The sequence below is a fragment of the Paenibacillus aurantiacus genome, assembly GCF_042431225.1.
Taxonomy (GTDB): domain Bacteria; phylum Bacillota; class Bacilli; order Paenibacillales; family Paenibacillaceae; genus Paenibacillus_Z; species Paenibacillus_Z aurantiacus.
Map to the genome: position 1 here is coordinate 205377 of NZ_JBHMDO010000017.1, position 57671 is coordinate 263047.

The following is a 57671-nucleotide window of genomic DNA, read 5'->3' on the forward strand; positions in this document are numbered from 1 at the left end:
CCCCCGTCTTAAGCCATGATGTCAGGTTAAGGGGGAACGTCCTGGTGTAGATTGCGCGCGCTCCTTGATAACGACATAGGCGTCGCTTTCGCGGGGGCGGACGGCCTGCGGTCAAGCAATAACGACGTAGGCGTCGCTATCGCGGGCGCGGACGGCTTGCAGATGAGCAAACTCTTCCTAAATCCCGCGCGCTTAACCTGACGGCATTGCCGTCTTAAGAGGAACGAACATAACCAAAGCGCCAAAAGCGGGATTGTCCCTCGGCTCTCTTATTAGCCGCAGAACAATCCCGCTTATCGTAACGCTTATTCCGTTCCGGAAGGCATCGCCAGCTCCCGGCCCCAGCCCGCAGGCGTGCCGAAGTCCGGCGTACCGTCCTCCCGCCAGCCGAACGGCTGGATGAATGTGCTGCGCAGCTTCGTATCCGCCCCCGCCTCCGGAAGCGCGTGGTAGACGATCCAGTCCTCCGTTCCGTCCGGGGAGACGGTGAAGCTATTATGCCCCGTCGCATATACGCCGGCGGCGGCGGATTTGCGGAACACCGGATCCTGCGTCTTCGTCCAGGCCCCCTCCGCCATCGGATCGGACGCCTCCTCCATCGTCAGCAGGCCGAGCGCGTAATCCTCCGACCACGTCGTGCTGGCGGAATAGACGAGGAACACGCGGCCGTTCCGCTTCAGGAAGACCGGTCCCTCGTTAATCGCCATCCCGCCCTGCTTCTCCCATTCCAGCGTCGGCGCCGTCAGCAGGACCTCCGGGCCGCTCAGCGTGCACGGGTCCGTCATGCGCACGAGATACAGCGCCGAGCCGTAGTCCGGGAAGTGTCCGTAGCCCGCATAGCAGAAATACAACGTTCCGTCATGCTCCAGCACCGAACCGTCCAGGCCCGGCCGCTCCGTCGCAAGAACGCCCCGCCACGTCCATTCGCCTTCCAGCGGGTTGTCCGCTTCGTTCTCGAGCACGCATATACGGCGCGTATCGTCTCCGCCGCCGTCGTTGGCCGTGTAATAGATATACCAGCGCCCGTTCAACCGGTGAATCTCCGGCGCCCATAGATGATAGCTATACGGTCCTGGCCGCTCAGGCTGCCAGATCGTGCGCCGCTCACCGTCCGCGATACCCGCGAGCGAACGAGAACGCCACAGCGTGATGGTATCCCGCTGCGTCACCATGAAATAATAGTAACCATCGTCATGCCGGAGCACCCATGGGTCCGCGCCTGGCGACATGATCGGGTTGGTGAATGTAGCTGTCACGATCGCTATCCCTCATCTCTCTCATTCTCATATTCGTAGCGCGTGCTGTACGCCTTACCATCATACCGGGGCAGAGGACAGCCGAGTAGCCTTAATTAGATATAAAAAAGGGACGGTCGGGCAAGCCCGCCGTCCTTACTTTATTTGCCAATCTTAGCGACTTCACGGAACCCTACGAACCGCTTGGCGCGCTCATCCCACAGCCGATAACGCAGCGATTGCAGACTGAGCCGGATGCCGATCGCCGGCACGTCCCGCAGCGCTTCGTGACTCTCATGGATATGCTGCAGGCGGTAGTTGGTCGCTTGCGGCACGAGATGGTGGATATGATGGAATCCGATATTCCCCGTCAGCCATTGCAAGATCTTCGGCAGTTTATAGTAGGAGCTTCCTTGCATCGCCGCACTGACGTAATCCCACTCTGCCGCGCGCTCGAAGTACGTATCCTCGAATTGATGCTGCACATAGAAGAGCCAAATCCCCGCCATGCCCGAGACGTAGAGAATCGGCGCGTAGACGAGCAGCACTTCCTTCCAGCCAAGCAGCAAACAAAGCGTGGCGATCAGCAGCGCGATCGAGCCGTTGGTCAGATGGGTATTGAACCGCTCTTTGCGTTTGGCCCCACGCCGGTTCAGCCGATAGGCAACGAGGAAAATATAAATCGGCCCGAGGCCGAACATCACCACAGGGTTACGGTACAGACGATACGCCAACCGCTTCCAGAACGAAAGCGCCGCATACTCGTCCGTCGTCAGCGTCCAGATATCGCCCGTTCCTCTCCGGGATAAATTCCCGCTCGTCGCATGATGAACGGCGTGCTCGTTCTTCCATTGGTCGTATGGAAAAAACGTAAGAATGCCCGTAATCGTACCGATGATCGCATTGATCCGCTTGCCGGAGAAGAACGACAGATGACAGCAATCGTGGAAAATAATAAAGATCCGAACGAGGAAACCGGCGGCCACGACGCCCAGCGCCCATGTGATCCAAACCGATACCGACAAGCTCCAGTAAGCAGCGGCCCAAAGCAGAACGAACGGGATGAAGCTGTTGGCCAGCTGCCAGACGCTTCGCCGCCAATCCGATTTGCCGCGCGCCGCGATGTCCATTTTCAAACGGCTGTACTCCAGTGGTAATTTCATGTTAGGCTCCTTTAACTACGGAAAAATAGGGAATCCTTCACTACTTTACCACGACTAAGCCCGTCATAACCAATCGGATGCTAGCGGAAGTTGTCTTTTTTCGTAACAACTCGCGCAAGAAGCACGTTCAACTGCTCCGAACAGAGCAGCATGGCCGCTGCAGACGCGGCGATAAACCACGGAAAGACGCCGATGGAGATGGCGGAGGCCAGGAAGCCGAAGAGCGGAGGCAGGAAGGTGCTGCCCGTGTAGGCCATGGCCATTTGATACCCCATGATCGTCTGCGAATGACGCTTCCCGAACCGGACCGGCGTCTCGTGCAGCATGCAAGGGAAGATCGGCGCTAGACCCAAGCCGATGACGATGAGACCGACCAGCGCGAACGTCGAAGGCAGCGGCAGCAAGAGCAGCGCCGCGCCGGCCAGCGCCGTCAGTTGGCCGCCGCGGATAAGCTGGCGGTTGCCGACCTTGAACGTAATGAAGCCGGTGATGAAACGGCCCGCCGTGATGCCCAAGTAGTACAAGGACACCCACTGCGCGGCTTGCGCGGCGGACAGCTCCTTCACGCCGACCAGGAAGCTGCTCCCCCATAAGCCGACCGTCGCCTCGACGCTGCAATAGAACAGGAACGACAGCATGGCCAGTTTGACGCCTCTTACCCGAATCGGCTTCACAGGCTTGCTCTCAACCGGCGGCGCTTCCCCTTCCTCGACATGCGGCCCGCTTCCGTTCACGCCGCCGGCGCGCGCGACGCGGTCCCATAGCGGCAGCGAGAACAGCAGGATGACCACGAGCGCGAACTGGATGCCGGCGACCGTGAGGTAGCCATTGCGCCATTCGCTTTGCCCTGTAATGAATTGCGACATGATGATCGGCCCCAGCGTGGCGCCGACGCCCCAGAAACTATGCAGCCAGCTCATATGATGCGCTTTGTAATGAGCGGCGACGTAATTGTTCAAGCCCGAATCCACGGCGCCCGCGCCAAGACCGAGCGGGATGGCGAATACGAACAGCCATGCCAGCGAAGGCGCGAAGGCGTAGCCGAGCAAGGCGCCCGCCGTCATGAGGCAGCTGATCAGCGTCACTTTACCCGTGCCGAACCGATTCAGCGCGCGGCCGCTCAGCAGACTCGACGCGATCGTGCCCGCCGCGATCGTCATGAAGACAAGCCCAGCCGCCTCAAGCGGCGCGCCGAGTTCCTGCCGCATGACCGGCCAAGCGGTCCCGAGCAGCGAATCCGGAAGCCCTAAGCTGATGAATGCCAAATAAATAATGATCAAGAAAAATGTTGCCATGCCGCTCCCCCATCCATCCGTATGCGCCTAGGCTTACGCATCGGTTCCCGCTATCATGAGATCGAGCGCCAAATGCCGCAGCCCGCTCAAGTAATCCTGCTTCCAATCGCTCATCGTGAGCAGCGGCACATGCTCCCGCGGAATATACGCCGCGCTTCGCTCCGTAATCCGGGCGAGCAGCGTCTCATCCACCTCGTCGTCGCAAAACACGACCGACCGCGGATTCGTAATCGCGGCGAACGTGGCGATAAGCCGGGCGACCGCGTCGATCTGGCTTTGTCCGGTCAGCGCGACCCGGTGGCTGCGCTCCCCCTCCTGAAGCGCATCAAGGAAGGTCTGATTCTCGTACTGCGGCACGAGCGATATTTCGCCGGCGAAGTATGTGCTTCCCCGCACGACATCGCCATTGATCATAATGCCGGAACCCGGTCCGTTCTGGCCGAAATACAAGTAGACGAGCGATTCATCCTCGATCTCCATGGCCGATGCGAACCCGAGCACCGCCGCGTTCATGTCGTTCTCGACGACAACCGGGATTTGGAAGCGCGACTCGAAGGCTTCCTTCAGGTCGTAATCGTGAAAATGCGGATATGGCGGGATGAAAATAATCCGCCCGTTGCTGACCGCGCCGGGCACCCCGATCGCGATCGAGCGCAGCTTCGGGTATTTCTCGATTAACGCCTCGACATGATCGGCCAACAGCTGCGGACCCTGCTGCATGACGCTCGGCGCCGTCCCCTGCTCCTTGATGTCGCCGACGCAGTCGAAGATCGTAAAGTTCGTCTCGGTCTTCTCGACAAAGATCGCCAGACCCAGCATGTATTCGGGATCGTACGCATAGCGCTTCGCCCGTCTCCCGCCGCTTGAATCGTCATCGCCCGTGTAACGGATCTCGCCGTCCTGCTCCATTTGGGCCAGAAATTTGCTAATCGTCGGGAAGCTGATGCCCAGACGCTGGCTGAGCTCCGCCTTCGTAGCGCTGCCCATCATAATAAGCGCCGCCCGGATACGCTGGATAATCGCCTTCTTCATCTCTTTCGGCGTCATATGCATATCGTTCATCTGATTCTCAACGCCTTCCGTCGCGTAATCGCAATCGATCCACTTATTAAATAAGTTAAATAAGTCGAGATCATCTTAGCAGAAACGTAAGGATGGGGCAATATGCGACGGTGAATTTTGTGGCGGTCGCATGTGGAACAGGAACCGAACGGGGGCGCTCCTCCATGGAACGGTACTATGAAAAATAGAACTTATGCGGCGGATGCTTGCACGCCTATAATGAGTCCACGAGGTGATCGATATGTTCAACTGGCGATGGTGGGTGGGCGGATTGGCCGTACTGCTGCTCCTGTTCTCGGCTCCGCCGATCATAATGATGGGAATGGAGATTGCCCTAAGCGATAAGGTGCGCGACCATTTCGAGATCGACCGTATTTATGTCAATTCCTCGCAGCCCGGCGAGGTCGAGATATTAGGGAACGGGGCGCCGATTCCGCTCGCGGACGTCATGCTCCGCAACAGCCTTGTCCGCGATGGCGCATCAGCGGCTGTTCGAACGATGGATGACTACGCGCAAGCGATCGACCGGCCATCCGATAAGACGGCAGCTTACGTGAGAGAGTATCGCTGGAAAGAACAGTCGATCCGCGTCATGGATCAATTCCAGCCCGGCAGCGTTACGGGAGACAGCCGCGCGCAATCGCCCTTGCGGATGACGATTAACGGCGTGGATTGGTCGATGGATAGCTTGGCTGAGGTCCGTCCCGCCTACTTGGACGAGAATCGGTATCATGGATACTTCGGGATGCTGCTCGTGCGGGAGGATAGCGGGGAACGGCTCGTAATCGTCCAGCGGGTGGACGGGGTCGGATTTGATTTCAAACCGGAAACGCTGGCTTGGCGGATGCTGTACGTTGCTCCGAACGGTGACGTTACGGAAGAGCGGGTGTCTTATGGCGAATGGAAGGACCGGCCGGAGCTTGCGGATTTCGTGAATCAGTCGAGCGCATCTCCGATCTCGGTCGGTTATCGGTCCGGCATCTTGCAGGTGTGGCCGAGCCTTCTCTTCCCGCTGTTGTACCCGATCGGCAGCGCGGGGGCTGGTCTGCTGATGCTGGCCGTCATGGCCGTTTCGCTGCCGTTCAGAAGAAGCAGCTCGCGGAAGCAAGCGTCGTAACGCCACATGACGGGCGGCCCCATGGCCGCGCTATCGATTCACGAATAGCATGACCACGCCGACCGCGGCGGCAATCCATATTAGGATAAAGAGGGCGCCGACGAACCAGTTCTTCGGCTTGCCGCCCTTCATCCTCTCTTCCGCCTGCTCCCTAGCATCCGCGAGAACCGCGTCCGGCATCATTCGCAGCGCGAGCATAACGCCGAGTGGGACGAGAATTACGTCATCGAGATAGCCCAGAATCGGGATGAAGTCGGGGATGAGATCGATCGGGCTGAAGGCATACGCAACGACGCAGATGGCGATTAGCTTGGCGGGCCAGGGCGTACGGTCGTCACGGTAGGCATAATAAAGGACGAAAACTTGCTTCTTCAGCCGTCTCGCCCAGGTTTGGAGTTGCGTGAACATGTCTTGTCTCCTTGAATCTTGATAATTCATTGTAACACCTGACGGCATGAATATGCCAAGAGGCCGGCATGCGATCACCTTCGCTTGCCGGCCTTTCACGCTTGGCCGCATGTTTGGCGCAGATGGGGAATACATTGAAGTATTTGAAACTCGGGAGGACATGCAATGTCAATACCGCAGCAGACGCCATCTTTCATGAAGGGCACGTTCATTCTGTCCGTCGCCGCCTTCATCAACCGCATCCTCGGCTTCGTGAGCGGGATGTTCGTGGCCCGCGTGCTCGGCGCGGAAGGGATCGGTCTGTTGATGATCGCGCACCCGCTCGTGCCGCTGGTCATCACGATTACGGAGCTTGGCTTGCCGGTCGCGATCTCCAATCTCGTCGCCGCGGCCGACGCGCGCGGCGAGAGCGCGAAGGTGAGACAGATTCTGCGCGTCTCGCTGGCCGTCACCGGCTTCTTGAGCATCGCGCTTACGACCGTCTCCCTGCTCTGCTCCGAATGGATCGCCTCCATCCTGCTTAGCGACCAGCGCGCCTATTACGCCATGCTCGCGATTACGCCTATTGCCCCCATCGTCGCCGTGTCCGCGGTGCTGAAGGGCTACTTCCGCGGCAAACAGCGGATGCACACGATTGCCGCCTCCGACGTGCTCGAGTATTCCGTGCAGATTGCCTGCGTGCTCGCGCTCGTCCATCTGCTGATCCCGTACGGCATCGCCTATGCGGCGGCCGGCGCGATGGCGGCGTCCGTCGTCAGCGAAGCGATCAGTCTGCTGTTCCTGCTGGCGAGCTACAAGCTGCGGAGAGAGCGGCCTTCGCCTGAAGAGACATGGGTGAGCCACCTGAGAACGGGCAGCGGTACTTTCGTCGAACTGCTGCGCATCGGGCTGCCGACGACCGGGCACGGCATTATCCATTCCCTCTACGGCGCCTTCCAGCCGCTGCTCGTGACGACCAGCCTGGCGATGGCCGGCATCGGCACCGCGATGGCGACGAAGCAATTCGGCATGCTGGGCGGCTTCGCCTTCCCGCTGCTCTTCATGCCGAGTTTCATTACGCAATCGCTGTCCACCGCCCTCATTCCGGCCATTAGCGAGGCGGCGGCCAACAACAATAAGCTGCTGATGCATGAACGGATGGATCAGGCGATGCGTCTCGGGCTTGCGATCGGCGCGCCGGCGACCGTCATCCTGTTCATATGGGCGACGCCGCTCACGACGCTTATCTATAGCGCGCCGGAAGCAGGACGGCTGCTCCAGATCTTGGCGCCGATGTTCTTCCTGCATTACTTCGATGCGCCGCTTCACGCCATCCTGCTCGGTCTGGGCCGCGCCAATGCGTCGCTGTGGAATTACATCATCGCGACGATCTTCAAGATCATCGCCATCTTCGTGCTCGGCAGCGAGCTTGGCATCGTCGGCGTCGCCTATGGCATGGGCATCGGCATGGTGCTTCTAACCGTGCTGAACTTCTTCTCGATCTCAAGCTCGATCGGATTCTATTGGACGGTCCGCCCTTATGTCCAAGTCAGCTTATCCATGATCGTCATGGCGTTATGCGGCCTGATCAGCTATCGGCACTTGGAAGCGATGGGACTGCCGATGCTGTGGACCGTGATCGGATCGGCCAGCTTCTCGCTGCTCGTGTATCTCGTCTGCCTGGCGTTCACGGATTCGTGGCGACCTAGACGGAAGCTGTTTTTCTCCTGGGGGAAATAAGGGGCTCCGCCCCTTTGACCCCACTTTTGTTGCAACCTCCCCCCTTGTTGCTCCCTCCCCCTTCCCCCTCCGCCGAGGGGAACCAAAGGGCTGAGCATATGCTTCCGATGTCGTTTTCCATCCGGAAAACATTTACCTCTGGACACCACTCTTCGTGCTGGCATGTTTGTTCGCGGTCGGCTAGTTGACTTGAGCGGGGCACGCTTTTGTCCTGTCGGACAAAGCTTCAGTAGGTTTTGAATCAGGACACCACTCTTCGTGCTGGCACGTTTGTTCGCGGTCGGCGGGTCGGCTAGAGTTGGGCACGCTTTTGTCCTTCGGACAAAGCTTCAGTGGGTTTTGAAGGCCAACCTAAGACTAAAGCCTGTCAACTATAGACGTTTTTCCTTAACCTGACAGCTTTGCCCTCCAGCATCGCCAAAAAGCCGGCCGATCGTCGATACGACGAGCGGACGGCTTTGCGTTAACCTTTGATCGACCCCACATAGACGCCTCTTACGAAATACTTCTGCAGGAACGGATACACCATCAAGATTGGCAGCGTGGATACGACGATCATGCAGTACTTGACCAGCTCCCGGTACGCGGTCGCGCTGGAGGCGCTGTCGATGACGACCCCCGCGGAGCTCCCCATGTTGGTGGCCGTCGAGTCGTTGGCGACCAGAATCTCCTTCATGAGCAGCTGCAGCGGGAACAGGTCTCGGTCTTTGAGCAGCACCATCGCGTTAAACCAGGAGTTCCAGTTGCCGACGAGGTAGTAGAGGAAGATAACGGCCAGCGTCGCTTTGGAGAGCGGCAGGATGACGTGCGTCAATATTTTCGCCTGACTTGCCCCGTCGATGACCGCCGCTTCCTCCAGCTCGACCGGGAGCGCCTGGAACCCCGTCCGCAGAATGATCATGTTCCACGTGCTGATCGCCGTCGGGATGACCATCGCCCACAGATTGTTGTACAGCCCGATATCCTTCATGAGCAAGAACCACGGAATGAGCCCGCCGCCAAAGAACATCGTGATCGTAATGATGATCATAATATGCTTCTTGAAGTACAAGTCCCGCCGGGAGAGGACGAAAGCGCCCATGACCGTCATGACCATGTTGACGAAGGTCCCGAGGCCGACGTAGAGAATCGCATTCTTGTACCCGACGAGCAGGCTGTCGTCCTTGAAAATCAGCTTGTAGCCGTCGATCGTAAAGCCGAGCGGCTTCAACAGCACGCCCTTGTGCGCGACGAGGCGGGCCGGATCGCTGAACGACGCGAACACGATGTGCAGAATCGGATACAGGCAGCACACCGTCAGCAAAGTCAGCAGCACGTAGATGCCGACGTCGAACGACCGGTTGCCGAGCGTTTTGGATTTCATCGCGAATAGAGCCTCCTTCCTACCACAGGCTGACGTCGGAATGACGCTTCGCCATTTTGTTCGTCGCCCACAGCAAGCCGAAGTTCACGACGGCGCTGAGCAGCCCGACCGCGGTGGAATAGCTTAAGCTCGCTTCGCGCAAGCCGCGGCGGTAAACATAAGAGGCGATGACGTCCGCCGTATCGTATGTGAGCGGATTGTAGAGCAGGATGATCTTCTCGTAGCCGGACGACATGAGGCCGCCGATCGCGAAGATGAACAGAATCGTGATGACCGGGCTGATCTGCGGCAAGGTAATATGCCACATTTTGCGCAGCCGCCCGATGCCGTCCATCTCCGCCGCTTCGTAGAGCGCCGGGTCGATCGTGCTCATCGCCGCCAGATAGATGATGCTCTCCCAGCCGATGCTTTGCCAGATGCCGGAGAACGTATAGATCGCCCGGAAGAAATCCGAGTAGCCGAGCAGCGACGTATAATCCTTGCCCGTGATCAGCTGCAGCAGCTGGGTGACGACGCCTTCGTCCGCCGTGAAAATGTGAATCATCCCGCATACGACGACCAGCGAAATAAAATGCGGCATGTACGTGATCGTCTGCACCGTCTTCTTGAACCGGCCGTCGCGAATCTCATTGAGCAAGAGCGCGAGAATGATCGGCGCGGTAAACCCGAACACGATCCCCCACACGTTCAGCAGCAGCGTATTCTTGACGACCCGCCAGAAATACGGCCCCTGGAAAAAATCGATAAAGTGCTTGAACCCGACCCAATCGCTCTGGGCGAAGCCGAGCAGCGGCTTGAAATCCTTGAAGGCGATCAGCACGCCCCACATCGGACCGTAGCAAAAAATAATGAACCACGCCAGCACCGGGACGGCCAGCAAGTACGCGAACCAGTTCTTCTTCACATCTTTGCGGATGAGCGCGGATCGCTTGAACTTCGGCTTGGTCGGCCTGGTCGGCTTCGTCGCCGCCGTCTGGCTGCCCGGCTGTTGCAGCTCTTGTATACTCTCCATTCACCGAACACCTCCTTCTTGGCTGCCTAAAGACCATGCGATGACGGGCGGCACGGCTAAGGGCGGATCGCGTCAGCGGGAGGCGCCAATCCTCGTTTATGTCGAAAATCAGCGCGCCCTGCATGCCCCTTTTGCTATCCTACCCTAACGCCCCTTACGCTCTATGCAGCCCACATCGCCAACCAACGGAACCGTTTCTACTTGCCGACCGGCTATCGCTGGTTGTATCGGTCCAACGCCGCCTGATGGAGGCTCAGGAACTCCTCGAGACCCATCTTCTTCGCTTCGGCGAGGAACTTGTCATACGCGTCCACCGGCAGCTCGCCCTTGATGATCTTGGCGAAATATTCGCCTCGCAGCGTGGACAGCTGGTTGCCTAGCTCCGCCTCTCGGGACGCTTCTTCCTGCGTGAATGTAATTGGCGGGACAGCCATGCTCGTATCCATATTCTCCGTCCATTCCTTGCGGATATCGCCGGAGTAGCTGCCTTCGGCGACGATCAGCGGGTTGGAGTTGTGCTCGTCGCGAATGTCCGGCCAGCTGTGCATCCGGTACTTATGCAGCGTCGTGGCGACCGGCTGTCCTTCCGGATCTTTGTAGATGTAGCTGTCCGCCGGGAAGTACGGTTTGCCGTTCTCGTCGATCAAGTGCACCGTGCCGTATTCGCCGTAGTTGAGGATTTCCCAGCCCTTCTTGCTGTAGCCGAAATCGAGCCACGCCATCGCCGCTTCGACGTCGTCGGCTTGGGTCGTGATAGCGGCCGCGGTGCCGGCGCGCATGAAGTTTTTGTACGTCGTGGCGGATTGATCGCCTGCATTCAGCACCGGGTTCAGGGCGCCGACGAAGTCGATATTGTTCTGCTGCTTCCAGTAGCTCCACATCGTGTCCGGGGAGTCCATCATGACCGCCGTTTTGCTGCTAATGGCGCTGGCCATCCGCTGGTTGAAGTCCGCCGTCGCCCAGTCGCGGTTGAGCAGCCCTTCCTTGTTCCACTGCTGCATCGTCGAGAGGTATTCCTTCGCTTTCGGCTGCGCCGGCCCCCACTGCACCTTGCCGTCCTTGTCCAGGAACGTCCAATCCCAGACGCCGTAGGCGCCGTTGATGATGCCTGTGAAGATCTGGCCGTACGTCGAGCCGTAATTGAGCGGTTCGGCGTAGCCGACCTCCTTCGCTTTCTTCAGGAAAGCGTGCCATTCGTCGATCGTCTTCGGCACGGGGAGTCCCGTCTTCTCCAGCGCTTCCTTCTTGATCAGCATACCGAACCATGTCCATTCCGAGTAAGGCGCGATGCCGTAGAAGCCCTGCAGCTTCCCGCTGTCGGTCACAGTCGTCTTGCGCCGCGATTCGTCCGAATTCCGCCATACCGTGTAGTTCGGCGCATGCTTCTCCATCAGATCCGTCAAGTCAAGATAAGCGCCGTCGTTCACGCCCGCCTCCAGTCCGCCCGGATAGCGGCCCGGATCGATGATGATGTCCGGCAGCTCGCCGGAGGAGATCATGAGCGTGAATGCGTCCGCTTCTTGTCCGACCGGCGGCGTAATGAAGTTGACCTTGATGCCGGTCAACCGCTCGATCTGCTTCTGCACCGCTTGGTTGTTCATATCCGGCACATTGGAATTCGCCGGCATCCAGACGTCGAGCGTGACGTCCTTCTTATACGGATAAGCCGAGTAGTCGCTCGGGATCACCTTGTCGAAAATGTCGCCGAGATACGTGTCGTTCAACGTATTGTTAATCTCGTCCTTCTGCTCCTGCGTCGGCGTCTTGTTGCCGCGAATGGCCGAGCTGATATCCGTGAAGGAAGCGGCTTCCGCTGCTGGCTTGTTCGTCGTCTCGGTCGCGTTGGTTTCGCTCGGCGGCGCATTGTTCGCCCCTCCGCTATTATTCGTGCAGGCAGTCGCGGCCGACGTGAGCAGCAGCGAGGCGAGCAGCAAGTTTGCAGCGCGCGTTTTGTTTGTTCTCATCTGGATCCTCCTCAACGATAAATACTCTTGTATTAGTATTGGAAAAGATGGATTAATCGCCAGACGGTACCGCGAGCTCGTCCGTCTCCGCAGCCGGGATGCCGAAATCCGGCGTACCGTCAGAGCGCCAGCCGAACTGCTGAATACGGGTCGAGCGCAAGCTCAGTTCCGCCCCCGGCGCGGGCAGCGCGTGGTAGACGATCCAGTCTTCCGTGTCGTCGGGCGAAAGGGTGAAGCTGTTATGGCCGGTGGCATAGACGCCGTTAGCCGGGCTTTTGCGGAAGACCGGTTCCGGCGACTTCGTCCATGAGGCCGGCTCCATCGGGTCCGCGTCCGCCTCCATCGTCAGCATGCCCAGCGCGTAATCCTCCGACCACGTCGTGCTGGCGGAATAGATGAGGAAGACGCGTCCGTTCCGATGGAGCGCGACCGGCCCTTCGTTGATCGCCATGCCCCCTTGCTTCTCCCACTCGAGCGTCGGCGCGGTCAGGAGCACGTGATCTCCGGTAAGCGTCCACGGATTCGTCATCCGCATGATGTAGACGGCGGAGCCGTAATCCGGGAAATACCCGTAGCCCGCGTATAGGAAGTACAGCTCGTCCCGGAGCTGCATGACCGTCCCGTCGAGCCCAGGCACCGGCGTCGGCAGCGCGCCCTTGAAGGTCCATTCGCCTGCAAGCGGATCGGCCGCTTCGTTCTCGAGAACGCAGATCCTGCGCGTGTCGTCGCCGCCGCCGTCATTGGCCGTATAGTAGACGTACCATTTGCCCGCCAAATAATGAATCTCCGGCGCCCACAGATTGCAGCTGAAGCTCCCGCCCGGCTCCGGCGTCCAGATCGTCCGTCTTCGTCCTTCGACAATGCCGCTCAGACTGCGCGATTGCGTCAGCTCCAGCGCGTCATGCTTCGTGCACATAAAGTAATAGCAGCCGTCGTCATGCTTGTAGATCCATGGATCTGCTGCATGAGCTGCAATCGGATTGCAGAATGTTGCCGCGTTCGCCATCTTCTCTCTCCTTCTGCCTGCTTAAGACCCCTATGAAACTGTGTCGTCGCAGTGTCTTTCCTTTCATTTCCTATTATCCGGCAGGCGCCCTGGTCCAACAATATTGAAAGCGCTTTACTTGGACTGCCGAATCCGCAGGAGGCGAAGCGATTTCGACGGTCGAAAACGGAGGGATAAGGGCTCCGCTCTTTGGATACCCGTAATTTATTACACCTCCCCCTTCCCCCTCCGCCGAGGGGAACCAGAGAGCGTTGGCCCTCTGGACTCCCAAAAGGGGCGTGCCTTCCCCGCGGCCGTCTTCGATGTGTCCTTTCGTGGCGTGCCCGCTTTTGTCCAGATCGATGAATGGGCATGTAGGCTCGGCATGCGTTTTACTTGGACAAAGCTCTTGGTTTGAGCTTCGTTCGCGACGTTGTGCCTTGGGCGCTGACCTGATTGTTCGTGATTGTTGCAGGCTTCCTGCTATTCCTCGCTTTCGTCCGCTTCGCGGACACGCTTTACTTAGATCCTGATTTTCTGAAACAGGATATGTTAATCGTTATTGTTGCAATTCGGGATGCTGTTCTTGTTAAGCTAGAGGGCAGTTTTACGTGCTAACCTCAAAAAGTGGATTATAATAATGGTAAGACGAAAAAAGTGGGGACGAAAAAATTGGGTGTTAATACAAAGGGAAAAAGAAAGATCGTTCATTGCGAAAAAAGCTATTTTTGGTATGTCAAAGAAGATGATGAAGACTACGGACGAATCAAAATTTTTATTGTTTCGGATGATAAAAAGTTTATCGTTTCCTATGAAGTTGGACAATCCAAACAAGAGCGAATTCCGTTCGTTGTAGTTATGGGCTTGGAATTTGGCGGGTTGAAAAATGGCGGTCGTAGCAGTTGGGTTAGGGTACAGACGCCTTTGTGGGATGACGACGTTATAACGCCGGGTCTTGTGAAAACCATAATTGAATGGAGTTTGATGGGTAAAGATAGTCTCGTTTTCGTAGATTGGAATGGAAATGTAATTTGCTAATTTTAATCCCGTCTTCATCGTCAGCAACTGTCATTTGTTTTAGTGCGAACTAGGAGGAGGATCGGATTATGAGAGCAAGCAGCAGTACAATTATGAACCGGCTACGTGATACAGGTTATATTGATGCGAAGTTGAAAGCGCTATCATATGACCATGAATCACATGTGGTACGTATGATGTATGGTGACCCGACTAGTGATGATAATGATACAATTGTTACTTTTAGAAACTATTTTTCAGCGAATTTCAACACTTGGCTGGAAGGTATAACAGGAACTATCCCGAGTAAACCAGGTGATTCTGACTTCTTTATTCATGATATATTAATTCAAGACGTTGAAATCAATGGTTTTCAACTTTACAGATGTCTTATGGAAATCCCTATGATGGACTGCACAATAACCTGCTTGAGAATCGAAATTATAAGCTGATTTCGTCGAACCAACGGAGAACGTTAGTTGAAAATTAGCATAAGCGGCCCATACCTTTGAGCTCAGAGGCTGGTTAGCAACCGGCAGTGATAATTTGATAGTCGAAATTGATGGTTTTTACGAGAATGCACTCCTTAGCGGCAAGACATGTTCAATTAAAGAATTAATGGTTAAGTACAGAGCTGCTAAAAACCAATGTAGTAGCATGAGGGAATTTACAGAGGTTTTTTGTAGGCTTTATCAATATGAGCGAGTGCCTTCCTCTCATCAGGAGGGCGTCCAAGCTGATTTCGTAATTGATACCGATACTGATCACATTTATGCACCAAGGTATTAAGCTAACGAGGAACCTTAGCCCAATGATAACACGACTCCAGCTGGCCAGAGATCGGCTGCTATTTTCATTATAGTAATGGGCAAAGGATAACGTGGCTGTATAAACCAGGAGAACAGTGAAACGGAGAACAGTGAAACGGAGAACAGTGAAACGGAGAACAGTGAATGGATATTTGCTTTTATGATAATGTTGAACTTGCAGCAAACGAAATGGGTATTGTTTCGATTGATAGAGTGTACTGTTTAAATTTCAATGAATTTGTTGAAGCCACATGGGAACAACTCCAGCAAGTTTATTGGGTGTTGCCGCAATATCTTGTTAAGTCACATCAATGTCCTATGTGGTTTGGTGAGGAAGGAATTTCATCTATCTACCTATACGCTTCCGTTGAACCCTCAGGATTACAAATAGTTGGAAAATTACAAATCGAGCAATGGGCGCTATGGGAAAAGGCACTACATTCCCAACTATCTAGGTTCGCCTTCCCTTCATTTGAATGTTAACTTTCCAGGCTAACGAAGAACTTTAGTTTAATACCAACTTAAATGAAGCTGCCGCGGCGATCCGGCAGCTTCATTACGTTAACAGGCATATGGTATCATGATGTCAGTCCGTAATAGGTGAATTTCTAGGGGGAAAAGGAATGTTTGCTGTAGTAGCCCACTTTGATACCAAAACTGAGCAGACTATTAATACCCTTTGGAAGGGGCTAAGCGCTAATTCAATATCTAACCACGCTTACGAAGTTACTGATAGGAAGCCACATATTACTATTGCAGACTACTTAGAAATCAATGATGAATTTCTGTTAGCTTTTAAGAGCCTATATTGTTCCAAGGTTAAAATCCAAGTTGAGTTTAATATGCTTTCTACATTCTTAAATACTGGGACTTTGTTGTTAACCCCAACACCATCAAAACAACTCATTGATCTGCATATAGAGCACCATGCTAGCTTTGGCGAATACTCAAATCCAGAATCCTTGTACTTACCAAATAGGTGGATACCTCATTGCACGATTGCAAACAGATTGAGTCAAACCGGGCTTATTGAAGCATTTGATTACTGTTCAAAACATCTTGCCAATCTACATTCTGAGATCGTAGAAATTGCAGTCATTAAAATGGATTACGATAAAAATAAACCAGTAGGTGTATCTATAATCTGCAGCGAACTATTAAGCGACCCCGAAAATTCCTCTTAGCACAAACCCAAAAATGGCAGCACGAAACTAAGCCCAGCTTTTATGGTTTTTATAAAACTGCGCTTCTTAGGGCCGCTCCATCTAATTCGGAAGCATCTTAATCTTCTTGGTTCATAACTGCCGCGAGGTTAACCGGTTAGCAAACGTTAAACTCGGGTTATAGTGACGGCAAGAAACTTGCGTGGATATGTTAAACTAATGGGAACTAAACCATGAGGTGTTGAAATTGAAAACAATTATTGTAATCGGTGGCGGCATTACCGGGCTCTCAGCCATGCATGAATTTCGCAAATGGAGGAAGGCAACGGGAGCTGAAGTCAGGCTTTTATTAATAGAAGCGTCGGCACAGTTAGGCGGTAAAATTCAAACCGTCAGGCATCAACAATTCGTGATGGAGACCGGGGCGGATTCTATTGTAGCGCGAAAAATGGACGGCATGGACGTTTTTGAAGAACTGGGCCTTAAGGATGACGTGGTCTATAACACGACTGGACGCTCCTTCATATACGCGGCTGGACATCTGAAGCCGATTCCGGACGACGCGGTGTTTGGCATTCCGGCAAGCATCGAGTCGCTCGCCAAGAGTACGCTCGTTTCGGCAGAAGGCAAAGTTGCGGCGCTAAAAGATTTATATACGAAAAATGAGACGTTTACGAAGGACGATTCCGTCGGCGCGTTTCTGGAGTATTTTCTCGGGAGCGAACTCGTCGAGAAGCAAATTGCTCCCGTCCTTTCCGGAGTCTATTCAGGGAATTTGAGCGACTTGACGATTGCCTCAACACTACCTTACTTGATCGACTACAAGGAGCAATACGGAAGCATTATTAAAGGGCTTGAAGCAAACAAGCAGAAGTTTAGGAGTGGCGAGAAGAAGTTTTTCTCGCTGAAAAACGGTCTGGGCTCGCTAATTGACGCCTTTCAAGCCGGTCTGAGCGAAGAATTGCTGTTAAACACTAAAGTCAGCAGAATTGATAAGGACAATGGCCGGTATCACGTGCACTTAGACGATCAGGACATGATCGAAGCGGATTATGTTGTGCTAAGCATTCCGCATACGGCAGCAGAACCGATTCTTGACGATCCGAGCCTTACGGAGCAATTCTCGGGATTGAAAAGCAGCTCGCTCATCAGCGTATATGTCGGCTTCGACGTGCCCGATTCAGTGCTCCCCGCCGATGGAACGGGATTTATTACCGCGACGACCGATGAATTGTTCTGCAACGCTTGTACGTGGACAAGCCGCAAATGGGAGCATACATCCAAATCCGGAAATTTGCTCGTCCGGCTATTTTATAAAAGCAGCCATCCTTCTTACGCTTCAATCAAGGATCTGGATCACGATGGCCTGCTAAAGGTGGCGCTTCGCGATATTGAGAAGGGGCTTGGAATTACCGCCGAACCTGTCGTTAACGAGATTACCGACTGGTCCGGGCAAATGCCAATTTATTCGATCACCCATCCGCGAAGCGTCCATGCGCTTGAAAACATCATGTCAGATGTATTCCCGGGCATTATCCTTGCTGGATGCTCTTATTATGGCGTAGGGATCTCGGACTGCATGAAGAACGGGGCCGATTCGGCAAGAAAAATCATTGATTTCATTGAAGGAAAAGGAAAGCTATTCCCCAACCAATAAGTAAGGGGTATCAGATAATAGTTGATCAAGCTAACGAGGAACGTTTGTTCTGAGCCAGCCAGGAGCAGTTTGCCGCCGCGCACCTGCTCCTTTTGTCGTTGAACTAACGGGCAGTATTGTGCAGCGGGTATTGTTTATAATATTAGAATCTACCCACCCCATCTATTGTATAATTTAGGTCAATCGAGGTGAGTGAGTATAATGGCAAATCCATTTGTTAATAAGAAGAAAGTGCGTGGTTGGAAGAGAAGAATCCGAGAAGTAGACATGTGGAAAAACAACTATCTACATCTTGATATTGAAGAGTTAAATCGGACACAAAGAAAATATTTAAAAATTTGGTTAGACCCTTGGAATAGACTCGTAAAGAGAACGCCCCCAGTATGGTTTTCTCGAATCATACTTCAAGCGTTGTTGGATGTATATAACGCATGGTACAAAAAGCTAAAAGCAACTGGCGAACCATTTTACCTTAAAATTTGGTTATATAGTCCGAATTTTGTCCATTCCCAAGTAGTGTGTGCCGTAGGTGATGCATTAAATTACTACGACGATACATTCGATAAAGGAACCGTAAGAAAGGAGTTCCCCACAAAATTCTCCAATTTACCGAATATTGAATCACTTGAATGGGAGCTGTGTCTTGACTCCATTACGTATTGGGACAGCGAGTTGAAAGAGAACATTGCTGAAGGATACGAAACTATTTCTAGCTACAACAATATTGTTCAACGCTCTTACGCGAGTGGTCAAATGAAGTTGTCGTATGGCAACGATACTTATTACAAAATTAAGGTCGGAGATGTTTGGTTAGGATCCTTAAATGCAACAAAGTAGCCAAGCATCGGTATGCTAAGCTAACGGGAGACGATAGCTCAACAATCAACGACGGCAGCCGGCCAGAAAGGTCGGCTGTCGTCGTTGTGCTAACGGGCAGATTACGCTGATCCTCCCTCTAGAGAGATCTTGTGATAAGATTAACCTAAGATTGAATTTCGGGGTGCATTATGGACGATTTTCACACGATCATTCACGACCCAAACAAAAATGTATATCGGAAACTTGATGAGCAGGTTGATACATTTTGGAGTTGGTCGAAAACGGTAAAGCATGAATTTGAATGGGAAACAATGTACCCTAACTGGGAGCTACTCAAAATAATATTTGATAAACTAATCGATACAACATCATGTTTTGATTGGGACCAGACAACGATAAATAACCTTCTCTTTATCATTGGGAGAGATAACGAATGTGAATTACTGGTCAGTAAAGTAGCTGAGTCTCCAATGAGCATGCTTTTCCTTGGTACGGAAGGCATATCCTACCCTGATGCCGATACCAAATGGCAATTGGCCCATTACCTAACTCAGATCGCATCGGTTGAACCCGAAGCGGAGGAGACTATTCTTAAGTATTATGAAGACCAGAATGAATATGTAAAAAGAAGAGCACTGTTGGCACTCGGGATTATAAAATCAAGACATGCAGAACAATGTGCACTAGAATCTTGGAAAACAGGATTGAAGTATCAGAAGATTGCTGCATTAGAAGTTCTAAAACAGATAATCTCGCCACATTACTCAAGTTTGGCTTCTGATATGGATGAGCTGAATTGAGCTATCTGGGAACGATAGCTTCACATGACACGAAGGCAGCCGATCGGCTGCCTTTACTTTTAAATGACCCGTGACGGAGACGACGTTAAGACCGCTGGACCGCGATCGCGGATCGATCAACATTTTTCACTTGTAAAGCGGAATAACATCCATTATGCTATTTTGAGACCGATCGGTCTCAAAAATGAGGGCATGTTGGAGGAGATACGATGTATCGGATTGCGATTCCGGATAGTAAGCTGGCTCAAAAAGCAACTCGACTGATTTATGAGATTTCGCCTGCGTTTCTGTACAATCATTGCCTGCGTACCTATGCATTCGGAGATGCCTTAGGCAAGAAGTATGGTCTAAAATATGATCCGGAATTGTTTTTTCTCGGCGCGGTGCTGCATGATATCGGATTAACGGACCATGTATGCCGTCATCATTCTTTCGAACACGAAGGTGCCGATTATGCAGAGAAATTTCTATCTACGCATGGGATCTCGCAAGATAAAATCGACGTCGTGCGAGAAGCTATTATTTTACATGCCTCTGAGATTGCCGGAGAGAAGCAGCCTGAAATCGCTTTAGTCCATTTTGGAGCCGGGATGGATATCCTTGGTTTGCGTGCAGAGGATTTTTCGGAGGAGACCGTAAAGACCATTCTTGAGGCTTATCCGAGGCTCGGGTTCAAGAAGGCTATTATCCAATTGATTAAATACGACGCCGAATTGAAGAACAAAGGGCAGCAAATGAATAATTTAAGTTCGGCATTGCTTCGAATGGGGTTTGAACGCTGGGTGTTACATTCGCCATTTGCGGAGTAGGATCGTAACGGAGAAGATTTCGGTCAACGAAACGAAGCCGAGATGTTACGGATGGCCAAGGCGGTTTTCTTTTGGTCAAATCTCGCATTAATTTAACTTAGCCCAAACAAAAAACCGTCTCCATGGACGGTTTTGCGAGTGAGACGATATGCGCTATTCATATCCGGGTTACACGCTTTGCAGCGCTTGCTTGCGCCACTCGAGCGGCGTGATGCCTTCGGATTTGACGAAGAAATCGTAGAACCGGCTCGAGGAGGTGAAGCCGACCTCGGAGGAGATCGATTCGATCGCCTTGTCGGTCTGCTGCAGCAGCCGCTTCGCTTCCATAAGGCGAAGGCTAATAATATATTGCTTCGGCGAGACGCCCATCGTCTCCGCGAACTTCTTGCGCAGGTTGCTCTCCGACAGATAATGGCGAGCCGCCAGCTCATGGACGGTGACGGAGCTGTAATACCGGGCGTGGATTTCTTTGACGACCTCCTGGATGATCGCTTGGTCGTTACCGCTCTCCGACGTCTGCTTCGCATTACCGTGATTACGCTGGAACAGCAGCAGCAGCGTCTCCAGCGCAATGCGCAGGCAGCTTGCCGAGTCCGGTCCCGGCCGTTCTGCCCGCCATTCCCTCTCCATCTGCTCCAGGCTGATCGACGCCCAGCGCAGATCGCCCTCCCCCAGCTGCGTGCTGTGAATACGGTTCGGCTCGCGGCTGGCGTGGAAGAGATATTGGCAATGAACCGGAAGCTTATCATGGCGAAAATGCACCGATACCCCTTGCCAAGGCGCCGTGCAGACGAAGCCGTGATGAAGCCCGGACGGAATGCGGATCAGGTCGCCCGCTCCGACCTTCAAGTTCTGCTCAGGCGAGCTGTAATACCCTTCCCCGGCCAAGATTAATGTGAGCTCGTCATAAGCATGGGAATGGGAGATGAAGAGGCCGTCGCCTTCGTCGGATTCGAAGGTGTGCGGCTTGAAGCGTTCAATGCTGACAACGAAATGGTCCTCGCTATGCGCCATGTGCCAGACCCTCTTTCCTTTTCCCGATAATGGAATGATGTTCATCTAAATTATATCAACCCGCGTTCTCCTCGCTCAAGAACTGCTATCAACTTGGCATCAGCAACAGCGTCATTGCCAACGACGGAGCAAGCGGCAGAGCCAGCACTAGAGCAGCAACAGCACAATCAAACGCAAAAACCTCTCCTTGTCCGGGGAAGCTGCTGTTTCCCGTTAACAAGAAGAGGTTGGGTGAGACCCTAATTGCGACTATGCGATACGCTTACCGGCAGCGGATGAGCAGATCGATCGGATACCGGCCGGCATTGCGGCCGTATAGCGACAGACCGCCATCCTCGGCTTCGAGCTCCAGCTTGAACGAACGGCGCAGGTCCAGCTTGGCGGCCTGACGGCCGGGTACCTTCACCTTGCACAGATACCCGTAGGAGCCTGCTTCGTCGAGCCGGTTCGGCTTGGCTTGATAGTGCCAGGACAAGACGCCGCGGCTGTCGGCCGGATCGTCCGGCAGCGCGAACGAGCCGATCCGTTCGCCATCGACGAGGACATGTACGCGGGATTCGTGGCGTACTTCGTCCGTCATGTAATACGTATTCGGGTTATGCTCCACCTCTGCCGATGCGCCATGCATCATGCTAATGCCGTGATGGACGAGCTTCGCGCCTTCGATATGCCGTGCTAGCGGGCGGCACGCGGCCGCTTCGAACAAGATCTCCACCTCGCCGATCAGCGTCTGATCATCATGACTCGGCAGCACAATGTCGTAAGCGAATCGCCCTGCGCCCGCTCCGGCCGTCTTCGCCCCGCCTACCGCCTGCCACTGATGCGCGAAGCTTTGACCGCCGAAGCCAATAACCGGCAGCTGGATGAACAAGCCATCCCCTTGCGCGCGGGAAGTCAGATCGCCCCGAACATCGAACGTCGTGAAGTTGCGCGTGACGATTTTGCCGTCTCCGTCCAGCAGCCGGATTGCAAGTACCGCCACCGCGTCCTCCTTCGGCATCAAGACGGCGAGCTCAGACAGAGTTTCCACGCCGTACCCTTCCCAAGGCGCGGAGATCGTTCCGGCCCCAACGGTCGTGCGCGTACCGATACGATCGTACGACAGCTCCCACGCGACGGTCAGCGTCTGTCCGTGGTAACGGTCCGAGAAGCTTGAACGCAGCAGCGTCACCGTCGCGCTCTCGCCGGCCGCGATCGTCTGACAAGGCGGCGCGTCGATGACCACGAAATCCGGCGTATGCAGATCCGCGACCGTCATGCCCGGCACGAAATCCTCGTAGCCGAACTCCTTCTCCGTCCCGTCCAGCCGGTAGTAGCCGTTGAACTCGTTCGTCACGTCGCGGAACTCCGTGAAGACGAAGCCGCACAGCTTGTCGTGCCGGCGGAACTCGTTCATCATGTACCGATAATGCCAGGCTAAGTCGCTGTCGCCGGCGCCGCCCTCGATCCCCCACACATTGCCGCATTCGCTGTTCATGAGCGGCGCGTCCGTCTGCACGTTGCCGCCGATAAAGTTGTGCGCCGAGCCGGGAACGGCCTTCGCGACGACCTCCTCCACATGCCCGCGCAGCTGCTCGTAGCCGTTGATGTAGAAATGCCACGTGTTCAGATCGGTCTCGACATGATCCCAGTTGCACGGTGAATTATCTTCCACGAGCCGCGTCGAGTCCAGCCGCTTCGCCCACCGGTACATGCTCCGAACCCACTCCTGCGTGTCCGGCCGGTAGCTGCTCGCCTGCGCCGCGTCGCCCGTCAATCCGCCGATTGCCCCCTCCGTCTTGAGCCCCCACGTCTCGTTGAACATGACCCAGGAGAAGATAGACGGGTGGTTCCAATCCCGCTCGATAACCTCCCGCGCTTCGCGTTCATACGCGCCCCGGGCTTGCTCGTCCGGTGCCCCCCAGAAGCACGGCATATCCTCCATGACGAGAATGCCCAGCTTGTCGGCCCAGTAGAGCTTGCGCGGTTCCTCCGGCTTGATGTGAATACGCACGAAATTAAGGCCAAGCCGTTTCATCAAATAGATCTCGTCCCGCATCTCCTCATCGGACGGATAGGTGAAGTAGCCGGTCTCGTGGTAGGACTGGTCCAGCGTGCCGTTCAGATAGACCGGCTTGCCGTTGAGCGTAATCCAGCGGTAGCCGCGCTCACCGAAGCGGGCTGAACCAATCTCGCGAATGCCGAAGTACGTCTGGACGACGTCATTATCGCCCGCGGCATCGAGCCGAAGCGCACCTTCATACAAATACGGGCTCTCCGGCGACCACAGCTTCGGGCTGCTTACCCGGAAGGTGGTCTCCACCTCGTTCAGTCCTTGCGCCAGTGTCAGTCGAACCTCATGCTTCGCTTCTCCTTGCGCGAAATCGAACGACATCGTCGCTTCTCCCGCTTCTTGTGCCTCGACGCGGGTCCGTACATGAACCGTGCCGTCGATCAATGTCTCGAATTTGGCATCCCGCACGAACGTGCGCGGCCGTGCTTCTAACCAGACGGGCTGCCAAATGCCGCGAATTTCCCCGTAGCCCTGCTTGCCCCGTGCCTGGTAACCGTGATCGCGATCCTCTGCCCGTACGACGATCGTGTTGACGCCGCCAGCCAGCCAGGCACCCGTCACTTCGAATTCGAAGGTGCCGTAGCCGCCATGATGAACGCCGGCGAGCACCCCGTTAACCCATGCTTCGCACGTGTAATCGACCGCGCCGAAGCGCAGGAACAGCCGGCTGTCTCGCTGCTTAGGCTGCCACTCTACCGTTCGGCGGTACCAGGCGATGCCCGCCGTATTCTCGCCGATCCCGGAGAGCGGGCTCGCCCAGGAGAAGGGGACCGTAATCTCGCGGTCGAACGTCGCGGCGGGACTTAGCTGCCACGACGCTTCGCTCCCCTCGTCCTGCGGATCGAAGCGGAACGCCCACGCGCCGTTCAAATTATGCCAGTCTGCGCGCTGCCAGTCCGGCCGTGGAAACTCCGGCCTTACGGCCGTTGCCGCTGTCGTTTGCGTTGTCATCGATCGAACACATCCTTTGCATGATGGTTGAATTTGGCCTTGCTTCGTCCTTGCATACATCAACGGTGAAGTTAACTAATAATAGATGTAAACGCTTATTCAAGGTTAGTTTAGATTAATCCACTCTTTTTCACAATACATAAGTTAATTAATAAATCCACAAGTTAATATATGTGGTAGACTGTGGACATTTTTTTTGAACATCGCCAGCCCCCATTTATTTATCCGCTCCCGCCTGCTATAGATAGAAGTGCGCCCGCCCCTTGCAGGCGCCAATACGACGAACGGAGAGGATGATAATTGATGAAAAAAACGGACGGCCGAATCGGAAGACGAACGTTAGTCATGCTGCTGCTGTGCACGCTTCTGCTCCCGTACAGCTCGGCCTTCGCCGCCACGCACCAGAGCAATTTCTACAACGTGCTCGTGCAGGACGGCGCCGATCCTTGGGTCTACAAGCACACCGACGGGTATTATTACTTCACGAAGACGACCGGCGGCAACGTGACAATTTGGAAAAGTCCATCCTTGACGGGCATCGACGCCGCGCCTTCGCGGGTGATCGAGACCGGCTGCTGCAACATTTGGGCGCCGGAAATCCACTACATCAACAACGCCTGGTATATCTACTACGCTAAGGATAACGGCGACAACGTCAACCACCGGATGTACGTGCTCGAGAACACGAACCCCGATCCGATGCAGGGCACGTGGGTCAACAAAGGGCAAATTACCGACGCGACCAACAAGTGGGCGATCGACGGCACCGTGCTCCAGACGGGCGGCCAGCTGTATTTCATCTGGTCCGGCTGGGAGGGCGATACGAACGTGCGGCAAAATCTCTATATCGCCCGCATGAGCAACCCGTGGACAATTAGCTCGAGCCGTACGGAAATCGCGCGCCCGATCTACGCATGGGAGACGAACCACTCGCCGAACGTGAACGAAGGGCCTCAGGTCATCGTGCGCGGCGGCGTGATCAGTCTCGTCTATTCCGCCAGCGGCAGCTGGACGAACGACTACTGCCTCGGCCTGATCACGGCAAGCGCGAGCAGCAATCTGCTGAATGCCGCTTCCTGGACGAAGCGCAGCCAGCCGATCTTCCAATCGGCGAACGGGCTGTATGGCCCCGGACATCATTCGTTCACGACCTCGCCGGACGGCAAGGAGGACTGGATCGTCTACCATGTCGCCAAGTACAACAACGCTGGCTGGAACCGGGAAATCCGCGCCCAGCGCTTCGGCTGGAACGGCGATAACACGCCGAATCTCGGCACGCCAAGTCCGGCGAACACCCCGATTGCGGTGCCATCGGGCGAGTCTCAGCGGGTGCGCTACGAAGGCGAAGAAGGCACTTTCGGCGGCGGCGCCTACGCTTCCGCAAGTCCGAGCGGATCCGGCGGCAGCAAAGCCGGCCATATCGATACGGCCAGCTCCTATGTTGAATTTACGGTATATGCAGCGGCGGCGGGCGAATACGTGCTGTCCGCGCGTACGGCGAACGGCACGTCCGGCGGCGGCTGGTCGACGCTCAACCTGACCATCAACGGCGCATCGGCGCCATTCCATGTGACCAACAAAGGCTGGGAGAATTGGGGCACGTCCACGCGCCGCACGACGCTGAACGCCGGTTGGAATACGGTGCGCTTCGGCAAGGGCGACGGCTACGCGGAGCTGGACTTCTTCGACCTCACGCCTTACAAGCCGGCAGCGCTGACGGGCTCCGTCTACAAGCTCATCAATCCCGCAAGCGGCAAAGCGCTCGACGTAGCCGGCGGCGGCACGGCCGACGGGACGAATGTGCAGATCTATGAGGACAACAACTCGACCGCGCAGGCGTGGCGCATCTCGAGTCTGGGCGACGGCGCATATACGCTCGTCAACACGAACAGCGGCAAAGCGCTCGATGTCGTCGGCACCGGCACGGCCGACGGCACGAATGTGCACATCTGGCAGGACTTCGGCGGCAACGCTGCGCAGCGCTGGGCGATCCTTCCGAGCGGCAGCGCCTTCAAGCTGATTAATCCGAACAGCGGCAAAGCGCTCGACATCGCAGGCGGCTCTACGGCCAACGGCGCGAACGTGCAAATTTGGCAGGACCTGAACAATGCCGCGCAGACATGGCAGCTGGTACGGAAATAGAAACGGGCTGGGTCGGAGGGTTCCGCCATCTGCGGCACGATGCGGACTGACTTCAGAAATGCGATCGGCACCGTGCGCGCTGGCGTGACTTGCGTTGTGAGAACCGTACAGAAGACGAAAAAAGAAAAAGCGAGCTGCGCATCTGTGCGTTAGCTCGCTTTTTCCATGCTCGTGCTTCCTTGGGAGCAAGTAATCTCCCCGATTAACCGTTCTTGTACGCCGCTGCCTTGAGCAGCACGGTAACAGCTTCCGCTCGCGTCGACTCGCTGAGCGGCGCAAACGCGCCCGTCGGTCCGCCCTGCATCAGACCAAGCTGCTTGAGCGTGGCCGCCGCGCTCTTCGCCCATGTTGGAATGCGTTGTTCGTCGGTGAAACCCGCGGCCGCTGCGTCGACCGGCGTTCTATCCAGTGCCCGGGCGACCATAACCGCCATCTCGGCGCGGGAGATTGCCGCGTTCGGACGGAGCGTGCCGTCCGGCAATCCGCTCAGGATACCCGCCTGCACCGCCCGCGCGACCGCCGACTTGGCCCATTCGCCGATTTGGCCGACATCGGCGAACGCCAGCCGCGCTTCGCCTGCTTGCGGGTTCAGCGCCTGCACCAGCATGACCGCGAACTCCGCGCGCGTCACCATGGCGTTCGGCTTGAACGTGCCATCCTCGTATCCGCTCACGATGCCATCGCGCAGTGCCTGTCGAATAGTTGCAGCCGCCCAGTGACCGGCGATATCTCGGAACACGCCATCTGCCGCTCCCGTCTCGGCTGGACCGTCTGCGAAGACGGCGAATTTCGTGAAATGGTCAACGCGCACCGTGATCCGGTTGCCATCCACTTGAGCGCCTTCGACTTCTACCCATGTTTTCTTAATTTCATCGTAATAGAATACGGCGGCTTGCCGCCCGCTAGGGATGCGCGCCGGGTCGAAGAGAAAACTGAGCGTGACCGGGACGCGGAACGGATTCGGATCGTTCTTAAGCATTTCGAAAATAGGGCTGGCCAAGCTCTCATCGTCCCCGATCAAGCTCGCCGTATCCGTTAACTTCTCGATCGTGATGGCGAGCGCTGTGCTCGAAGCGCCTCCCGGGACAGTCAGCGTAACCTCGCTCCCGAGACTTACCTCGCCCGCTTGGCCTACAAGCAGCCTCAGCTGTCCATTGGTCGAGTTGACGACGGTGGCAACCGGAGGCTCCGCCGTATTCCAACCGCTGTCTGTCGAGGTATTCACTTGCGTCCATTTCGCATACAGCGTCGTGTCGCCCGTAATTGCCGTCGTGAACGCGAACGGCGTCGTCAGCTCCCTGTTCGCGTACCAGCCGCTGAACGTATGGCCCGCCTTCGTAGGCGCTTCCGGCTTCGTCGCCACGCTGCCGTAGTCAACCGATTGGCTGCTTACCGGTGTGCCACCGTTCGTTTCAAAGCTCACCGTTTGCTGGTTCACGGTCCATTTCGCATACAGTGTCGTGTCGCCCGTAATTGCCGTCGTGAACGCGAACGGCGTCGTCAACTCCCTGTTTGTGTACCAGCCGCTGAACGTATAGCCCGTCTTGGTCGGGTCTTCCGGCTTCGTCGCCACGCTGCCGTAGTTCACCGTCTCGCTGCCTACCACTGTGCCGCCGTTGGATTCGAAGCTCACCGTTTGCTGGTTCACGGTCCATTTCGCATACAGCGTCGTGTCGCCCGTAATTGCCGTCGTGAACGCGAACGGCGTCGTCAACTCCCTGTTTGTGTACCAGCCGCTGAACGTATGACCTGCCTTGGTCGGGTCTTCCGGCTTCGTCGCCACGCTGCCGTAGTCAACCGATTGGCTGCTTACCAGCGTGCCGCCATTTGTCTCGAAGCTCACCGTTTGTTGGTTCACGGTCCACTTCGCATACAGCGTTGTATCGCCCGTAATTGCCGTCGTGAACACGAACGGCGTCGTCAGCTCCCTGTTTGTGTACCAGCCGCTGAACGTATGGCCCGCCATGGCCGGGTCTTCCGGCTTCGCCGCCATGCCGCCATAGTTCAACGTTTGGCTGCCTACCGCTGTGCCGCCGTTGGAATCGAAGGTAACGGTATGCTGCTCGACCGCCCACTTCGCATACAAGGTCACGCCGCCCGCCGGCATGGCGAACGACGAGCCTGCCTCATAATCCGTGCCGCTGCCATCAGAAGCGGTGTTCCAGCCCATGAACGCATGGCCCGTCTTCCCCAGCCCGCCGCTATTGCCCGCGACCGTGACGCTCGCGCCATGCTCGTAGACTTGGCTGTCGACAGGAACCGTGCCTCCCGTGCTTCCATTGCCGTCGTATGTGACCGCGTACGATGGCGGCGCTTGGACGACCTGTTTTGCGATAAAGCTAACATCCGCCATTCGGTCGGCTTTGACGATTACGGTCGCCTCATAAACGCCGGGCGCCAAGCCGTCTCTTGCGGTCACCGTAAAAGCAGTAGAAGGCGTTGCCTGGTCCAGTCTGCCCGCCGCAGGCTGCGTAATCGTAAAAGCATCCGCGTTCGCGCCGTCAAGAGATACCGCCAGACTAGCCAGCTCCCCCGTGCCGGTGCGCAAGATCGTTACGGTCTTCGTCTCTTGCGTACCGCTTGCGTACGCAGCGGGGAGCTCCCGCATCGTCAAATCGTCCAGCGCGCCGATCGTATACGTGAGCGGAGGAATGATGTAGCGTATCACAACCGGGATGTCCGAGCTGCCCCGATCGGCGTAACCTGCATAAATGCGACTGCCATCCGCGGCCCCCGCCAAGTACATGGCCGCGCCCTTGGAGAATCCTGCCGTGCCGACAAGCTCCCATTCGCCATCGATATATCGCCTCACCGTCGCTTTGCCGCTTGCGCCCTGATAAACAAGAATGGGGGCGCCTTGCTCTATGTGCAAGGTGGATTGGCCCAGGCCGCCGCCGTAGAAATCGGCTGCTCCGATACGCTCCCACACGTTGCCGATCAGCTTTTTGACAACCATTCTATATCTGTTGTCAGGTTCGGTAAACGCGATATACGGCGTGCCTCCCTCCACATACAAAGAAGGGTATTCGCCTATTCCCCCAGAGGGAGCGGAAGCGCCAACGTTCTCCCAAATGCCGCTTTCCCCGTTGAATTTCTGGACCGCGATTTTCCTGTCGCTGGACCAGTCCATATAAGCGACATAAGGCGTTCCGTTCTCCACGAACAGCGAAGCCAGCAGCGCTTGTCCCGGCGTCATCCCGTCGGCGGGTCCGATACTCTCCCACGCCCCGTTCGAGAACTTCTTCACGGCCAGCTTGCCGGAGCCTACTTGCGTATAAGCGACATAGGGAATGCCATTTTCCACGAAGATCGAGTTGTACGTCGCCATCCCGACGGAAAAACCAGGCGTGCCGACCATCTCCCAATCCGTGCCATTGTAGCGCATGACAGTCTCCTTGCCCGCGTTCTCCGGATCCGAGAAACCGACGTAAGGCGTGCCCCCGTCGATGGCCATTTTCATATAATTAGCGTTCCCGGGCGAGAAACCAGGCGAACCGATCGTCTTCCATGCCCCGTCGGCGTACTTCTTCACGGTCGCTTTGCCGCCTCGCTCGAAGTCCATATAAGCAATGTACGGAATTCCTTCATCGACGGCGACCGAACTAAAAGCCGTCCTGTTCGGCGAAATCCCGCCGGCATCCAATTCGCGCCAGATGCCCGGCGTCTCCGCCGCCCACTTCGCGAATAACGTGACGCTGCTCTCGCCCATCACGAACGTCGCGCCCAAAGCGTAATTCGTCCCGGTCCCGTCCGCTAGCGTGTTCCAACCCGCGAATTCATACCCTTCCTTCGCCAGCTTGCCGCTGTTCCCGAATACGGTGACGGTGTCGCCCGCGCTGTAGCCGCTGCTATCCACAGGGGAGGTGCCGCCCGTGTGGCCGTTCCCGTCATAACCGACGCTCAATCCGCCATTGGCATGAGCCGGCTTCTCCCATCCTTGTATGTAGCCGAAGCCGCTGATCAGAACGGCCAAACAAAGTATGATTTTCCCCATGGTTCCCATGCGCTGCATACCGAATCTTCCTCTCGTCCGTTTTTACGTATACCTAAACCAACGTTCAGCTGGTGCCTGCCGTACGATCCGATAATCCTGTTTATATTAAAAGATAGCGCTGGCAATCACCATACCTAGAAAGGAGTATTTTGCGAGATTAACGGGAGAAAAGTCGAAAAAAACCGATTCCGTCATGACCCGGAATCGGCTTTTCGTTTCGTTAAGACTTAGGCGGAATTTTCAGCTTAGTGCCGGCTTTGAGTTCGTCACCATCGCCCAGCTGGTTGAATGCCGCGATTTTCTTCGCGTAGCTGTTGGACCCGAAGTAAGCCCGGGAGATGCTGTAAAGCGTCTCTCCTTCTTTGACGGTATGCACAACGGTTGCGCCCGAGGCAGCCGGCTTATTCCCGCTGCTCGTATTGCCGCCTTGCGACTTCGACAGCGCCGGGATGACAATGACGCTTCCTGCCGTCAGCTCCGCATCCTTGCTCAGCTTGTTGCGCGACGCGATGTCGGCTACGTGCGATTTGGACCCGTAGAACAGCTGGGAGAGCCGGAATAACGTGTCGCCTTTGCGCACCGTGTAGGAATAGGGCAGCGCCACCTTCGAATAATCAGTCGAAGCCGGCTTGTCGACCGGCTTGACCGCTGCCTGTTCGATCTCGTCGACCGCGGTCCCGCCGTTTGCCTTCGGTTCATCCGCCGCCGAGTCGGTCGACTCCGCCGCTTCACTCCCCGCTTGGCCATCGCTGCTTGTCGCATTCCCGGCTGTTCCGCTTGCCGACGCTTCCGGAGTCCCGCCAGTCGAGGCCGTTCCCGTTCCGTCGGGAGCGTCTCCTTCTCCAGCGTCGGCACCGATGGCGCCCGTGCCATCCGTACCTTCGACGGATGGCGCCGAATCGGATTGCTCCGCCCCCGTGCTTTCTTTCGCATGATCCGCTGCAGCCTGTCCGCCCTTGTTTGCGCCGTTCGCGGCGCTCTCTTCCTTCCCGCTAGCCGTCTGCTGCGGGAGGTCTTCGGAACTGTTCGGCGACAGCCTCAACGTATATGCGAGCCCGCCGAAAATAATCAGCGCCAGGAAGCAAACGAGGATCATCTGAGGCGGCGCAGGCGTCTTGTTCTTCTTGCTCCGCGCCGATCTCGGCTGGAGGCCGCTGCTTGGCTGATTGACATTCAACGTGTAATCATCCCTTCCCCTGTTAACTGCTACTCTATATAAGTTGAACTCTAGTGAACGAACAAAGTGCGGAGGGAGAGAGATGAATCTCGGGAAGCCAAAAGCTTTCTGAAAGAAAGCTGCTTCGGAAGCATAGGCTCGCGGTCGCCTGCGTTGAACAACAGCGAGTCGCTGAATGCCGCTTTCCCTGTCTTCCAACAGTGAACGCAAACCAATCAGCGTGCATCGGAAGATCATCACTCTTGCGCAGCAAGTTCTTTGTTTAAAACATCAGTTCAACTTCTATAGACATTATTCTACTATATTTGCCCCCGTCGAAACGAATCTCCCGAAAAATCAGGACGCAAGCCCTACAGGAAGCGATTGGAAATAGTCCTCCTACTTCTAAATAATGGTATAATGACCATAGAAGTCAAGAGAGGATGGAATCGGTTTGAAAAAACGAACAGGTTCGACCGTCGCCGCGGACCTCTCGCGGTTCGCGCGGATCAAGGGCGCCCGGCCGCTGGTGGCGGGCATGTTCTTCTATGGCATCGGAACCGGCATTCTGGCTCCGATGAACGCGATTTATCTGCAAGTTGAGATCGGGCTTTCCAAAGGGCAAATTGCCGCGATCTTCGCCATCGCCCTGCTGCTGAACATGATCGCCACGCTGACTGCCGGCATCTATGGCGATCGCATGCGGCGCAGGAAGGCGCTTCCGATGGCGGCCGCTGGATTATGTATCGCCGGGCTGCTCCTGTATATGCGCGCGGACGGGTTCGGATCGGCGCTCGCCGGAATGGCGCTTGCGACCTCGCCGTCGGGCTTGATCCTCGGTCAGCTGTACGCCTTGGCGAGAAGCCGCTTCACAAGAGAGGCGGCGGACCTGGTCGAGATGGCGCTGCTATGGCTTCGGGCCACGTTCAGCGTCGGATTTTTCGGCGGGCTGCTGCTAGGGGCGAATCTGTATATCGTGACGTCGTTCCAGGGGGTGCTGTGGGGAAATTTGGCCGGCTATGCCTGCTTGCTTCTGCTGCTTGGCCTCTATCAACCTGGCGAGGCAACGGGCGTTAAGCAAGCGCAAGCTCCATCTTCCGCCGGAGAACCGTTCTCGGCCTGGATGCTCGCCGCGCTGCTGCTGCTCGGCTGCGGGGATGCTATACGCGGCCTCTACTTGCCGCTCGTCGTCAACCAGCTGTTCGGGCAGGCGGAGATCATGTCGTACTTATGGAGCGTGCAGGCTGTCTTCGAGCTGCTCTTCATGACGGTGACCGGGTATTGGGCGATGCGCTATGGCAGCAAACGCGTCATCCTGCTGGGCAGCGTATTCGGCCTCATCAGCTACATCGCCTACGCGAGCGGTCCGCCGCTTATGCTGTTCTTTCTCGTCCAGCCGCTGCACTCCTTCTATGTATCCATCTTCTACGGCGTCGCGATGGGCTATGTTCAGCGCATGTTCATCGCGCGCGCCGGATTCGGCGCCAGCATGTATGTCCTGATCACCCAAGCGGCGACTATGATCGGCTACGTATTTCCGCTCGTCATCAAAGGAATTTCCCCGTCGATCTTCCTCATTGCCGTATCGCTCGTGCTCGCCGCGATCGCCTGCATGGTCAAGAGCGGACTCGGCGGACCGGGTACGGGCGCTTCGCGGGAATTAAAGGCCTGAGCCAGCTAGCTGAACGGTGAGTCCGTCTAAGAAACCGGTCGCGATCTCATCGCCCGCGTCTGCCGGCACTCCCGCGATGCAAACTCCGCCCATCTCCATTCGCCTCCAAACGAAGAAGGGGAGCTCGCAACCGCCGGCTCCCCTTCTTGCTCAATATCAATATCTATAACCGCCTTTACGGCGCGCTTGCGATCGTGAATTGCTCCCAGCCGCCAGCCGACGCGCGGTTCGCGTACAGTACCGGCGCAGCCAAGTTGAGGTCGGCCGTAACGTACTGATCGTTCGCCGCCGAACGCAGCGTCGTCACGCCGCCCGCGTCGGTCCGATAGAACTTCTCCCACGTCCCGATCGCGGCCGAAGCGGCGATCAGCCGCCCGCCGTTGTTCTGGTCCGCCATGACATACTTATTGTTGGCTACCGCATGCAGGGATACCGTACCGTCGCCGTTCGAGACCAGCCGGAATTTCTCCCAATCGCCGACGGCCTCCCGGTTCGCCACGAGCGGGTCGGCTCCGGTATTGTCCGCGCTGACGAAGCTGCCGTTCGCGCTTGCTTTCAGGCTGACCGTACTCGCCGCGCTGCCCCCGTTGTTCGTCCACTTGAACGTGACGGCCGAATTGGCCTTGAGCGTATACGAGATTTTTTGCCCGTTCCAAACAATCTTGAACGTGTTGCTCGCGCTGCCGTAGTTGAAGACGACAATCGCCTTGGAGCCGTCCGGATTCTTGAACGCGACGTGATCGAGCGTGCCGCCGTTATAGCCGGTCGACGCGACGCGGCGCGCGCCGGGCACGACGAATTTGCTGAAATGGCCGATCGCGTAATATTGATCGTTGTACGTGACGCTGTCCATCGCGTCGGAGCGGATCGTCACAGTGCCCCAGTTGATGCTGCTCGGAAGGACGGTCGGCCCGTTATTCTGATCCAAAGCCAAATTCCACAGAATATACGACTTCGACCAGTTCCGCGGCACGGCGATCATCTCGCGCATCATGCCGGTAAAGCTCGGATTCCAGGAACCGTAGCCGCCCTCGGTGAACCAGATGTCCTTGCTCGGATACTTGTCGTGAATCGTCGTCATCGCGGATGGGCTCCCGCCATAATGATGGTAGGCGGTTCCCGCCACGTAGCTGTTCACGGCCGCGTCGGCGAGCGCCTGATCCGGGAACGATACGTTGTCCCAGTTGAAGTCGTAGGCCATGATTTTGGTGCCAAGACCTGCTGCCCGCATCGACGGACCGAGGTTATTCTTGATGAAATTGTTATGGTCCGCGATCGACATGTACGTCGTCGGATAATCCTTGATCTGCAAACCCGGTTCGTTCACCGGACTGATCGCGTAGATCGGGATTCCCTGGCCCTGATACGCCTGAATGAATTTGACCAGGTAGTTGGCATAAGCTCCATAATATTGCGGATCCAGGTAGCCGGTCGCCATCGGATGAACCGCGTCGGGGAACTGGCCCTTCTTCATCCAGCCCGGCGGGCTCCATGCCGCCGCCATCACCTTGATATTCGGGTTGACGCTGCGCGCCTGCTTCACCATCGGGACGATGTACGGCAAATCCCGGGCGATGGAGAAATTGTTCATCGCGGTGTCGCCCGCCGACTCGTTGTAGCTGTAGATTTCCCAGTTGAAGTCCGACGCCCCGATCGTCTGGCGCAGCATGCTGAGTCCGATGCCGGTCCGGCCGAACAGCTTCTCCATCACCTCGGCCCGCTTGGATGCCGTCAGCTTGTAGTTCAGCAGCCAAGCCGAGGCATCCGTAATCGAAGCGCCGAAGCCGTCCATCTGCTGATACTGCGTATTCTCGTCGAGGACGATAGATGTGCCGGCCGCCCCATCGTCGGGGCTGAACGTAACGTTCGCCTGCTTGGCCAATCGCGTGCCCGTGCCAAGATCCGTCAACCATACCTCGGCGGTCTCGCCGGCAGCGCTCGCGGGTGCCGGCAGCGTCGAGGTCAGCAGTAAAGCGGCGACACCACTGCTTGCAACCGTTTTCAGTAATGTAGAGCGCAAATTTCTTATCATCACGTAGATCCTCCTCTTTTCACGCGGATTTGATTCCGTTCTGTCTTGAAATCGATTACAATTTCATGCAGCGAACGTGCTTTCACCTCCCTTGAACCAAAGTGTACCTTTCTGCCCTAACGAAGAATAGGCCTCGTTTTCAAGGAAAGGTGTCGATTTTTCGGGAGTAGTCCCAACCGGATTCCCCCATGCACCACAAAAAAACAACCACCGCAAAGCGGCAGCTGTCTCCATAAACCTTCTTATTCGGCAAGCTGCACATCTTAGGCGAGCGGCAGCCGCACGATCACTTCCGTGCCGCGCTCATATTCACTCTCGACCGTCATCTTGCCGCCGAACTGCTTCACGATCTGCTGGCAGACGATCATGCCAAGCCCCGTCCCCGTATCCTTCAGCGAATAGAACGGCGACCCGATCCGCTCCAGCTGCTCCGGCGTCATCCCGATTCCCTCATCCTTGACGCGTATCTCGGCGAAGTCCCCGTCCGGCCTGCAGCTTAGTTGAAGGATGCCGCCCTCGGGCATCGATTCAATCGCGTTCTTGAGCAGATTAATGACAAGCTGTCCGAATTGCTGGGGGTTGACGCTTGCCCGGCACGCGAGCTGCGCATCTACCCGGATCGAGACGCTTTGATTAGCCGCGTATGGCTGCATCACGTTCGCCGATCGGTTCAGCTCGTGCGCAAGCTCGACGTTCTCGCGTTCGGTCGAGGCCGGCTTCCCGAAGGACAAGTAGTCGCCGATGATCGCGTTCGCCCGGTCCAGCTCGCCGATCGACAGCTCGATATACTGCCTCTTCTTCACGGGCAACGCCGGATCGTCGAGCAGCTGGAGAAATCCGCGCGTCGCCTGCATCGGATTGCGGATCTCGTGCGCGAACAAGCTGGTCAGCTCGCTGATCGTCCGCAGCCGCTCGGCTTCCATGCGCACGAATTGGACGTCGTGGATGAAATCGTTCAACCTAACCGCGATCCATGTCGTCAGCAGCACGCACAGCAGCTGAATGGCCTGCACCTGCAAGCTTTCGAGCGAGATGCCGCGCAGCAGCGCTGACCATCCGATGCCTACAAGGCAATAGAAACCGGCGAGCGAGCAGGCAATCAGCACCCTTCGTACGAGGTCGCCTTTCAGGAAAGCTTTGCGCAGCAGCAGCATGGGCGGGATGCCGCACAGCGCCGTCAGCGCCGTCGTATAGAAGCCGATATCCACGCCCAGGTATAGACGAAATAACAGCAGAAGGACCGTCAACGCCAGACCGGTTCCCGCTCCGCCGTACAGGTAGCCGAGCAGCAGCGGGATGATGCGGATATCAAGCCGGAACTGCATCCCGTAATTGACCGGGAACGTCATGCACGCCACGAGCGCAATGCCCCATAAGACCGTCATGATCGCTTTCTTGTTCTTCTCCCACGGCATCTGATGGCCGAACACGGGCATCGCGATTAGCGCGATTTGCAATAAAAAATCTTTGATGACGTTCATCGATCCGGTTGACCTTCCTCATGATGTTCTAGTCTTCTGTCCCAATCGGCTGCTCCATCCACACATCCTTGAAATCGATCCAGCCGAGCGCGTTCAGCCGCACGACGCCGCGCACCGACGGGTGAAGCAGCGTATTCAACCTGCGGTGGTAAAGGAACACGACGCACGCTTCCTCGCGAAGCATGCTCTCGATGCCGCGGAAGATCCGCCTTCGCGCTTCGGGGGAATCCGCCTTGAGCGCCTCATCGATCCGGCCGGTCACCCAATTCAACCGATCGGAATCCAAATACCGTCTGAGCGTCGCGGATTCATGCTCATACGTCTCGATCTCGCACACCTCGTCCTCGGCGAGCACGATGTTCATCAGCGTGCCGTCCGCAGACTCGTCGTCCGCGCCGCAGACGCCGCCAGCCGGCACGACAACCTCGGTCCGGATGCCCCAGCGGCCCAGCCGCTCGCCAATCCAGCGGGCATCCCGGCCATGCTTCTCGTGGATCGCCAGCCGGAAGATCTCGCAGTCATAACCCGATTCGCGAAGCGCAGAGCGGATATCCTCCTCGCTATACGCGGCTGGCACATAAGCGCTGCTGGTCTCGGGACAGAACCCGTAAGCCGGCATCGCCCGGTCTCCGCCGATCTCGGCGATCATGTCGCCAGCGTCCAGAATCATCCTCACCGCTTGGCGGAAGCGCTCGCTGCGCTGCGGCCCCGGGCGTCTCAAATTCAGACTAAGCATGGTGCTCCCTCGGCACAGCTGCTCGATGTTCTGCCAGTCGTCCGTCGCCTCGCCGTACGGATCGGCATCCGCGGCATGCTGGTCCGCCGGCACGCCGTACGACTCGGAGCGGCAGTAATCCGGCATCACGATCATGTCGACGCGGTCCAAATAAGGACGGCCCTGAAAATAATCCGGATTCGCCTCCAGCCGGATGCGGCACGACGTATTTGGCGCAAGGCGGAACGGTCCCGTGCCGGCCGGCTGCGCCGGAAAGCCGCCTCCCTCCGCCGCCACGCCCGGTCCTGCTTGAATAACGGAAGCAGCCGCCGAACATACGAACCGGTCGAAGATTCGATTCGGTCTGTTCAGACGGAACCGGACGACCAGACTGCCCACGGCCTCGACCGCGGCGACGCCGCGCATAAGCCACCGGTTGCTGGTACCGCCGCGCAGCCGCTCGAACGTGTATCGAACATCCGCCGCGGTCAATTCACGTCCGTCATGGAACCGCACGCCTTTGCGCAGATAGAAGGTCCACTCCGTCGCATCCGCGCCGGATGTCCAATGATGCGCGAGCCCGCCGACGATGCGCTTGCCGCCCGCATCGTAATTCAGCAGCCGGTCGAACACCTGGCGGATGATTTGCGCGTCCATAGCGTAATAGAGCTCCGCCGGATCGAGCGTGCTCGTCTGTTGATTGACCGGGAACACCAGCGCGTCCGTCGCCCGAATCCCTTCGCCGCTTTCCTCCTTGCGGTAACCGAACTGCCCATTGAGCCAGGCAAGGAACGTCTTCCTGGTCTCCTCCCCTTGCCCATAAGCTTCCAGCAGGTCGAACGCTTGCTTATAATCCCCGCTCTCCGCCTGCCCGCGCGCAATTTCGAGCAAATAAGCTTCCTGGTCGATTCGAAAAACAACCTGAGACCGGTTGCCTCTGCCAAGCCCCGGCTTCCACTCGATAAGCCCCTCTTCCTCGAGCTTCCGGACGATGAGCCGCGCGTTGCGCGACGTGCAGTACAGTACCTCCGCGATTTCATCCAGCGTCGCCTCGATCGGGATGCCTGCGGCGGCGCCTCGCGAGAATCGGTTAAATAAAGTCAAATAACGTTCTGTCGTCAATAATTGCACGGCGAGTCCTCCCACGCGCACGATAATAAAAAGAGGAAATCCATTTACGAGAGTATACACGTTTAATCCTCTTTTGAACAGCGGATTGTTGCCGCTCGGGACGCGGGAAGCCGTGGCGGTGCGAGAACGGCCAATGGCGCCGCGGAGATGAGCTGCTCCCCTTGGCGCCAAATTGAACCTGCTGAACCTGCCTCTTGTTTAACTTCGTGCGCGGGAGTTGCTTGCGCGACCGCTGTCCGGTTACGCCCGCCCTTCGTAACGGAACGACGCGAAGTCCGCGTAGCTGCCGCCGGTGCGGTACATATCGTGCGCGCCGATGCCGATGAAGTTGCCGGTGAAGCCGCCGCACAGGAAGTCGATCGCAAGCTCCTCTCCGAGCGGCTGCCATGCTTCGTCATCCACGCGGCAGCCGAACCGCGCCCGAATGCCGTCCGCTTCCACGGCGAGGCTGACTTCCCCGCCTCCCGGAACCAAGACGACGTCCGGCAGCAGCGTGAAGACATCCGACGCGCAGCGCATGAGCCGTACGACGCGCCCTTGCCGCTCGTCGTGGGTCACGCAGGCGTACACGTAATTCTCGTCGTTCAAATAAAGCAGCAGCCCCGCCATCTGCAAATAGGAGGACGGCGCGTAATCCAGCGTCGTCTCGGCCCGGAAGCTCAGCTCCGTCTGGCGAATCGCGAGGATATGATGCCGGAATAACGTCTGCGGCGATTCACCCGCCGTAATCCGCAGATAGCCCGGTCGACTCGCAAGCGTACACCAGCTCTCATCCCGCAGCATCCGCAGCGTGTTCCAATTCGGGTGCAGCGAAGGGCCCTCGAAGCGGTCCTCGAACAGCGCGGTTGCGGGGCTGCTTGCGGAAGGGTTCCCCTCCGAGGCGTCGAGTCCGCCAGCAGCATGCGCGCTGCCGGCGGGAGCCGGCACGTCGAGCAGCGGCAACGTGCCGCCGCCGTGCAGACGGAGCCAGCCGTCTTCCGTCCAGTCCACCTTCTGGATGGCGGTCTCCCGGCCGAGAATCGCGTATTTCCCGTCCACCGGCCGCGTGCACAGATGCGCCATGTACCATTCGCCCTCCGGCGTCTCGACCATGCTTCCGTGACCCGCGCATTGCAGCGGCCAGTCCGGCGTATCGCTCGCGGTCATCATCGGGAACTTCGGATCGACCTCGTAGGGGCCTCCCAATTGCCGCGAACGCGCGACCGTCACGGCGTGGCCCGTCCCCGTGCCGCCTTCGGCGGTGATTAGGTAATACCAGCCGTCCCGCTTATATATATGAGGAGCTTCCGTCTTCGCCAGATGCGTGCCGTCGAACAGCTTCACCGGTTCTCCGATCAGCTCCTGCCGGATCGGGTCATATTCCTGCATGACGATGCCGGCCGACTTGTTGCCCGTCTCGATGCGATAATCCCAAATCTCGTTGAGCAGCCACTTGCGGCCATCGTCGTCGTGGAACAGCGACGGATCGAAGCCGCTGCTGTTCAGGTAGACCGGCTCCGACCAAGGACCGTCCAGCGACGTGGCGGTGATCAGATAGTTGTGGCTGTCTTTGAAAGGGCGTCTTGTGCTCTTCACGTCGGTATAGACCAGATAGTAGAGTCCTTCGCGCCAGCTCAGCTGCGGCGCCCAGATGCTGCCGTTCTTCGGATTGCCGCGCAGATCGACCTGATCCGTCAGCAAGTCGGCGCGATGCGTCCAGCGGATCAGATCGGCCGATTCGTACACCCGCACGCCCGGCAGCCACTCGAACGACGACACCGCGATGAGATACTTCCCTTCCGCGCGCAGCATGTAGGGATCCGGGTTGAAGCCGCGCAGCACCGGGTTGACGATGGTTCCTCTTCCTTCCGCGGCGCTTGCGCGCGCCGCGGCCGTTTGTTCGCTCATCTCGCTCATCCTACTCCCTTCCTCTTCAGAAAATCGCTGTCCCGAAACAATTCGTCCGCCTCAAGCCCGGCCGGGATTCGGTCGGAGCGCAGTCCGAAGCCGCCACCAGCTGGCGGGAATTCCCGCGGGTCGGGCTTTGCGCCTAGAATCGGCTCGCCAATCGGGGGCATCTCGCCGATGAAGGCCGGCTGCCTCTCATGTACCCGTATGGACCGACTCGCCGAATCGCGCTCGCCGACCGAACCAAGCTGATAGGCCCCATCCGTATCGCTTGAATCGGTCGTCAGCTTATCCGATGAGTCTTCCAAGCCGTTGCCCAACTGCCCGGCCGACGGCTCGAGGAGCGAGCGGCAGCCGAACTCCCGGTACCGGACCGTGGCGCGGGCGTGCGGCTTCTCCCAGTCGTCCCAACGGTCGGGATGAAGCCTTGCCCCGTATGCGCAGCCGACCCAATCGGTCTTGGCCGCGTCCCGCCATGGCCGGCCGAGATAGAGCGGCCCCGCTCCCTCCTCCGCCGTCAACAGGCATTCCCGGAACACATAGCCGTGCGCTTGGCAGGCCGGGGTAGAAGCGGCCGTGACGTAGATTGACCCGCCTCCGCTTCGCTTGCGCGCATGAATGCGGCAGCGCTCGAACACCGCCATCGCCCCGCCGAAAATATAATCGACCGTACCTTCGATCCGGCAGCCGATATAGAGCTGGCGGCAGATCGAGCGCTTCTCCCGGACCGGAATGCCGCCGAATGGCGTCCCCGCAAGCGAGGCGTCCGGCAGCGGACCGGTGCACAGCGTGTCCTGATAGCCCAGGAAGACGCAATGCCGGAACACCGTCTCGTCGCAATGGGCATACAACGCCAACGCCTGACCGACGAGGTCGCCGCAGCCGGCCGCGTTCTCGACCGTCACGTTCTCCATCGCAAGCCGGCTTCCGCCAAGGAACAGCGTCGGCGTGCCGAACGTGCCGAGCGGCTGACCGTCCGCGGCCGCCTGTCGCGCGGACAGCCGGCCCCGAATGACCACCTCGCCGATCCCGACGATGCGCAGATCCGAGCGATAGACGCGTACGTTCTCCTCGTAGATGCCCGGGAGGATCGTCAGCGTGTCTCGCGAACCAGACGGCCTCCGCTCCAGCTCGTCGATTGCCGCCTGAATCGTGTCATGGTCGCAGCCAGGATAGAGTCCTACAAGCATAGCGCAACGCTCCTTCCATATCGTGGGTCCCGATCACGTCGTTGCGCCTTCGCGCCTAGCGAGAACACCCGGCTGTCGAGGCATGCCGCCGCCCATAACCGGGCGGGCCGGCAGCCATGTCCGCATGGTGCGGCAAGCGGCCGGGCCGCGCTCTATGCGGATTCCCCGCGCGGACATTATGCCGCACGCCAAGTTACAGATGCTCCCGCACAAACCGCCGCCAGCGCGCCCGCATCTCCGCCGTCTCGCGATGACCACCGCCGCTAACGACCGATTGCCAGTTATCCGCCGCACCGGCTTCCGCGTAGCTACCGCGCAATCCCGCGTCCAGCAGCTGCACCCCTTCCGGCGGGCAGAGCCGATCGCTCCGCCCGTTCAAGCTCATGCGCGGCCTTGGCGCGATCAGACGCTGGATGTCTAACGTGCCGAACGATTGAAGAAGACCGGGCACGTAGGCGTACAAGCCATGATGATCAAGCCCGCGTTTCATGATCAGCGTCTCCGCCTCCACCTGCCCGCAAATATCGACGACGACGCGAATTCGTTCGTCGAGCGCGGCCAGCCACCAAGCCATCAGCCCGCCCATCGACATGCCTAGCGTACCGATGCGCGAGCCGTCGATGTCTTCCCTATCTGCCATCGCGTCAACAAGGCGAAGGGTGTCTTCCACCATCAGCCCCCACAGCACCTTGCCGCGCCAGAGCAGCTCCTTGAACAGCTCGCTCTCGCTTTTGCCGCCGCGATCGCCGAACAGTCGCATGTCCATGCAGCAGGCGGCATACCCCATTGCGGTCAACGCTTCGGCGTACGATGGCTGCTGCAAATACGAGCTGCTTACGGTCAGCTCGCGACGCCCGCGCTCATAATCTCCGCCGTGCGAATGATTCACGATAACGAGCGGGTAAGGGCCATCGCCATGCAGCGGCAGCGCGAGATCGACTGGGGCCAATTCCCCGTCGCCGACCTCGAGCAGCAGCGTGTCGAGGCGATAACCCGCGCGCGTCTCGCTGCGCAGCAGCTCGAGCCGAGGCCTACTTTGACCGTCAAGGTCGCCCTGCGCCGACCTTCCCTCGATGCCGAGCAGCCGCAGCAGCTCTTCCCGCCGGTTCACGGTTGCCCCCGATCGCTGGCAGCCTGCGTGCCTGCTGCCACTTCCGCTTGCGTCAGCTCCACCGACCCGCCTCTGCCAGAGCCTTGTACGTCTGCGGCTGCTTCCGCTTGCGCCGGCTCCGCTGCGCCGCCGGCTTTTACGCTCCGTGCGCCCGCTTCCTCCGCCCGCTGCACAAGCGGCTCCGGCTTGCGCGTCCGCACCGACCGGCAGCCGTCCAATTCCACGCATTCCGCATGCTCCAGATAGAAGGCTGGCCCGTCATGGTCTTCCACCGTCACCTTGCTAAACCGAATATCCCGTACGTTGCCGAGATAGAAGCCGCGGCGGCTCATTTTCGGTATGCCGTCCATCATCGCCGGGTATTCCGGCTCCGGGTCTTGCGCCATGGAGATGTCGATATTGTCGAACGTAATCTCGCTGATATACTGCTCGGCGAGTCCGTACAGGAAGCCTGCCGACGCGCGCACGCCCCGGGCGGTGATGCCGCTGAAGTGAATCCGCCGGAAGCAGGGCGTCTCCTCCGTGACGGGGTACGGATTTTTGTCCCAGACGTATTGGTCCTTGCCTTTGGGGCCGCAAAAGTAATACAGCTTCAAAATGAACGGACAGATGACGTCCTCCATCACGATGTTGCTCACCCGGATATCCTCCACGATGCCGCCCCGCCCGCGCCGCGACTTGAGCCGGATGCCGCGGTCGGTGCCGATGAAGACGCAATTGGCGATCGTCACCCGGCGAATGCTGCCGCTCATCTCGCTGCCCAGCACGACGCCGCCGTGCCCATGGACCATCGTGCAGCCCGTGATCGTAATGTTCTCGCATGGAATCCGCTCGGCCGTATCCTCCGTGCCCGCCTTGATCGCGATGCAATCGTCGCCGACGTCGATGTGGCAGCCTCTGATACGCACGTTGCGGCACGACTCGGGATTGATGCCGTCCGTGTTCGGCGAATCCGCCGGGTTATGAATGCTCATGTTGTCGATCGTCACGTCCTCGCACTCGATCGGATTGACCGTCCAGCTCGGGCTGTTCACGAGCGTCAGATCGCGCAGCGTCACGCGGCGGCACCGGTCGAAGCTGATCAGCTTCGGACGCGGGAACGCGAGCGCCTCCCGCTGCTCCCGGTGCAGCTTCCACCACGGCTCGCCGCGGCCATCCAGCTTGCCGAAGCCGGTCACGGCGACGTTCTCCAGATCCGCGCCGTAGATGCACGACGCGTAGACCGGGCGGCGGACGCCTTCCCAGCGGGAATCGACCGGCGCGTAATCTGCCGGATCGGCGCTGAACGCGATGACGGCGCCGGGCGACAGATGCAGCTCGATATGGCTGCGCATGCGAATCGGCCCGCTCAGGTACGTGCCGGCGGGCACGACGACCGTGCCGCCCCCTGCTGCCGCAGCCGCTTCGATGGCGGCCGCGAACGCTTCCGTTGCCGGCTGTTCGCCGCCTGCTACAGCCCCGTAGTCGGCGATGTTATAGACCGTCATGCTTTGCCCGCCTTCTCCGGCCGCGCCGCCGCGGAGCGGCCGTGCTCGTATTCCGCGCACGCTTGCAGGAACGCGCCCAAGCCTTTCTGATCGTTCGCGATGATCGGCTCGCTGATGTAATACGCGTACGTCCCGTCCCGGCGGTCCGCGCCGCCGAGGCCCGCCACCTGGCAGTTCTTGTTCAGGTTGACCCAGCCTTCCTTCGTCTCCAGCACGAACTCCGCGATCAGGCCCGCGAAGGCATGCTCCAGCGTCTCGTTCCATTCCGGATCCAGTACGCCCAGACGCAGCCCCTTAGCAATAGCCAACGTAATCATGGACGACGCGGACGCCTCCAGATAGTTGCCCTTGCGCCCCGCTTGGTCGAGCACCTGGTACCATACGCCCGACTCCGCGTCCTGCACGTTCCGCAGCGCGGTCAGCGTATCCCGCAGAATGCGCTCAAGCTCCAGGCGGTCCTTATGATGCCCCGGCAGCAGCTCCAGCACGTCGGCCAGCGCCATGACGAACCACCCCATTGAACGGCCCCAGAAGCTTGGCGACAGGCCGGTCGCCGGATCGGCCCACGGCTGCTCGCGCTTCTCGTCCCAGGCATGGTAGAGCAGTCCTGTCCGCTCGTCGCGCGTATGCTTCTCGCACAGAATGAACTGCTTCGTGACGTCGTCCAGCCCTTCGCCGTTCTCGAACGTCAGCAGATAGTCGAGATAGAACGGCGCGCCCATATATAAGCCGTCCAGCCAGATTTGGTACGGATAGATCTGCTTGTGCCAGAAGGCGCCTTCCGACGTGCGCGGATGCGTGCGCAGCTGCTCCCGGAGCGACGCGGCCGCCAGCTTATACTTCTCCTCGCCGGTCTCGCGCCACAGGTCGATGAGCAGCTTCCCGTTGTTGATATGGTCAATGTTGTATTCGTCCGCCCGGTAGCCTCGAATGGCGCCGTCCTCGCCGACGAATGCGTCCATATTGTCTTGAATATAGCCGAGATACCGCTGCTCGCCCGTGAATGTCCACAGCTGCCGGAAGCCTCTGAGCACGACGCCATAGTCGTAGGACCATTTGCCGCCATAGCCCTTGTCTTCGCCAAGCTGCGGCGTGCGCGCCATAATCGTCTCCGCCGTACGAACCGCCCATTTCGATTGCGCCATGATAACCTCCTCGTTCTCGTAAGCAGGTCCCGCCTCGCCGTCGGTTGCGGGCGGGCAGGACCCTGTCCATTACGTCTGTTTCGGGATTAGCCCTGCACCTTCGCGAACGCCGCTTCATATTCGCTGATGACGCTTGCGCCGCCGGCTTTCTTCCAGCTTTCCACCGCTGCCTTGAAGTCGTCCAGCGTCGCTTTGCCTAGAATATATTTGTACGTCGCGTCGGTGATGATCTTCTGCAGCTCGGAGCCTTGGGAGGACCATGTCGGCGATTCCAGCGAGTAGAACGGATTAAGCACGACGTAGTTCGCGTTATCCGCGATCAGCCGGTCTGCTTCCTTCTTGAGCGGGTCCGCGTCGTGAATCGTGAATCCTACTTCGCTCGGACGGGATGACGCGAACGGCTGCACTTCCTGCTGCCACAAGTCCTGATCCTTGATCGTGACGGCTTGCTCGGCATCCTTCGTATAGTGCACGCCTTCGATGCCGTACGTCATCAAGGCATACGCCTCTTCGCTCATCAGATCGTCGACGAACTGAAGGACGCGCTTCAGCTCGGCTTCGTCTTTGACCTCCGAGCGCGGGAAGGATAGCAGGCCGCCGATGCCGTTGTTGCCGCTCCAGATCGCGCGCTGCTGGCCCGGCGCCGTCAGATCGTTCACCATGACCAGCTCCATGTTGTCCTGCACGCCTTTGGCCATGTTAAGCAGGTTCTTGCTGTCGAACAGCGCGCCGACGTAGATGCCCGCTTTGCCTTGGGCGAACTTCTGCTGCTGATCCGTCTTGGCCGTCACCGCGAAATCCTGGTTGATATAGCCGTTGTCGTACAGCTGCTTCATGTAGTTCATCGTATTGACGTAGTTCTCGGTCTCGAACTCCGCGACCGCTTTGCCGTTCTCTTCCTTCCAGATGTTCGGCGTGCCAAAATAGGAGCCGAGCGTCTTGAACGCGCCGAACACCAGATCGCTGCGATCGACGAAGCCCGTCGTGTCCTTCTGCCCGTTGCCGTCCGGATCCTGCTCCGTGAACGCCTTGGCGACGTTCATCAGCTCGTCCGTCGTCTTCGGCACCGCAAGGTTCAGCTTATCGAGCCAATCCTTGCGGATGACGACTCCATTGCGGGCGAGCGCCTTCTGGAACGGAATGCCGTACAGCTTGCCTTCGATCGAGGCCGACGTCCGGGTATCCTGGGAGATCTTGCCCAAGTGCTCGAACTCGTCGAGGAACGGACCGACATCCCAGAACATGCCGGATTTGAGCGCGCTGCGCACCGAAGAGTTATCCAGAATCGTCAGCGTCACGATATCCGCGAGCGAATCGGAGGCGAGCGACGTATTGATCCGCTCCTCCTTGGACGCGTCCGGCACCCAAGAGAACGTCAGCTCCGTATTCGTCAGCTCCTCGATCTTGTTCAGCACCGTATCGGTCGGCGGCGAGGCGGTGTGCAGGATGTTCAGCCAGGAGATCTTCGCCGTCTCGGCTTGCTTGTCGCCTGTATTCGCGCCGCTGGATGCGCCATTATTCGTCTTGGCCGGGTCGCCCGCCCCGCCATTGCCGTTATTGCCGCCCGAATTGCCGTCGCCGCAAGCGCTGAGCAGCAGCGCGCTGCCGAGCAGCAGGGCCGCCGTTTGCTTCCAAGTTCGTTTCGTCATCTTTCCAATCCCCCTTGATCGAATAAAACGCGATAGTGCCTTCCCTGTCATGCCGCCCGTGTTCATGCTATCTTCCTCCCGGCAGGCAATGGCCCGCGGGCTGAATTCGTTGCGTTCGCGCCTCCAAGCGCGTCCTCCAAGCTCTAGAAGCGTGGCGCGAAGTCCGTGTCCTACGGTCGATATGGATTCCACTCGCGGCCGCTTCTTCGCCGCTCTTCTAGTACACGCCGTCCTCGCCCATCTTCTTCGCCAGCTTGTTGGAGAGGATGACGAGGATGAGGCCGACCAGTCCTTTGAACAAGCCGACGGTCGTACTGTAGCTGAGCTGCCCGTTCTTCAGGCCCGCCGTGTAAATGTACGTATCGAAAATTTCCGCCACTTCGCGGTTCAGCGAGTTGAGCAGCAGGTACATATGCTCGAACCCGAGGTCGAGCGTGCTGCCGATCTTCAGAATGAGCAGCGTGATGATGACCGGCCGAATGGCGGGCAGCGTTACGTGCCACATTTTCCGCAGACGCCCAGCGCCGTCCATCTCCGCCGCCTCGTACAGCTGCGGGTCGACGACCGTGATCGCCGAGATGAATATGATGGTCGACCAGCCGAGCTCCTTCCAGATGATCTGGCCGATGTACATCGTGCGCAGCCACTCCGCCGAGGTGAGGAAGTTGATCTTGGCGAAGCCCATGGCCGCCAGCAGCTCGTTGACGACGCCGCCGTCCACGGTCAGGAACACGAAGCAGATCGAGACGATGATGACCCACGAGAGAAAGTGCGGAATGTAAATGATCGTCTGGACCGCGCCCTTGAAGAACCGGTGCCGGACCTCGTTGAGCATCAGCGCCAATATAATCGGCAGCGGGAAGAAGAAAATAATGTTCATAAAAAACAGAACGAGCGTGTTGCGCAGCAGCATCCAGAACGTCGGCTCGGTGAACAGCCGTTCGAAATGCTTGAAGCCGACCCACGGGCTGTCCTTGATGCCGAGGAAAGGCTGGTAATCCTGGAACGCGATGGCGAGCCCGCCCATGGGCAAATACTTGAACGCGATAAAAAATAGGAAGCCCGGAAGGATCATCAGGTAGAGCAGCTTGTTGCGGCGAATCTCCTTCCAAGGGATGACGGCCCTCTTCTTGCGAATGCGGGCAGGCGAGAGCGAGACCTGCGGCGCGGCGGTTTCCTGCATGGGTAATTCCTCCTTGTAAGCGCTGCCTTTCATGTTCTAAGCGTAGGGCGAAATGGGCGTTCCGTACATAATCATTTGACCATGAACCGCCGCGAAGCCCGTCGTTACAGCGTTTCGGTTATATCAATCTGGGCTCGTGACAACCGTCTGAGCTTATGATTATCGCCGCTCGCGCCCCTTCTCGTCCCTCTGCAAACGCTATACGGGCAACACCTCGGATGCGGATTATATACGGAATGCAAGCCGCTTGGTACAGTCGAAGTATCTTACATCCCAAGGAGGATAACCGCTATGTCGCCATCCCGCAAACGATCGTCCGTGGGAAGCCTGCTGTTCCATGCCGCGAACAACACGGCCCTCGCGCTGATCGCCCTAATCTGTCTCGTTCCATTCCTGAATGTGTTCGCCAGCTCCTTCGCCTCTACGCAGGAGGTGGTGTCCAAGAAATTCATCCTCTTCCCGACGACGTTCTCCCTGGATGCGTACCGGTACGTGCTCTCCACGCCGACGCTCTTCAAGGGACTGGCCGTCTCGATCGGCGTCACGGTGATCGGCACCGTCGTCAGCATGGCGCTGACCGCGCTTATGGCGTACGGCTTGTCGCGCAAATATTTGTACGGCCGCGACTTCATTAATTTCGTCGTCGTCTTCTCCATGCTGTTCAGCGGGGGGATGATCCCGACCTTTCTCGTCGTCAAATATTTCGGACTCATCGATTCATATTGGTCGATGATCGTGCCCGTGGCCATCAACGCCTTCAACCTGATCATCATGCGCAACTTCTTCCAGGCGCTGCCCGAAGGCTTGGAGGAATCGGCCAAAATCGACGGTTCGAACGACTTCGGCGTCTTCTTTCGCATCATGCTGCCGCTGGCCATTCCGTCGATCGCGACGATCTCCCTGTTCTATGCCGTCACCTATTGGAACACGTACACGAACGCGATTCTCTATCTGGCGGATTCCGCCAAATGGCCGATTCAAGTGCTGCTGCGCCAGATCGTGCTCGTCTCGAGCGGCATGCAGGCGGAGGGTACTTCGGTCGACGTCATCCCGCCCGCGCAGACGATCAAGATGGCCGTCATCGTCGTCGCCACCGCGCCGATGCTCATCGCCTATCCGTTCGTGCAGAAGCATTTCGTGAAAGGCGCGCTGCTCGGGGCAGTCAAAGGGTAGCGCGACGGTTCGGCGATCTCGATCCGTCCGGATGAATATAAAGGGCTTCGCCCTTCTTGGACCCCTTCTTTACCTCCCCCAAGCCCCCTCGCGAGGGGGTTCCAGGCTTATGCTTCCGAAGCGCGCTTTCCTGTGGAAACCGCTCAGGCTCTGCCCTCTGGACTCCCTTTTCGTGCTGACAACATGGGTGGCGGGCGGCGGTTGCGTTCGTGCTGGGCACGCTTTTGTCCTGGGGGACAAAGCTTCATACGGCGCCCCTCCCTCCCCCCCCTCCACCGCAATGCTGTCAGGTTAAGGAGAAACGTCCGGATGGAGAATGAGCGGCGTGCAGACGAGCAATAACGACCTAGGCGCCGTTATCGGGCGCAACGGCTGCCTGCAGACAAGTTATAGCGACATAGACGTCATTATCGGGAGCACGGACGGCCTGTGGACGAGCAATAGCGACATAGGCGTCGTTATCGGGTGCTCGGACAGCCCGTGGACGAGCAATAGCGACATAGGCGTCGTTATCGAGAGCAACGGCTGCCTGTGACCGGCAATAACGACCTAGGCGTCGTTATCGGGAGCACGGATAGCCTGTGGACAAGCAATAGCGACCATTAGCATCGCTATCGAGGCACGGACGGCCTGCAGACGAGCAAGCCCCTACCACGTCCCGGCGCGCTTAACCTGACTTGCCCCCTCCGCCGAGGGGGCTTCAGGCTTATGCTTCCGAAGCGCGCTTCCTGTGGAAACCGCTCAGGCTCTGCCCTCTGGACTCCCTTTTCGTGCGGACAACATGGGTTGCGGGCGGCGGTTGCGTTCGAATTGGGGCACGCTTTTGTCCTTGCGGACAACGCTAACATAATTGTTGTTAGGGGTGGTCCCGCCCCGTTTAACCTTGCAGTACTGCCTTCCGCCGAGGGGAGCCAGCGTTGACTAAGGGACAAAAACTTTTGTTCGAGCCTTGGGGTGTTATCCTGGAGTGCCTATGCGCTTGATGCGGCTCCGTGCTGACATTCGCTTTCGTCCGCTTCCGCAGACACGCTTTACCTATACACAGGACTACTAGCAAAGGAAAAGCCGCAATCCCCGGTGGATGTGCGGCTTCGTTATGCGGTCGTATGCGCTTGTGTAAGCTAGGAGCTCTGCTGCTCCTTCCGGTACGCGCCTGGCGTCACGTTCTCTTTCTTGCGGAAGGAACGGATGAAGTTCTGCGGATTCTGGTATTGCAGCCGCTCCGCGATGTCCTTCACCGACAGGTCGGTCTCGAGCAGCCACTTCTTAGCCATGTCCAGCCGGTAGTTCATGAGGTACTCGCTGAACGTGATGCCGAACTCCTTGCGGAAAATGCTGCTCAAGTAGTTCGGGTTGTAATGCAGCCGGTCGGCGATCAGCTCGAGCGACAGCTCGCGGTCGTACTCCTCGCGCACGATCGCCGCGACCTGGTCGGAGAGCGAGCGGAATTGGCGGTTCGTCTTCTCCTTCATGCGGCGCACCATCGGCTGGATCGCTTCCTCGATCAGTATCCGCTCGATCTCCTCCGGGTTGCGGATCTGGAGCAGCCGCTGGAACAGCGTCCGGTTGTCCGGCGTCAGCAGCACCTGGATGCCGAGCAGCTGCTCGAGCTGGATCAGGTTATTAACGAAGCGGATGAGCGTCATCTCGAAATCGGCGGAATCCTTGCTCGTCTTCATCATCTCGGCGAGGAACGGATACAGCGCGCGGGAGACGCCCTCCTCGTCGCCCAAGCGGATGGCATCGAACAGCGCGTTCTCCAGCTGGGCCGGGTAATGCAGCACGACGGGACCGGAGACGACGTTCGAGACATCCTCGTAGAAAATGATCGATTCCTTGCCGAGGTTGAGGCGTTGGTGGAGCGCCTGCTTGCCCATCTCGCACGCTTCCTTGCTCCCGAGCGCCAAGTCCTCGTACAGATTCCCGAAGCCAACGCTGACCGACACGTTCAACACATCGCGCGCATGCCGCACGGCGGCCTTGGCCGTGCCGAGCAGCCATCTGCGAATGTCGTCCTCCGATTCCCCGCTGGGCATCAGTATCGTCGCCTGCGTGCTTTCATTAAGGACGATCGGGATGAGACGCTGCTCCGGCGGCACGATCTCCGCAATCAGTTTGCTCAGGCCAAGCAGGAGCATGTCCTTATCGGCGGCATCCCGCCCGCCGTAGCTGTCGAGCTGGATCAGCATGACCGTGTAACGGCAGCCCGGCTCCGGCCGGTACCCGAAGCGATGCAGCTGATGTCCGAGCTCCTCGGGGGCGACGCGCCCGCGCAGCAGATTCAGCGCGAACTGCGTCTCCAGCTTCGGCATCTCGGATTCGATCATCTGCGCAAGACCCTGCTTCTCATCGAGAATGGCGTCGATCGAGCCGATGATCCAATCAATCTCGTTCGACCGGGGGCCCGGGGCCGCAGCCGGCAGACGACGCTGGATGCGGCGAATCGAATTAGCGAAGTAATACGAGATGAAATACGCCACGACGGCGATAAGCGCCGAGATGATCAGCCCCATGACGATCAGGCCGTATCGGGTCGTCCGCAGCGCCTCCGTCGTCTCGTCAGGCGCAAGCGGCGTCGCGTAGATCCAATTGTTATAGTCGGAACGGGCGTAGACGATGCTGGTCGCCTTCCCCTCGCCGGCGCTCAACCGGGTGAGACCGCTCCGCTCGGCCCCGCTCTCCGCGGCAGCGGCTGCAAGTCCGGTCAGCTGCGCCGCAGGGAGGCCGAGCGCGCGATTCTCGTACAGCAGCTCGCCCTGACTGTTCAGGATGAGGACCGCGGCATCGTCGTCCGTCCGCAGGATGCGATTGAGTCCGGCGAGCGACAAGTCCGCCAGCGCGATCGCTTCTTTCTTGTTCGAGAACGACGGCAGCGAATAGACGAACCGGAGCCCCTCGTCCGTGCGCTGCCAGAACAGGCCTCGCGGATGATTGCCAATATAGGATGCCGTCAGCTCTTCGCGCTTGGCCGCGGACAGCTGCGACAGCTTGCCGCTGGCAATTTCCCAGTTCTGCACGAGGCTAATCAACGTATATTTGGCGCCCTCCAGTCCCATCGAGGCGATATAATTCAGCTGCGTATTGACGCTCCGGTAAGCCTCGAAATCCTTCTCCGTGATCGGATTCTCGATGACGTCACGGAAGGAGCTGGTCGTGCTATAGGTACTGAAAGCGTATTCAATTGTTTTGATTTTTTGCTCCAGACTGTTCTTCGTCTGGGTGATGAACGCTTGTTTGCTTACGGCGACCCGTTCCAGGACGGATTGCTTCGTCGTCATGTAGATATAGGTACCGAAGCTAGCCACGAGGCCGATGCCTAATATGAGAATGGAAACGAATATGCGGGTAAACGTGGTTCCTCTCTTCATCGCGAACTCCTTTGCCGCCAAATATTTGGGCCTTGCCCCATTATATAGGCTGATTTAAGCTTTTGACAAATAGATTAACATGCGTACTATCTATTCTATCTCGTCTTCCGAGGAGGTTTGTTCAGAGATGCTTAACCTCTATATTGCAGGAGATTCCACCGCCGCGCAGAAGGGCGGCGGCGAGAAGCCGATGGCGGGCTGGGGCGAATTCCTGCCCTTCCGCTTCCGTTCCGGGGTGACCGTGCGCAACTGGGCGATCAACGGCAGAAGCACCAAATCGTTCATTGCTGAGGGCCGGCTTGCGGCGATTGCGCGCGAGATCGTGCCGGGCGACTATTGGTTCATCCAGTTCGGCCATAACGACGGCAAGCGCGAGGATCCGTCGCGCTATTGCGACCAAGACGACTATCGCGCCAACCTGAGCAGGTTCGTCACCGCCGCGCGCGAGGCGGGAGCCATCCCCGTGCTGCTTACCCCCGTCAGCCGCCGACGGTTCGCGCCGGACGGAAGTCCCGATCCGCTCGCCGTCGGCCCTTATCCGGAAGCGATGCGCGAAGCGGCCGCGGAGCTCGACGTACCGCTGCTCGACCTGTTCGCGCGTTCGCAGCAGTTGTATGCGGAGACCGGCGTCGAGGCGTCCAAATCGCTGTTCGTCCACCTGGCTCCCGGCGAGCATCCCAATTATCCGGACGGTCTGACGGACGATACCCACTTCTCCGAGCTAGGCGCCCAAGCGATTGCCCGGCTCGCGGCGGATGAGATTCGCTGTCATCCGGCTCTTGGGGCGCTGGCGGCGCAGATGCTGCGGGAATAGACGGACGCTGCACTGCCAGCAAGAGCGGTGAACCCCACAACGTTAGCTACGCGATCCACACGGGCTGATATCAGACATAAGTGATGATGCTCGCTCAAGCTGCGCGGCATGGACGTATGCCAGTGCCGCCCCTTCCGCGCTCTATCGTTTTGAAGCACGGCATACCAAAAAGGCTGCCCGCGGCAGCCTTTTGTTTTCGACCTATTGTTATTATCCGACCTTCGGTATCCAATACTCGTACGCAGCCGCAGAACCGCCCGCTTCCCCGCTATTGTCTTCGATTCCTTCGCAGCCTTGGTCAGCATGTCGCCAATCGACGCATGCAGCACGAGATCCGCATAGCCGCCTAAGCGGCGTCATGTTGGGGTAGACGATGACGAGTTTCGCCCCGTGCCGCTTGGCAAGCAGCTCGCTCAGCATCGCGTTCCCCTCTTGCTTCATTAAAACCGCGTGAAGACGTTCAACGATTCAAGCGCGTTGCCTTCGAAATCGAACAAGCCCTGGTTGCCCCAATGGTTGCCCATGGCGCCAACGTCGTTGCCGTATTCCATGCCGGGCAGGCTCGCCCAGCTCGTGCCTTCGAGCGGCAGCCACGCCGGCTCCCAGTAGACGATGCCGAGTCCGCGGCCGCCGGGCACGCTCCGCACCGTCGTCATGAGATCGGACAGGAAACGCGCCTGCCCTTCCACCGTCGCCGGATAGCCGCCGATGCGCGTCGACTCCTCCGTGAAGATATCCGCTCCGTGCTTGCTGTCGGCCGTGAATCCGTACGCCGTCTCGACGACGAGCACGTCCTTGCCGTAGCGCGCGCTAATGTCAGTCATATTGAAGCTCAGCTCGTCCAAGCTGCCGTGCCAGATCGGATAGTAGGACAAGCCGATGATATCGTAATCGACCTGCCGCGCCTGCATTTCGTCGAACCACGTCCGATAGAGCACGTTGGAGCCGCCCGCGTCGAGATGGAGAATGATGCTGGAATCGCCGGCTTCCCGCGTCGCCCGAATGCCCGCTTGCAGCAAGCGCGCCAGCCGATCGAAGGCGGCTTGCCATTCGTCCGCATCCGTCTCTTCGAACCGCTTCTCCTCAAAATGATACTTCGGCGTCTTGCCCTCCGGCCACAGCATGCCGTTCGTCGTCTCGTTGCCGATCTGCACGAGCTCGGGCAGCGCGCCTTCCGCCTTGAAGCGCGCCAGCACGTCCGCCGTGTAGCGATATACCTGCGCCTCCAGCTCTTCGCCGGTCAACGACGCCCACGCTTTGGGCTTGTATTGTTTCTTCGGGTCGGCCCAAAAATCGCTGTAATGGAAATCCAGCATTACCTGCAAGCCGTGCGCTTTAGCCCGTCCCGCCAGTTCCAGCGTCGTCTCCAGGTCGTTCGTCCCGCCCAGGTATGGCGTGCCGTCTTCCGCGTAAGGGTCGACCCACAAGCGCAGCCGAACGACGTTCAGCCCTTTGATCCGGAGAATATCGAACACATCTTTGCGCTCCCCGTCCAGGTAGTACGCCCCGCCTAAGCTTTCGATCTCCTTTACGATCGAGATATCTGCACCTTTAATGAATGGTTGGCTCATGTTCGTCGTTCCTCCTGCTCGTTAATCAGCCCGGCTGCGATGGCCGAGACAGGCGCTTACTGCTGTCCACTATACAAAAACGCGAGCGGGATCGCAACGCGCGTGGCGAGCTTCTGCCGAAGGGTGCAGCTGCCAGGTGAGACGTTCATGATAGCGGAGATGTCGACATTGCGTTCTCCTCATCATACAACAACCCCCAGATCAATATCGGCGTGGCGAACGGGTATTAAGGACGTCGAATGTTACGAGCCCTTTCATAGCAAAAAAGCCGCTCCGCAAGGAGCAGCCTCTCGTGACTTCGCTTCTGGTATCCGATCATTCAGCGGCGGACTCCAGCTCGTCCTCTGTCATCCATTGGTGGTTTTTGACCGGCGCTCCGCCTGCGGCCGGTACGTAATCGACCATGTATACGGTTGTCGGATTCGCCGAATCAATCACGGCTTCCGCGCCCTGCATCCCTGCCATATGATCGGCCTCCAAGGTCACCTTCGCTCCCGGCTGCAGCGGCACGTCGCCAGCGCCTTGGATCTCTTCCTGAATCACCCACTTGTGATTCTCGACCTTCTCGCCGCCGCTTGTCGGCGTATAGGTTACCGCATAGGCGATCGTGTCGAACGCGCCGACGACCGTCCCTTTGGCGCCTTCCATCCCGGCCATGTGTCCGTCGCGCAGAATTACCGCGGCCCCCTTCTCAAAAGCGGGTTTTGCCGCTTCCTTCAAACCCTCGGGCAGCTTGCCTTCGCTCGTATGATGCATCCCCTCCATCGCTTGCCCATTCGCCGCGCCGCCTGCTTCATTCGACTCCGTCGGTGCGGCGCTTTGCCCGCAGCCGCTCAACGATACGACCGCCGCCAAACCGAGGATCGCCATCCATTTCTTCATCATTGCACGTCCTTTCACGATTCCATTCCTTAGGTACATAGAAGATGGTACCTGCAACTTTTGAAGATCCCGTGAAGACCGGGCATCGAGTCCGGAGTGGGAAGGGCTGGACGCTGAAATGTTAACCGGCGTGTAATGGAATTTCCAAGATGAGCAATTCAAGTTCGCTGCTACAGATATGGCTCCCTGCCTTCGTCCCGGTGGAGCGGCAGACGCACGCGGAAGACGGCGCCGCCATCATTCTCCGCCCACACCTGTCCGCCGTGCGCCGCGACGAGCTTGTGCACGATCGCAAGTCCGATGCCGCTTCCGCCCGATTTGCGCGTCCGCGATTTGTCTCCGCGATAGAAGCGTTCGAATATGTAGGGCAAATCCTCCGAAGGAATCCCCGGTCCGGTATCGCGAAGGTCGACCGTAACCTGTCCGCCTTCCTCCGCCAATTCAATCCGTACTTCGCCGCCCGGCTCGGTATGCGCAAGCGCATTGGTAAGCAGGTTAAGGAGCACCTGCAGCATGCGCGAATCGTCCATGTCCACGCACGCTTCCGAATCCATCCGCACGCGCAGGCCGACGCCCTTCCGGGCATAGGCGGCTTCGGTAATCTCTGCCGCCTTGCCGATGACCGGCGCGAGCGGCTTCGGTTCCAAGCGAAGCCGGAAATCCGGCGCGTCCATCGCATGAAGCTCCTCCAGCTCGGCGACGAGCGCGATCAGCCGCTCGACTTCCTCCGAACAGGCGCGAAGACGCGATGGCGTCGGCTCCCATATACCGTCCTCGAGCGCGATCAGATGGCTCTTCAGCGTGGCTAGCGGCGTCCGCAGCTCATGAGCCACGTCTTGGGACATCGTCAGCCGCAGCTGCTGCTGGACCTGCAGCTGTTCGCCAAGCCCGTTCAGCGACCCCGCCAGCTGCGCGAGCTCGTCCTCGCCTCTGACGCGGACACGCGATCCCCATTCGCCCTTGGCCATGCGCTCCGCCCCCCGCTTCATCTCGACCAGCGGGGCCGAGACCCGCTTGGCCACATAATAGCCGAGCAGCGCCGCGATCGACAGCGCGCCGAGGAACGTCAGCAGGGTCGATTGCATCAACGCTTGTTCGAGGTGGCCGCCGAAGCCGGTCAAGCCGGCCGAATCGGCTGCCGCCCCCTCCGCCGATTGCTGATGCCGATACATCGTCAGATGGTAATGAATGCTCCAGAGCGAACTGACGGTAGAGAGAATCAGAATGACCGCGGCCATCGCGATCAGGACGGCAGCCAGCCGATGATGCAGTCGTCTCAAGGCGATTCCCCTCCCGTGAACCGGTAGCCCGCCCCGAACACCGTCCGGATGAACCGCGGTTGGCGAGGATCGGCTTCGATTTTGTGCCGGATGTTCTTGATATGCTGGTCGACGGTGCGACTGTCCCCTTCGTAATCATAGCCCCATGCCATCTCGATCAACTGTTCCCTCGCGAATATGCGCTGCGGATGCT

Annotated in this window: 44 protein-coding genes and 1 pseudogene (1 of these 45 only partly in view); 16 read left to right on the forward strand and 29 right to left on the reverse strand. The window is 58.1% G+C overall.

What is annotated here, in order from left to right; translation table 11 throughout:
* Positions 1-305 precede the first annotated feature (305 nt).
* From ACFFSY_RS09650 to ACFFSY_RS09665, 4 genes are all read right to left on the reverse strand, one after another.
* Positions 306-1259 carry a glycoside hydrolase family 43 protein gene (locus ACFFSY_RS09650; RefSeq protein ID WP_377493680.1) on the reverse strand — a complete coding sequence of 318 codons (954 nt, stop codon included), beginning with the start codon at positions 1257-1259 and terminating at the stop codon, positions 306-308.
* A 137-nt stretch (positions 1260-1396) separates the two neighbouring features.
* The gene (gene desA / locus ACFFSY_RS09655) at positions 1397-2398 is read right to left on the reverse strand and encodes a Delta(5) desaturase DesA (RefSeq protein ID WP_377493215.1); all 1002 of its coding nucleotides are present in this window, start codon (positions 2396-2398) and stop codon (positions 1397-1399) included.
* An 80-nt stretch (positions 2399-2478) separates the two neighbouring features.
* Positions 2479-3693 (reverse strand): MFS transporter, encoded by a 1215-nt coding sequence (locus tag ACFFSY_RS09660; RefSeq protein WP_377493217.1) that lies wholly within the window; start codon positions 3691-3693, stop codon positions 2479-2481.
* A 33-nt stretch (positions 3694-3726) separates the two neighbouring features.
* Positions 3727-4755, reverse strand: a complete 1029-nt coding sequence (locus ACFFSY_RS09665; protein WP_377493219.1) for an ROK family transcriptional regulator — start codon at positions 4753-4755, stop codon at positions 3727-3729.
* Between the two features lie 241 nt (positions 4756-4996).
* Between ACFFSY_RS09665 and ACFFSY_RS09670 the strand changes: the two genes are divergently transcribed.
* Complete coding sequence (locus ACFFSY_RS09670; RefSeq protein WP_377493221.1) at positions 4997-5872, forward strand: hypothetical protein; 876 nt, start codon at positions 4997-4999, stop codon at positions 5870-5872.
* A gap of 30 nt (positions 5873-5902) precedes the next feature.
* Here ACFFSY_RS09670 and ACFFSY_RS09675 read toward each other — a convergent pair whose 3' ends face one another.
* The gene (locus ACFFSY_RS09675; protein WP_377493223.1) at positions 5903-6280 is read right to left on the reverse strand and encodes a YkvA family protein; all 378 of its coding nucleotides are present in this window, start codon (positions 6278-6280) and stop codon (positions 5903-5905) included.
* A 165-nt stretch (positions 6281-6445) separates the two neighbouring features.
* On the opposite strand from ACFFSY_RS09675, the gene spoVB reads away from it, so the two are divergent.
* Positions 6446-7999, forward strand: a complete 1554-nt coding sequence (gene spoVB / locus ACFFSY_RS09680) for a stage V sporulation protein B (RefSeq protein ID WP_377493224.1) — start codon at positions 6446-6448, stop codon at positions 7997-7999.
* Positions 8000-8462: 463 nt separating this feature from the next.
* Here spoVB and ACFFSY_RS09685 read toward each other — a convergent pair whose 3' ends face one another.
* The 4 genes from ACFFSY_RS09685 to ACFFSY_RS09700 all read right to left on the reverse strand — a co-directional run bounded on the left by ACFFSY_RS09685 (position 8463) and on the right by ACFFSY_RS09700 (position 13344).
* On the reverse strand, positions 8463-9362 hold the full coding sequence (locus ACFFSY_RS09685) for a carbohydrate ABC transporter permease (RefSeq protein ID WP_377493226.1): 900 nt from the start codon (positions 9360-9362) through the stop codon (positions 8463-8465).
* A 19-nt stretch (positions 9363-9381) separates the two neighbouring features.
* Positions 9382-10374, reverse strand: a complete 993-nt coding sequence (locus ACFFSY_RS09690) for an ABC transporter permease (RefSeq protein WP_377493228.1) — start codon at positions 10372-10374, stop codon at positions 9382-9384.
* 212 nt (positions 10375-10586) lie between these two features.
* A complete protein-coding gene (locus tag ACFFSY_RS09695) occupies positions 10587-12338 on the reverse strand; it encodes a type 2 periplasmic-binding domain-containing protein (protein ID WP_377493230.1) in 1752 nt (583 codons plus the stop codon).
* A gap of 52 nt (positions 12339-12390) precedes the next feature.
* A complete protein-coding gene (locus ACFFSY_RS09700; RefSeq protein WP_377493232.1) occupies positions 12391-13344 on the reverse strand; it encodes a glycoside hydrolase family 43 protein in 954 nt (317 codons plus the stop codon).
* 651 nt (positions 13345-13995) lie between these two features.
* Between ACFFSY_RS09700 and ACFFSY_RS09705 the strand changes: the two genes are divergently transcribed.
* The 8 genes from ACFFSY_RS09705 (at position 13996) to ACFFSY_RS09740 (ending at position 20397) form a co-directional block, all read left to right on the forward strand.
* The gene (locus tag ACFFSY_RS09705) at positions 13996-14361 is read left to right on the forward strand and encodes a hypothetical protein (protein ID WP_377493234.1); all 366 of its coding nucleotides are present in this window, start codon (positions 13996-13998) and stop codon (positions 14359-14361) included.
* Positions 14362-14429: 68 nt separating this feature from the next.
* Entirely contained in the window at positions 14430-14792 is a 363-nt protein-coding gene (locus tag ACFFSY_RS09710) for a PIM7 family immunity protein (protein WP_377493236.1), read from the forward strand.
* A 501-nt stretch (positions 14793-15293) separates the two neighbouring features.
* Entirely contained in the window at positions 15294-15632 is a 339-nt protein-coding gene (locus ACFFSY_RS09715; protein WP_377493238.1) for a hypothetical protein, read from the forward strand.
* 140 nt (positions 15633-15772) lie between these two features.
* The gene (locus ACFFSY_RS09720) at positions 15773-16333 is read left to right on the forward strand and encodes a 2'-5' RNA ligase family protein (protein ID WP_377493240.1); all 561 of its coding nucleotides are present in this window, start codon (positions 15773-15775) and stop codon (positions 16331-16333) included.
* Positions 16334-16559: 226 nt separating this feature from the next.
* Positions 16560-17969 (forward strand): protoporphyrinogen oxidase, encoded by a 1410-nt coding sequence (gene hemG, locus ACFFSY_RS09725; protein WP_377493242.1) that lies wholly within the window; start codon positions 16560-16562, stop codon positions 17967-17969.
* Positions 17970-18170: 201 nt separating this feature from the next.
* Entirely contained in the window at positions 18171-18806 is a 636-nt protein-coding gene (locus ACFFSY_RS09730; RefSeq protein WP_377493244.1) for a hypothetical protein, read from the forward strand.
* 170 nt (positions 18807-18976) lie between these two features.
* Positions 18977-19588, forward strand: a complete 612-nt coding sequence (locus tag ACFFSY_RS09735; RefSeq protein ID WP_377493246.1) for a HEAT repeat domain-containing protein — start codon at positions 18977-18979, stop codon at positions 19586-19588.
* Positions 19589-19797: 209 nt separating this feature from the next.
* A complete protein-coding gene (locus ACFFSY_RS09740; RefSeq protein WP_377493248.1) occupies positions 19798-20397 on the forward strand; it encodes an HD domain-containing protein in 600 nt (199 codons plus the stop codon).
* A 168-nt stretch (positions 20398-20565) separates the two neighbouring features.
* On the opposite strand, the gene ACFFSY_RS09745 is transcribed toward ACFFSY_RS09740, so the two are convergent.
* Both ACFFSY_RS09745 and ACFFSY_RS09750 read right to left on the reverse strand, forming a co-directional pair.
* Positions 20566-21411, reverse strand: coding sequence for a helix-turn-helix transcriptional regulator (locus tag ACFFSY_RS09745; RefSeq protein WP_377493250.1), 846 nt, complete (start codon positions 21409-21411; stop codon positions 20566-20568).
* A 262-nt stretch (positions 21412-21673) separates the two neighbouring features.
* Positions 21674-24415: a glycoside hydrolase family 2 protein gene (locus tag ACFFSY_RS09750; RefSeq protein WP_377493252.1), complete on the reverse strand. Its 2742-nt coding sequence runs from the start codon at positions 24413-24415 to the stop codon at positions 21674-21676.
* 345 nt (positions 24416-24760) lie between these two features.
* Between ACFFSY_RS09750 and ACFFSY_RS09755 the strand changes: the two are divergent.
* Together ACFFSY_RS09755 and ACFFSY_RS09760 are read left to right on the forward strand one after the other, a co-directional pair.
* Positions 24761-26113: pseudogene (locus tag ACFFSY_RS09755) on the forward strand (family 43 glycosylhydrolase); the annotation flags it as partial.
* A 15-nt stretch (positions 26114-26128) separates the two neighbouring features.
* Positions 26129-26557 (forward strand): RICIN domain-containing protein, encoded by a 429-nt coding sequence (locus ACFFSY_RS09760; RefSeq protein WP_377493682.1) that lies wholly within the window; start codon positions 26129-26131, stop codon positions 26555-26557.
* Positions 26558-26759: 202 nt separating this feature from the next.
* On the opposite strand, the gene ACFFSY_RS09765 is transcribed toward ACFFSY_RS09760, so the two are convergent.
* The gene (locus tag ACFFSY_RS09765) at positions 26760-30569 is read right to left on the reverse strand and encodes an InlB B-repeat-containing protein (protein ID WP_377493254.1); all 3810 of its coding nucleotides are present in this window, start codon (positions 30567-30569) and stop codon (positions 26760-26762) included.
* Between the two features lie 202 nt (positions 30570-30771).
* Positions 30772-31728: a LysM peptidoglycan-binding domain-containing protein gene (locus tag ACFFSY_RS09770; protein WP_377493256.1), complete on the reverse strand. Its 957-nt coding sequence runs from the start codon at positions 31726-31728 to the stop codon at positions 30772-30774.
* Between the two features lie 433 nt (positions 31729-32161).
* Here ACFFSY_RS09770 and ACFFSY_RS09775 point away from each other — a divergent pair, with 433 nt between their 5' ends.
* On the forward strand, positions 32162-33379 hold the full coding sequence (locus ACFFSY_RS09775) for an MFS transporter (RefSeq protein ID WP_377493258.1): 1218 nt from the start codon (positions 32162-32164) through the stop codon (positions 33377-33379).
* A 175-nt stretch (positions 33380-33554) separates the two neighbouring features.
* On the opposite strand, the gene ACFFSY_RS09780 is transcribed toward ACFFSY_RS09775, so the two are convergent.
* The 10 genes from ACFFSY_RS09780 to ACFFSY_RS09825 all read right to left on the reverse strand — a co-directional run bounded on the left by ACFFSY_RS09780 (position 33555) and on the right by ACFFSY_RS09825 (position 48282).
* On the reverse strand, positions 33555-35411 hold the full coding sequence (locus ACFFSY_RS09780) for a glycoside hydrolase family 30 beta sandwich domain-containing protein (protein WP_377493260.1): 1857 nt from the start codon (positions 35409-35411) through the stop codon (positions 33555-33557).
* 263 nt (positions 35412-35674) lie between these two features.
* Positions 35675-36892 carry an ATP-binding protein gene (locus tag ACFFSY_RS09785; RefSeq protein ID WP_377493262.1) on the reverse strand — a complete coding sequence of 406 codons (1218 nt, stop codon included), beginning with the start codon at positions 36890-36892 and terminating at the stop codon, positions 35675-35677.
* A gap of 28 nt (positions 36893-36920) precedes the next feature.
* A complete protein-coding gene (locus ACFFSY_RS09790) occupies positions 36921-38738 on the reverse strand; it encodes an ABC transporter substrate-binding protein (RefSeq protein ID WP_377493264.1) in 1818 nt (605 codons plus the stop codon).
* Between the two features lie 240 nt (positions 38739-38978).
* A complete protein-coding gene (locus tag ACFFSY_RS09795) occupies positions 38979-40625 on the reverse strand; it encodes a glycoside hydrolase family 43 protein (protein WP_377493684.1) in 1647 nt (548 codons plus the stop codon).
* A gap of 5 nt (positions 40626-40630) precedes the next feature.
* Positions 40631-41815, reverse strand: coding sequence for a pectinesterase family protein (locus ACFFSY_RS09800; protein WP_377493266.1), 1185 nt, complete (start codon positions 41813-41815; stop codon positions 40631-40633).
* Positions 41816-42008: 193 nt separating this feature from the next.
* Positions 42009-42926, reverse strand: a complete 918-nt coding sequence (locus ACFFSY_RS09805) for a dienelactone hydrolase family protein (protein WP_377493268.1) — start codon at positions 42924-42926, stop codon at positions 42009-42011.
* Positions 42923-44413, reverse strand: a complete 1491-nt coding sequence (locus ACFFSY_RS09810; RefSeq protein WP_377493270.1) for a glycoside hydrolase family 28 protein — start codon at positions 44411-44413, stop codon at positions 42923-42925. The genes ACFFSY_RS09805 and ACFFSY_RS09810 overlap by 4 nt, the downstream gene beginning before the upstream one ends.
* The gene (locus ACFFSY_RS09815; RefSeq protein ID WP_377493272.1) at positions 44410-45558 is read right to left on the reverse strand and encodes a glycoside hydrolase family 88/105 protein; all 1149 of its coding nucleotides are present in this window, start codon (positions 45556-45558) and stop codon (positions 44410-44412) included. The genes ACFFSY_RS09810 and ACFFSY_RS09815 overlap by 4 nt, the downstream gene beginning before the upstream one ends.
* An 86-nt stretch (positions 45559-45644) precedes the next feature.
* Positions 45645-47207 (reverse strand): extracellular solute-binding protein, encoded by a 1563-nt coding sequence (locus ACFFSY_RS09820; RefSeq protein ID WP_377493274.1) that lies wholly within the window; start codon positions 47205-47207, stop codon positions 45645-45647.
* Between the two features lie 217 nt (positions 47208-47424).
* Complete coding sequence (locus tag ACFFSY_RS09825; protein ID WP_377493686.1) at positions 47425-48282, reverse strand: ABC transporter permease; 858 nt, start codon at positions 48280-48282, stop codon at positions 47425-47427.
* Positions 48283-48681: 399 nt separating this feature from the next.
* Between ACFFSY_RS09825 and ACFFSY_RS09830 the strand changes: the two genes are divergently transcribed.
* Together ACFFSY_RS09830 and ACFFSY_RS09835 are read left to right on the forward strand one after the other, a co-directional pair.
* Positions 48682-49563 carry a carbohydrate ABC transporter permease gene (locus ACFFSY_RS09830; protein WP_377493276.1) on the forward strand — a complete coding sequence of 294 codons (882 nt, stop codon included), beginning with the start codon at positions 48682-48684 and terminating at the stop codon, positions 49561-49563.
* A gap of 325 nt (positions 49564-49888) precedes the next feature.
* Positions 49889-50098, forward strand: coding sequence for a hypothetical protein (locus ACFFSY_RS09835; protein WP_377493278.1), 210 nt, complete (start codon positions 49889-49891; stop codon positions 50096-50098).
* A gap of 586 nt (positions 50099-50684) precedes the next feature.
* On the opposite strand, the gene ACFFSY_RS09840 is transcribed toward ACFFSY_RS09835, so the two are convergent.
* Positions 50685-52931, reverse strand: coding sequence for a helix-turn-helix domain-containing protein (locus ACFFSY_RS09840; protein ID WP_377493280.1), 2247 nt, complete (start codon positions 52929-52931; stop codon positions 50685-50687).
* A 127-nt stretch (positions 52932-53058) separates the two neighbouring features.
* Between ACFFSY_RS09840 and ACFFSY_RS09845 the strand changes: the two genes are divergently transcribed.
* A complete protein-coding gene (locus ACFFSY_RS09845) occupies positions 53059-53745 on the forward strand; it encodes a rhamnogalacturonan acetylesterase (protein ID WP_377493282.1) in 687 nt (228 codons plus the stop codon).
* A 210-nt stretch (positions 53746-53955) separates the two neighbouring features.
* Here the strand turns inward: ACFFSY_RS09845 and ACFFSY_RS09850 are convergent, their stop codons facing one another.
* The 5 genes from ACFFSY_RS09850 to ACFFSY_RS09870 form a co-directional block, all read right to left on the reverse strand.
* Entirely contained in the window at positions 53956-54165 is a 210-nt protein-coding gene (locus tag ACFFSY_RS09850) for a hypothetical protein (protein ID WP_377493284.1), read from the reverse strand.
* Positions 54166-54185: 20 nt separating this feature from the next.
* On the reverse strand, positions 54186-55316 hold the full coding sequence (locus ACFFSY_RS09855; RefSeq protein ID WP_377493286.1) for a glycoside hydrolase family 53 protein: 1131 nt from the start codon (positions 55314-55316) through the stop codon (positions 54186-54188).
* Positions 55317-55631: 315 nt separating this feature from the next.
* Positions 55632-56198 (reverse strand): YdhK family protein, encoded by a 567-nt coding sequence (locus tag ACFFSY_RS09860; protein WP_377493688.1) that lies wholly within the window; start codon positions 56196-56198, stop codon positions 55632-55634.
* Positions 56199-56368: 170 nt separating this feature from the next.
* Entirely contained in the window at positions 56369-57478 is a 1110-nt protein-coding gene (locus tag ACFFSY_RS09865) for a sensor histidine kinase (protein ID WP_377493288.1), read from the reverse strand.
* A protein-coding gene (locus tag ACFFSY_RS09870) for a response regulator transcription factor (RefSeq protein WP_377493290.1) crosses the window boundary here: on the reverse strand, positions 57475-57671 show its 3' end. Its footprint extends 499 nt past the window's final position; the window shows 197 of its 696 coding nt (coding positions 500-696); the start codon falls outside the window, past its right edge; it ends in the stop codon at positions 57475-57477. Before ACFFSY_RS09870 ends, ACFFSY_RS09865 begins: the two co-directional genes overlap by 4 nt.

Excerpts from the sequence above, each read along its gene's own strand:
- desA (WP_377493215.1), bottom strand. The coding sequence starts at position 2,398 with ATGAAATTACCACTGGAGTACAGCCGTTTGAAAATGGACATCGCGGCG.
- ACFFSY_RS09660 (WP_377493217.1), bottom strand. The coding sequence starts at position 3,693 with ATGGCAACATTTTTCTTGATCATTATTTATTTGGCATTCATCAGCTTA.
- ACFFSY_RS09665 (WP_377493219.1), bottom strand. The coding sequence starts at position 4,755 with ATGAACGATATGCATATGACGCCGAAAGAGATGAAGAAGGCGATTATC.
- ACFFSY_RS09670 (WP_377493221.1), top strand. The coding sequence starts at position 4,997 with ATGTTCAACTGGCGATGGTGGGTGGGCGGATTGGCCGTACTGCTGCTC.
- ACFFSY_RS09675 (WP_377493223.1), bottom strand. The coding sequence starts at position 6,280 with ATGTTCACGCAACTCCAAACCTGGGCGAGACGGCTGAAGAAGCAAGTT.
- spoVB (WP_377493224.1), top strand. The coding sequence starts at position 6,446 with ATGTCAATACCGCAGCAGACGCCATCTTTCATGAAGGGCACGTTCATT.
- ACFFSY_RS09685 (WP_377493226.1), bottom strand. The coding sequence starts at position 9,362 with ATGAAATCCAAAACGCTCGGCAACCGGTCGTTCGACGTCGGCATCTAC.
- ACFFSY_RS09690 (WP_377493228.1), bottom strand. The coding sequence starts at position 10,374 with ATGGAGAGTATACAAGAGCTGCAACAGCCGGGCAGCCAGACGGCGGCG.
- ACFFSY_RS09695 (WP_377493230.1), bottom strand. The coding sequence starts at position 12,338 with ATGAGAACAAACAAAACGCGCGCTGCAAACTTGCTGCTCGCCTCGCTG.
- ACFFSY_RS09700 (WP_377493232.1), bottom strand. The coding sequence starts at position 13,344 with ATGGCGAACGCGGCAACATTCTGCAATCCGATTGCAGCTCATGCAGCA.
- ACFFSY_RS09710 (WP_377493236.1), top strand. The coding sequence starts at position 14,430 with ATGAGAGCAAGCAGCAGTACAATTATGAACCGGCTACGTGATACAGGT.
- ACFFSY_RS09715 (WP_377493238.1), top strand. The coding sequence starts at position 15,294 with ATGGATATTTGCTTTTATGATAATGTTGAACTTGCAGCAAACGAAATG.
- ACFFSY_RS09720 (WP_377493240.1), top strand. The coding sequence starts at position 15,773 with ATGTTTGCTGTAGTAGCCCACTTTGATACCAAAACTGAGCAGACTATT.
- ACFFSY_RS09730 (WP_377493244.1), top strand. The coding sequence starts at position 18,171 with ATGGCAAATCCATTTGTTAATAAGAAGAAAGTGCGTGGTTGGAAGAGA.
- ACFFSY_RS09735 (WP_377493246.1), top strand. The coding sequence starts at position 18,977 with ATGGACGATTTTCACACGATCATTCACGACCCAAACAAAAATGTATAT.
- ACFFSY_RS09740 (WP_377493248.1), top strand. The coding sequence starts at position 19,798 with ATGTATCGGATTGCGATTCCGGATAGTAAGCTGGCTCAAAAAGCAACT.
- ACFFSY_RS09745 (WP_377493250.1), bottom strand. The coding sequence starts at position 21,411 with ATGGCGCATAGCGAGGACCATTTCGTTGTCAGCATTGAACGCTTCAAG.
- ACFFSY_RS09750 (WP_377493252.1), bottom strand. The coding sequence starts at position 24,415 with ATGACAACGCAAACGACAGCGGCAACGGCCGTAAGGCCGGAGTTTCCA.
- ACFFSY_RS09765 (WP_377493254.1), bottom strand. The coding sequence starts at position 30,569 with ATGCAGCGCATGGGAACCATGGGGAAAATCATACTTTGTTTGGCCGTT.
- ACFFSY_RS09780 (WP_377493260.1), bottom strand. The coding sequence starts at position 35,411 with ATGATAAGAAATTTGCGCTCTACATTACTGAAAACGGTTGCAAGCAGT.
- ACFFSY_RS09785 (WP_377493262.1), bottom strand. The coding sequence starts at position 36,892 with ATGAACGTCATCAAAGATTTTTTATTGCAAATCGCGCTAATCGCGATG.
- ACFFSY_RS09795 (WP_377493684.1), bottom strand. The coding sequence starts at position 40,625 with ATGAGCGAACAAACGGCCGCGGCGCGCGCAAGCGCCGCGGAAGGAAGA.
- ACFFSY_RS09800 (WP_377493266.1), bottom strand. The coding sequence starts at position 41,815 with ATGCTTGTAGGACTCTATCCTGGCTGCGACCATGACACGATTCAGGCG.
- ACFFSY_RS09810 (WP_377493270.1), bottom strand. The coding sequence starts at position 44,413 with ATGACGGTCTATAACATCGCCGACTACGGGGCTGTAGCAGGCGGCGAA.
- ACFFSY_RS09815 (WP_377493272.1), bottom strand. The coding sequence starts at position 45,558 with ATGGCGCAATCGAAATGGGCGGTTCGTACGGCGGAGACGATTATGGCG.
- ACFFSY_RS09820 (WP_377493274.1), bottom strand. The coding sequence starts at position 47,207 with ATGACGAAACGAACTTGGAAGCAAACGGCGGCCCTGCTGCTCGGCAGC.
- ACFFSY_RS09825 (WP_377493686.1), bottom strand. The coding sequence starts at position 48,282 with ATGATCCTTCCGGGCTTCCTATTTTTTATCGCGTTCAAGTATTTGCCC.
- ACFFSY_RS09830 (WP_377493276.1), top strand. The coding sequence starts at position 48,682 with ATGTCGCCATCCCGCAAACGATCGTCCGTGGGAAGCCTGCTGTTCCAT.
- ACFFSY_RS09840 (WP_377493280.1), bottom strand. The coding sequence starts at position 52,931 with ATGAAGAGAGGAACCACGTTTACCCGCATATTCGTTTCCATTCTCATA.
- ACFFSY_RS09845 (WP_377493282.1), top strand. The coding sequence starts at position 53,059 with ATGCTTAACCTCTATATTGCAGGAGATTCCACCGCCGCGCAGAAGGGC.
- ACFFSY_RS09850 (WP_377493284.1), bottom strand. The coding sequence starts at position 54,165 with ATGCTGAGCGAGCTGCTTGCCAAGCGGCACGGGGCGAAACTCGTCATC.
- ACFFSY_RS09855 (WP_377493286.1), bottom strand. The coding sequence starts at position 55,316 with ATGAGCCAACCATTCATTAAAGGTGCAGATATCTCGATCGTAAAGGAG.
- ACFFSY_RS09860 (WP_377493688.1), bottom strand. The coding sequence starts at position 56,198 with ATGAAGAAATGGATGGCGATCCTCGGTTTGGCGGCGGTCGTATCGTTG.